The following is a 57,671-nucleotide window of genomic DNA, read 5'->3' on the forward strand; positions in this document are numbered from 1 at the left end:
GATGATGTAAAGGTTATATACTAGGATCGACAGCTCTAACTATCATCCATCGGGAGAACGTTGATGTCAGTGTCCCAAATGGCGACAAGTCGTTTATACAAATCAGTTCAATCGCTCTGCTCTGCGCGTAATGCTAACTTGCCTGTCGAACAGGGCAAGTGCCTCTATGAGCTAGTAGAAAATGGCGTTGAGCTTCATCGGGCGCATTTTCTCCTCGACTCCCAGCATAGCGAGTATACTTCTCCCGTCGCGAAGATCATGTTTGATGAGGAAAACCAACTTTGGTATTTCTATGTTCCCACATATCACAACGAGCTGTTAAGGTGGGTGCCTTATAAGCCACTTCCATTTAGCCGAATGCTTGAGGACTTACTCAACGAGTTGGAGCGCGATCCTCAAGCGTGTTTTTGGGAATAGGGCGAGCCCAACGGATGCGAATGCCGACATGATTTATACTTTAGGCCTAACAACTTGGTTTCTAAAGTCTTTGGGGGTCATGTTGTAAACGGATTTAAATGCTGTACTGAAATGCGCTGCACTTTTAAAACCAGACTCAAACGCTATTTCTGTTATTGATTTTTCTGACTTGCGCAGTTGGGTTGCTGCGAAGTTTATCCGTTTCACCTTTAATATCTGAGAAAACGAAAGATCATCTGCGGCGAGGCGACGTTTTAAGGTCGCGATGGACATGCTCATATGAGCCGCTAAGCCTTCTAGCGTGATGTCTTTTTCAATATTACCCTCAATGTACTTAATGGCTTTTTGAGAGTCGCTCAGGCTACTTGCATCATCTATGATAGATAGAATGTTTGGCTCTACCTCAACCATCAACGACAGCAATGCCATTGCGATATGGCTTTGTGTGTAGTTTGGAGCATTGCGACTCGCTAACTTAACCAACATGTCCTTCAATTGTGCTACTTCGCTACTGGATTGCGTTGAAAAAGGATAGAAGCGCCTTTCTTCCGTTTTGGAACGTAGCATCGGGTGCGCTTTCTTAAAGTCACAGAATATATTTGGATTGAAGACTAAAGCCAGTGCTTTAAAGCCTCCGTCGCTAGAGACGGCTTCTGCACTGCTCAGATCTGCGGAGTTATAGAGTGTGAAATCTCCGGCTTTAAGTTCAAATTGCTCGCCATTAGGTTGATGAACTAATAGGGCACCTTCTTCAACAATATATAACCCATTATGTGTTGCAGTGTAACGCTCACTTTTGCGCGCAGTGAAGTGATTAAAGCGAATGATCTCAATGTTCGGCATACTCTTTCTTATCGTTTTACATAACAAATAAAAAAGGCGCTCAATAGAGCGCCTTTTAACTTCATTCGGTATTATTCACTTACAGTCTGTTCTGTTTGTGCTGCTGGTTGTTCAGCGAATACCTGGGTTGGCTTTGCAACTAAACTGCGGTTTTCTTGGTTTACGTCCGTAAGGACAATTTCCAATGTATCCCCAAGTTTGTATACGACCTCTTTATCGATAGAGATGGTACCGTTGTCGCCATTGCACTCAATTCTTTCTTTATTATCAAGAATTAGTGCACCAGGAATAAAGGCTGCTGCGCCATTTTCGAGAAGTCGGACACGTGCGCCTGCACGATTAATATCGAAAATCTCACCTGTGAAACAAGTTTTCTTGCTCGGCTCATCAGCAAGCGTGCGTGCATATAGCCAATCTGAGACATTTCGCTCAGCGATTTTATGATGTTTACGATGTAGAGCTAGCTCTTCGCCTACTTGGTCATCTGGTTTTTGTACAGGTTCTTTACCAAGGATGACGGCCTTCAACATACGGTGGTTGATCATATCACCGTATTTACGAATTGGTGATGTCCAAGTTGCATAGATGTCTAAACCCATTGCATAATGAGGCAGAGGCTGATTACCCACTTCGCTGTATGCTTGGAACTTACGAATACGGTTATCTAGATAAGACGTTTCTTGAGCAGCCAACCAGCGGCGCAACGCAGCAAAGCCTTCTAGTGTAGCAATAGACTCCGCTGTGAACTCCAACTGGCCTTCTGGATTGACAAGTTTAACCACTTCCTCAATCTTCTCGCTCTTGATACCTGCATGCGTATTGAAGACACCTGTTTCAAATTTATCGCGTAATGTACGACCTGCACAGATGTTTGCGGTAATCATGGATTCTTCGACAAGGCGGTTTGCACTGCGGCGCATGTCTGCGTGGATAGCGATTACATCGTTATCTTCACTGAGCTCAAAACGGTAGTCAGGGCGGTCTGGGAAGACCACTGCGTTTTTCTCACGCCATTCAGCGCGAGCAAGAGAGAACTCATAAAGATCACGAACGATGGTCGCGATCTCTTCAGATGGCTGCCATGCTTCAGAGCTGTCGTGTTCTAACCAATCAGACACGTGATCGTATGCTAGGCGTGCATGTGATTTGATGTTTGCCGCGAAGAATTTAATATCGTCGCCAATCACACCATCTTTACTTACCGTTACGGTACAGCAAATAGCAGGGCGGGTTTCACCTTCAATCAGAGAACATAGGTTGTCCGCTAAATCGCGAGGTAGCATCGGGATGTTGCGGCCTGGAAGATAAATAGTATAGCCACGTTCACGCGCTACTTTATCCATTTCATCTTCAGGTGTGATGTAGGCGGTTGGGTCCGCAATAGCGATGGTGAGTTCGAAATCGCCAGATACGGTTTTCTTCGCGTACAGCGCATCGTCCATATCTTTAGTCGACTCACCGTCGATAGTGACGAATGGAACATGAGTCATGTCTACGCGTTCTAGCTCCGCGTCGTCTTTCAGTTCCCAGTTATCGATGCCTGCTGGCTCAGAGTTTGGTAGATCGTTTTGAGCAAGCGTTACCCACCAAGGCGCAATTTTATCATTCGCGTCAGTGATTTTTTCAGAAATTTCTACGAAGAAAGAGTTATCACCTTTTAGAGGGTGGCGAATAAGATGTGCGACAACCCAATCACCTTCGGCGAACTCGTCAGGTTTTAGACCTTTCTTTAGTTTCGCTTTAAGAGATAGCTTTTTAAGCTGTGGGTGATCAGGTGCTACGTTGAGCTTGCCTTTGAACATTTTTACTCGACCAATAAAGCGAGTCACGGCTTGTTCCAGCAGCTCTTGTGGCTCTGCAACTTCGCGTTCATTTTCGGTGCGGATAATGGCGACGACTTTGTCACCGTGCATGCACTTTTTCATGTACGCAGGCGGGATGAAGAAGCTAGTCTTACTGTCCACTTCCAAAAAGCCAAAGCCTTTATCTGTGGCTTTTATTGAGCCTTCTTTTTTAGGCAGGTTTTCTTGGATTTGCTGCTTAAGCTGAGCGAGTAGTGGGTTATCTTGAAACATCTTTTCTTAAATTACCTATGGAGTTGGGCACACTATAATCATTGCGAGCTATTATTACTACCTGTGGAGCGTAATTTCGCCGTGAATTTTGCCTATTTAACCACGAGAAATTGGCTTAAATATTGATGAAATTCTCATCTGTGAGCTACGCGAATCTACGGGGAATGGTAGGGCTGGTGGAAAAATATGCTAAAAATACCATTGTTGAGAATAAATTGTGATGTAATTCAATTTTTTCTGGATTTTTTTATGCTTTTAAGGAATAATCCGCCTCCCTTAGTCGTCCCTAATGGCTTATCGCGGTTGTGTACTGTGCTGTGTTCCCGTCTGAATGGAATCAGTATCTGGATGGATCAGTATCGAATTGGAAGAGCATATGGGACTGTTTTTTTGTTTAATTAAGTAGGATCCCAATGCAAGATTCTGTTATTCAATTCAGTGATTTATCTCTGAATGATTCTATCCTTTCTGCTCTAGACGGAATGGGTTTCGTGTCACCAACTCCAATTCAGGCTGCGGCAATCCCACACCTATTGGAAGGTGCTGACGCGCTGGGTAAAGCTCAAACAGGTACAGGTAAAACAGCAGCGTTCTCTCTGCCTCTTCTCAACAAACTCGATCTAAACCAACGCAAACCGCAAGCGATTGTACTTGCTCCGACTCGTGAGCTGGCAATTCAGGTTGCAGCGGAAATGAAAAACCTTGGTAAAAATATCAAAGGTTTGAAAGTTCTAGAGATTTACGGTGGCGCATCTATTGTCGACCAAATGCGTGCTCTTAAAAGTGGCGCTCATGTAGTTGTTGGTACTCCAGGCCGTGTTCAAGATCTGATCAATCGCGAACGTCTACACCTAGACGAAGTTAGTACTTTCGTTCTTGATGAAGCAGACGAAATGCTAAACATGGGTTTCGTAGATGACGTAACTGCGATCATGGAGCACGCTCCAGAGTCAGCACAACGCGTTCTGTTTTCTGCAACTATGCCTCCAATGCTGAAGAAGATCGTTGAACGTTTCCTTCGTGACCCTGTAACGGTTGACGTTGCTGGTAAAAACCACACTGTAGACAAAGTTCAACAACAGTTCTGGGTAGTGAAAGGTGTAGAGAAAGATGAAGCGATGTCTCGTCTTCTTGAAACTGAAGAAACTGACGCGTCAATCGTATTCGTACGTACTCGTCAAGATACTGAGCGTCTGGCTGACTGGCTATCTGCACGTGGTTTTAAAGCAGCTGCACTGCACGGTGACATTCCTCAGTCTCTACGTGAACGTACTGTTGATCACATCAAACAAGGTGTTATTGACATCCTAGTTGCAACTGATGTTGTAGCTCGTGGTCTTGACGTTCCACGTATTACGCACGTATTCAACTACGACATCCCATTTGATGTTGAGTCATACATCCACCGTATCGGTCGTACTGGCCGTGCTGGACGTAAGGGTAAAGCGATCCTTCTAGTTCGCACTAACCAAATTCGTATGCTTCGCACTATCGAGCGTGTAACTAAGTCATCTATGGAAGAAATCCAACTTCCTCTACGTGACCAAGTTGCTGAAGCTCGTCTAGCTAAGCTAGGCGCTGAGCTTGAAGCAGAGAAAGAGCACAAAGCACTAGACAAATTTGCTGAGCTGGTAGAGAAACTACAAAGTTCTCTAGACATCGACCCAGCAACACTTGCTGCTATGCTTCTTAAGCGTCAGCAAGGCAAACGTCCTCTGTTCTACATTGGCGAAGACCCAATGGTTGAAGCAATTGAGCGTGACAAGCAACGTCGTAAAGAGCGCCGTGAAGGTGGTCGCGACGGCGGTCGTAACTTCAACAACCAAGACTGGGATACTTACCAGCTTCAAGTTGGTCGTGAGCAAGGCGTTCAAGTTAAAGACATCGTTGGCGCTCTAGCAAACGAACTAGGTCTAGGTAAAGGTTCTATCGGTGCGATCAAGCTAGCTCAAGGTCACACATTCGTACAGCTACCTAAAGCAATGACTTCAGACGCGGCGAACAAGCTAAGCAAACTACGTATCCGTCAACAAGATGTTGGTGCTGTAGTATGTGACTTCGATGATTTCCGCGAGTCTCGTGGTGGTCGCCGTGACGGTGGTCGTCGCGATGGTGGTCGTCGTGATGGCGGTGGTTACCGTGGCAACCGCGAAGGCGGCAACCGTGGTGGTGATCGTCGTGAAGGCGGCCGTCGCGAAGGTGGTTTCCGTGGTAACCGTGACGGCAACCGCGATGGTAATCGTGAAGGTGGCGAACGTCGTTTCGATCGCAACCGTGGTGGTGATCACCGTGGTGCACATCGTGGTGAACGTGGTCACGGTCGTGGCCGTCGTACAGACGCATAATCACGAGTGATTAAAGCGACGTTTTAAGTTGCTACAAAAAGAATTGAAAGCCGAGCAAAGCGCTCGGCTTTTTTATGCGCGTCTAATACGGTTTTGCTTTTCATCGTGTTTGTTTACCCAACTTATTACTTCGTCTAAGGGCAGGGCAGAACAAGTAACCCTGAATGATGTCACAGCCTCGACTTCTCAAAAAATGCAGTGTGTCCATGTCTTGAACGCCTTCTGCTACGACCGAATACCCTAATCCATGTGCTAGCGCAATCGTGTTCTCAACGATAGAGCGGGAGCCTTCAGTGCGGCTTGCTGTGAAAAGAAATTAACCAGCTTACCTTGAAACGTATTATCAATCTTTCGACGTTTTTGAGGTTATCTCATAATTTGAATCAGTCATTGGCCTTCAGGTTGTGTCATGTCTTCGATAGACTCAAAGTAGTATTTACGATAAGGGAGCCCAGTAAGAGCGTCATGGACGGCATTGCGCTTCTCTCTTTCAGCAACAGTATGAAGCTTTAATATCGAATCGTTGCTCCACTTAATCACCAGCACGACAAAGATACTGCCGCCAAAAAGTATAAGAGAAACCCCCGTTTCTAAGAGAGAAGTAATAGGTTTTTGCATGATAGCGTGCAAAAAAACGGCATAAGCAAAAATGAAACAGCTGATTAACAATAATAGGAAAGTCCACCCGGTTACGTCAGTTTTCGAGCAGATGTTTTTTGTCATCTGCCATCCCCAGCAGAGCAAAATCAAACCTAAGATCACTAATAGAAATGCAATAGTGGGCACATTATTACCCCGATTTATTGATTGGTTTGTTATTTTTGTTCACCCAATAAACAACGTAGCTTATATATCTGACTTTGTACAAATTGACCTATTCATAAATTATGTTTAACAAGTGATATTTTTTAGTCTTCAAATAAAATCAAAACTTGCTACAGATCAACAAAATTTGTTCAATCAAATCGCTTTTACTAAAAGATTGTTGAAAGATTAAAAAATTATTGAATAATAGAGGGGCAAACAAGAAGTACGCAGCGCACAAGCGCTATTACAACCTCTGCTCTACAACAGGATAACTATTTCATGTCTAATTCGTTTGTACTGGTGATCAACTCTGGTAGCTCTTCATTAAAATTTGCTGTTATTGATTCTGAAACCGGTGAAGCTTTGGTATCAGGTATTGGTGAGTGTTTTGGCCTACCTGAAGCTGAAATCAGTTGGAAATATCAGGGAGAAAAAACCGTTGAAGCAATTCCAGCTGGCGGTAACCATCATCAGTACGCTGTTGAGCGAGTGGTAAAACTACTCGAAACTCTAGGTTTGAGCTCAAAATTTGTCGCTGTAGGCCATCGCATTGTCGCAGGCGGTGAAACCTTTAAAGGAACTGTGAAAGTTGATGAAACAGTTATTCAAGAAGTAGAGCGCCTTGCTGAACTTGCACCACTTCATAACAAAGCGAACGCTGAAGGCATGAGAGCGGCAATGGCGGCGTTCCCTTCACTGCCTCAATTTGCTGTATTCGACACTGCTTTCCACCAAACAATGCCAGCCAAAGCCTTTATGTACGCACTTCCTTACGAGCTTTACGAAGAGCATAAAGTGCGTCGTTACGGTGCTCATGGCACAAGCCACTACTACGTAAGCCGTGAAGCAGCGAAAATGCTAGATAAGCCGGTTGAAGAAAGCAGCTTTATCACTGTGCACTTAGGTAACGGTGCATCAGTGAGTGCGGTTAAAAATGGCGAATGTGTTGATACAAGTATGGGTTTGACGCCGTTAGCTGGCCTAATGATGGGCACTCGCTGTGGTGACCTCGACCCAAGTGTTATCGAGTTCCTTTTCCGTAAAGGCTGGGAAAAAGACGAAGTGTTCGAGATGATGAACAAGAAGTCAGGTTTCTTAGGTGTATCTGGTGTGACAAGTGATGCTCGTGGCGTACTAGAAGCAATGGAAGCGGGGAATTCACGTGCGAAGTTGGCATTTGAGATCTTCACTTACCGCGTTGCGAAATACATTACATCCTACCTCGCGGCTCTGGATTCATTAGACGGCATCATCTTCACTGGTGGTATTGGTGAAAACTCACTACCAATTCGTCGTGAAATCTTGAAAAACCTAAAACTGTTAGGTTTTGTTGAAGATCAGAAAGGTAACGAAGATGCAAGATTTGGTAACGCAGGTGTTATTGCAACATCTGAGTTGTTAGGTGCCAAAGCTCTTGTTATTCCTACTAACGAGGAATTTGTGATAGCCAAACAATCGGTTGAGCTATTGTAATATATAACGAAAACAGAAAGTTAAAAGCGAGCCTCGTGCTCGCTTTTTTATTTAAAGCAATTTGGTAATTACTCTTTGAGTTTCAGAGCTTCGCGCTTTTCGATTAAAAAATCCATCAAGACGCGGATTTTTTTCGGCATATGCTCTCGTGAAGGCATATATAAATAAAACCCTGGAAACTCTTTGCACCAAGGTGTCAGAACTCGGGTCAATTTTCCCTCATCTATGTGCTTTTCCACCCATAAATCAATATGCTTCACTAAACCCACACCCTGTATTGCAGCTTGTAACATACTATAGTCATCATTAAAAATAGCATTGCCTTTAGGCTCGAAAACGAGGGTGCGCTTTGCAACATCTGGAGAGGTTAGCGACCAATGATCAATTGTTCCGCTAGAGGTAAAACGATAAGCAAGGCAATTGTGACCTTCTAAATCCTCAGGAGTTTGAGGTAGTCCATTTTGCCTAAAGTATTCAGGAGAGCCCACTATTGCCGTTGTTAACGGCGGAGTAATAGGGATCGCAACCATATGTTCATCTAAGCTTAATCCTAAGCGAATGCCCGCGTCAACGCCCTCTGCGACGATGTTAGAAAACCCATCATCCATGATTAGCTCTAGGCGTATTTTAGGATAACGAGAGAGGAACTCACCTAGATAGGGCTCAATAAGCAGCCGAGCAGCGGTTCTTGATACACTGATACGGATTAATCCCGAAGGCTCAAGATGAGAGTCGTTCAATTCGTTAACGACCTGCTCAATGTTCACCAATGAAGGTTGCAAAATATCAAGCAGACGTTGGCCTTCTTCCGTCAGCGACATACTTCTGGTGGTTCGATTAATTAACCGAACTTGTAGCTGTTGTTCTAACGCTTTTAGGTGTTGTGATAAGGCAGCACGGGTTACCCCCATTTCTAAGGCTGCTTTGGTGAAACTGCGATGGCGAGCAATATGTGCAAACCACGTCAGTGATGAAATTAAAGAAGGTTCGATTCTCATTTGTTAAGTATAACTAAACAGTCATGTAGATAAAACGATATTTATCCGAAACAGTGTGTTGACTAATATTACATCGAAGCTTAGGTCAGCCTGAGATGAACAGTTAACCTCTAATGGAGAATGTCGCTATGTCTAAAGTCACTTTCAAAAATCTCAATGGTCAAGGTATTGAGATTTCAGCGGTTATCAACTTCCCTACAGATTTTGATGCAAGTAAACAATATGCGGCGGTTGTTGTTTCACACCCAGGTGGTGGCGTAAAAGAGCAAACCGCAGGCCTATATGCGAGTAAACTTGCAAAAAGCGGCATAATTGCCATTGCGTTTGACCGTTCGTATCAAGGTGAAAGTACAGGTGAGCCTCGCCAAATGGAAAACCCTTACACGAGTACTGAAGACGTGAGCGCAGTCGTCGACTATCTGACAACGTTAGAGTACGTCGATAACGATAAAATTGGCGCAATGGGGATTTGTGCTGGTGCGGGCTATAGTGCAAATGCAGCGATCAATGATCGTCGAATCAAAGCACTGGGTATGGTTAGTGCCGTAAACATTGGCCAAATGTTCCGTAATGGTTGGGATAATTCGGTTAACGATGCTGACGCTGTTGGTTACTTAGAATTTGGTTCGAATGCTCGCACAACCGACACGAATGGTACAGAATTCGCGACTATTCCTCTAGCTCCGATGCGTGAAGAAGATGCCTCAAATGCAGAGCTACGCGAAGCTTGGGAGTATTACCACACACCACGTTGTGAACATCCAAATGCGCCGGGTTTTGCTCTAACTCGTAACTTAAACCAGATCATTACTTACGATGCGTACCACAAAGCGGAAGCATTCCTAACTCAGCCAATTCTTGCTGTCGTTGGTAGTGACGCAGGCAGCAAATGGATGAGTGATGACCTGATAGAACGTGCAGCGAGTTCAGATAAAACCTTGTATGCCATTGATGGTGCAAACCATATGTCGCTTTATGATGTTGCCGAATACGTCGATGACGCAGTATCCCAACTCGCATCTTTCTTCCAACGCACTCTTTAATATTCCCGATGAAAGGCTCAATTGCTTCGAGCCTTTCTGCTCTCAAGGCTTTTTACTCTTAAGATATTGATTATGAATATGCAAAAAATCACTTTTAGAAATGCTGATATGTCTTGGGATATGTCTGCATTAATTTTATTCCCAGAAGGCTTCAATGAATCGAAACGCTACCCAACAATGATAAGTGTTCATCCTTTTGGTAGTTGTAAAGAACAAACATCCAGCGCTGTCTATGGTAAAGCCCTTGCTGAGTTAGGTTACGTCGTGATCGCATTTGACGCGAGCTTCCAAGGAGAATCGGGAGGATTGCCTCGCTACGTAGAAGACCCAAGTCAACGTGTTGAAGATATCAGTCGCGTTATCGACTATGCAGTAACTTTACCATATGTCGATGAGAATAGAATTGGTGGACTCGGTATCTGCGGCGGTGGTGGTTACATGATCAATTCAGCCCTAACCGAAAAGCGCTTGAAAGCTGTCGTAGGTATTACGCCTGTTAACTTAGGCCGCTTGTTCCGTGAAGGCTTTAGTATGTACGACCCTATCGCCAATCTTGAGGCTATGGCTGCACAGAGAACAGCCGAAGCTCGCGGCTCAGAGCTGAAAATCGATGAACTTCTTCCTCCAAATATTGAATTTGCAAAAGAAAATGGATTAACAGAACGAGACGTGTTCGAAGCTACTGAATACTACAAAACATCACGTGGACAAACCGAAGGTGGTGTAACTCGTATGCTGTTTTCACATGCACAGAAAACACTGAGCTGGGATGCCTTTGCATTTGCCGAAACGTTATTGACTCAGCCTGTTATGGCCGTGGTAGGGCAAAAAGTCGGGGCGTTTGGTGCTTATCGTGATGGGCAGGAAATTTATGGCCGCTCTGTTCAATCAAAAGACCGACAGCTGGTTAATTTGGAAAATTGGTCTCACTATGAACTGTATGACCATCCAGAAGCAGTCGGCATTGCAATGGACAAGGTTTCTGCATTCCTTGAAACACACTTAAAATAATCTAATAAGTTAGAAGCGTTTTGTAGAGTTGCAAAGCGCTTATTTTTAACAGCGTAAGATGTAGTTCGAAGCGAGTAGGTCGGTAAATCTTCGTGCGAATAACCTCATCTACAGGCTATTGACTAAATACCACTGCCAAATACTGTTTAAGACAATGTACACTGAAACCTAATTAAAGGCGTTAGATAGGAATGAAGTTTAATTTATGCGCAAATCAGATAAGAAGGTCGAGAATCTAATTAGAGGAGTGTTGACCGAAGTTTGTGAAGATACGCTAAAAGGCTACGATGGCTTTCTTTGGGTGACTCATACCGTCAAATTCTCTTCTTTTCCACAAAGTTTAGAAATAGTCTGCGTATTCGAAACGAAGCAAGATCGAGCTAACTTTTTTGAAGGAGAGGGCCGCCAGCATGTTTCCACAACTATTCAAAAGGCATTTAATAAGGCAGGAGTGCAACTAAAGAACGCCAGTAAGCAAATCAGTTACGATACAAAACAAAAGTGTTAGTGCGGGCAGCAATGGTCCGTAATAAAATGGTGCTTGGCTACCTTGCTATAAAAATGCAAAGGGCACTGGATGGGCAATGAAGCTTCAGCTCACTTAGATATACATCGGTGTAACTATGAGTTATGGAGTTATGGAGTTATGGAGTTATGGATTGTGAATACGGTTGGTTTTCTAATGTTGCCTTAAGAGGCCATGATTAGTCGTTTACAATGAGTAAAGTACAAACTTCTGCATGGTGGATATCCGCAGAAAATTATTGAAAAGAAAGGCTCTAGCTGGAGCGGTCTATCATTTTCTTTGGGTTACCTCGACTATGAATAGCTTAATTGCTATGTTTCGCAAAATATATGGATATTCTTCTGCTCGTTATCTTCAGATGCCGTGCAGAAGAATGTGTTTGCCGGCTGAGGGAAAAATGAAAACCAAAATAATAATGTCTTTTCTACTCGCTACATTATGTGTCAGTGTCAGCGCCAGTACGAATGAGCCGAAATACCATTCTGCGCTAACAGTCAAAACGGGATTCAGTGAAGACAGAGACAAGCCTGTGGAAGTCTATTATTGGTATCCCACAACGAACGAAAAAAACAACTTCTCGTTTGGTAGGGGGAACATTTTTAAATCAGTCGAAACGCAGTTAGATGCCCCTTTAGCAAGTGGAAAATTTCCCGTTGTGCTTTTGTCGCAGGGCGGAACACGGTCAGCGTTTTCCCACAGTGGTTGGATAGCCTCGAGCCTGGCGCAACAAGGTTATGTCGTTGTGGTACCAAAGCCTCCTGCACCGAACGAAATCAATGCAGAAATGGCTGTTGATGAAATCACATTCAGAACCAGTGATTTGGTGCTTGGGCTGAACGAATTAAGTTCGGTCGGGATACTGTCCGGAGGCGTAGATACTGATGCAGTGCAGGGGGTCGGCTTTTTTCTGGGCGGCACATCTATGCTGATGCTCTCCGGAGCGCAAATAAGCCCGGAGAAATATCGAACATCGTGTCACAACGCCACCAATGTAGACTGTCATTGGTTACGTGAAAATAACGTTGATATTACCAGCATCCCGGATCAAAAATTCCCCCGATTTCAGTCTGAAAACAAACTGAAATCGGTCGTCGTTATCAACCCTGAGCTAACGAAAACTTTTGTCCCTGAAACTCTGGCCTTGATGAACAATGCTATCACCGTGGTGGCGCTCTCTGATCGGCTACATCCCGCACTGACACCAGCCGAATCACTTGTTGCTCTTCCCAATGTGACGTTTCAAGAGATCCCCAGTGCGAGTCAGTTTAGTGCGTTCGCAGAATGTACTGAGCGTGGCATTAAAATTCTCGCATCAGAAGGGGAGGAAGCACTTTGCCAGGAGCGTGACGAGGTTTCCAGAAAGGACAATCACCAGAAAATTTTGGATGTAATTCTGACTAGCCTAACAAAGCCACAAGAATAGCAACAATGTGACACTTTCTTACACATTGTCTGTTCGAGTAAGCAAAGCGAGGAGTAAGTTTTGTGCAGGCTTATCCCTCCACCATACTGCAAGACATACTAGTGACCGTATTATTTGCCTTAATTAAGTACTTGTCCCAGCATTTTAAAGCTTAGAAGAACACACAAAATACCAACGATTTTCTTAAGAACTTTATTTGGGAAATACGCTGCACAACGCACGCCGAGGCTAGTAGTTAAGTAGCTACTAATGGAGAAGCTGATCATTGCAGGAAGGTATATGTATCCTAAGACTAAGTTGTTCCAATCTGTATTTTCCCATCCGTTTAACATGTAACCGAGGCTTCCTGACAGCGCGATAGGGAAACCTATCGCAGCAGAGGTACCAATAGCACGTTTTACCTCAAAATTTTGCTGGACAAGATAGGGGATGATCAACCCCGCACCGCTTATAGAGACAAGTGCTGATACAGAGCCAATCACCGAGCCTACAGTGATATTACCGATAGCCCCATGTGGGTTAGGGTTGTACTCATTTTCAGTGTTGAGGAACATCTTATAAGCAACATACAACATGAATACGCTGAAAAAGCCTGCCAGATAGACGCCTCGTAGATACGATGCTACGAATGTGGCGCAAAATGTTCCGACTAGAACTCCGCTCAACATTTTTACTACCATTGTCGAGTCTACATTCTCTTTTTTGTAGTGAGCGCGCATGCTGCCCAATGTTGTAATAATCATCGAAGCCATTGATGTCCCCAACGCAAGATGCACTACTTCCGTATCAGCTATTCCCTGTAGTGAAAATAGAAACGCAAAAATAGGGACGGCCATTCCACCACCACCCACACCAACGAGTCCTGCGAGAAAGCCAATGCCCAAGCCTGCCGTAATGTAATAGATAATAAAGATAGGTTCGTTCATGATGGTTCTGCCTTCGATAAAATGGTCGTTGCTAAAATGTTACTCGAACGCTAACTTGCTATGGTAACGTTAAGAGGACAGAAAATAATGAATAATGGCCAAAATGGAATTGAGTAAATAAAGTGACAAACTCTGATTACAGCGAATGGAAAAATGGCGCCGCACTGATCGTTAAGGAGTGGCAGCATGAAAGGAGCGACTTCAACCATTTGGATCAACGGCCACATAATTGGCACAGTCATCATCGAGGCCAGTTACTGTGTATAGATGAAGGGCTAATTCAGGTCAAAACCGATGAAGGAACGTGGATACTACCACCTCACCGAGCTGGTTGGATCCCCCCGGGTTCGATGCACAGTGTTTATTTTTGTGGTTCTCTGAAAGGTCGTTCATTACTGTTTACTCCAGAGAGTTGTGAGCGGTTTCCAATGGGACCTTGTGTGATCCAACTGAGCGATATGTTGAAAGCCCTATCGGTTAGAGCATCGATATGGAGCAAAACAGACGATCTATCCATACAGTCTTTACGTATTCTTGCCGTAATATCCGATGAAATCGTCAATAGCCCTCATGAGTCACTCCACATCCCACTGCCCAGAGATCCGAGACTGCAAAAAGTTACTCAAGCAATTTTAATAGACCCAAACAGCAAACATTCTGTGGAGCATTGGGCCAATATTGGGGCAGTCTCATCTCGGACGTTAAGACGATTGATTCGAAGTGAGTTAAACATGAGTTTTAGTGAATGGCGGCAACAAGTACTGCTAATACATTCATTAGAAATGATAGCTCGAGGGGAATCGGTGGGAGATATTGCACATGCTTTAGGTTATTCGACGCCCAGTAACTTTATTGCGATGTTTCGTCGGGTCTATGGCGATTCACCCACGCGTTACTTTTCTAATCGCGGAATATAATTTCCGTGCTCGCATGCTCATGATGTTCCCCTAATTATCTTTAATCAAAAAAGGTAAATATTGAAAATATTAATTGTTATGTTATAACATTTCCTTGTTTGGGGCTCTACAATTTGTTGTTTAAAGAATTGATCTCACAACCAGTAGTCTCCTATTGAGAGAGAGTAAACGTTGATTTCTTCACAAGCGCTGTCTGACTTGACTCTACATGGGGTGGGACTGTGTCAATATGTCCGTGAACTAGAGCGAAATCGTAACGATTACTAGGTCTCATAGCCCTAGAAAATCAACGTTATTAAAACCTTTACCTGACCTTTTTAACGCTTGGGAGGAAGATATATGAGCATTGATGTAGTTGAGAACCCGCTTCGTGTCCAAACAACATCATCGTTGGCGATATCGACATCAGCGAACATACTTAGCGACATCTACAAACCAGAGCACAATATTGCCATATGGCAGCGAACGCTCTCGAAAGAGTTGACGAAGGACATTAATCTGATGCTGGCTCAGGAGCCTAGATTGGCACTGGTACAAAGTGTCACGCCAGATGATGCTGCACAATGGGTACGAAGCAAGTTAGAGGGCTATGCGTGTGCTGATGCGCTGAGTGAAGATGCTGCTTTAATCGTCGATATGTTCTGCTGTTTGTTTGAGGTTAAAGAAGCAGGTTTGAGACTAACTCGCCTAGACAGCCCGATGTGCCCGAAATTTCACTTTGATCGTGTGCCTTGCAGACTTGTCATAACTTATACCGGCCGAGCGACCGAATGGTTAACCAACGATACCATTGATCGCACTAAACTCGGTGCCGGTAGTCTTGGTCAACCTGATCACCTATCGGGCTTATACGACTCTGAAAGTGCCATACGACGAATGCAGCCTGGCGATGTTGCCCTGCTCAAAGGAAGTGGTTGGGAAGGCAATGAAGCCACTGGACTTATACATCGCTCTCCACATGTTGCAGATAATGAACGTCGCTTACTACTCACATTGGATTTCATCTAGAGATATGAGAAAGCTCAAAACGGTAGATGACGTCATGAAGCAGGTAGAGAAAATCTGCCTGCTGCGAGGTAAACAACTCACTACTAAACGGAAATTGATACTGACTTCGCTGCTATATGCGGAGAAGCCGCTTTCTGCCTACGAACTAGTTGACTACTGCAATCACAACTTTTCTCAAAACATTCAAGCGATGTCGGTTTATCGAATACTCGATTTCCTTGAAGCAGAGCACTTTGTCCATAAGCTCAATACATCTAGTAAATACGTCGTTTGTTCTCAAATCGCGTGCGATCAGGAGCATGGCGTTCCACAGTTTTTGATTTGCTCTCAGTGTGGAAAGGTTAGTGAAATAGCGGTTGAAGCCAATGTTATTTCTAGCGTATGTGCGAAAGCCATACAAGAAGGCTTCACCGTTCTTAGCCCACAATTTGAGATTTCCTGTGTTTGCGATGAATGCGCAAACCGCCCCTATGAGGCAGACACACGATCTCCCCTTATAGCTTCACAAGGTGACCGAGTATTGGCCACATTTATAAATTATCTAAAAGAATGAATTATGTCAGCAACATTGATTAAAAACGCTCGGGTGGTCAACGAAGGAGCCATTACCGAAACAGATTTACGTATTGTTGATCAAAGAATTGACAAGATTGCTACTAATATATCCGTACAACACGGAGATATTGTAATTGATGCTAAAGGGGCTTATTTACTGCCAGGCATGATTGACGATCAAGTGCATTTCCGAGAACCTGGGCTGACACATAAAGGCACAATTGCAAGCGAGTCGCGGGCAGCGGTAGCCGGCGGTATTACAAGCTACATGGAAATGCCCAATGTTAGTCCGGCTACAACGACTATTGACTCGTTAGAGCGCAAGTTCGCTCTCGCTAAAGAAAGCTCGTTTGCGAATTATTCTTTCTACCTCGGTGCAACCGAAGACAATCTTGAACAGATTAAACAACTTAACCCCAAACAACATTGTGGTGTGAAAGTATTTATGGGGGCATCAACAGGAAATTTGTTAGTCGAAGATCCGCAAGCGTTGGAGTCAATTTTTCGTGACTCTCCAGTACTCATTGTTACTCATTGTGAAAGTGGGACTGTTATTAAACAAAACCAGCAAAAGCAAAGGCTTAAGAAGCCAGGTTTCACTATCGAAGACCATCCCATTTTGCGTGACGAAGAGGCCTGTTACGCTTCATCTTCTTATGCGGTAGAACTTGCCAAAAAGTATCACAGCCAACTGCATGTGCTGCACATCACAACGGCGAAGGAGCTAGCACTTTTTGACGAGGGAGACATTCGAGATAAATCAATCACCGCGGAGGCTTGTGTTCACCATCTTTGGTTCAGCAACAAAGATTATGGCGCTCTTGGTAATTTGATCAAATGTAATCCTTCAATCAAGTTTCCTAGTGACCGCGATGCGTTGTTAAAAGCGTTAAATACGGGGCAAATAGATATCATTGCAACAGATCACGCTCCTCACACTTGGCAAGAAAAACAAGTGCCTTACGAGCAGGCTCCAGCCGGACTGCCGTTAGTTCAGCATGCGTTACTTACTCTCTTCGAGCATGTCCGTTTAGGTCATATGAGTTTGACTCAAGTAGTCGAAAAAACTGCGCACAACCCGGCCATTCGCTATGGCATTCAAGGCCGAGGTTTTATTCGTGAAGGTTACTACGCCGATTTGGTGTTGGTTGATGCTCATACCCCAACACGAGTTAGCAACGAAAACAGTTTATATCACTGTGGTTGGTCGCCTTTTGCTGGACATGAATTTTCAGCTCAAATTCAAAAGACTTGGGTCAATGGCGCGCTAGTTTATGCCAATAACAAAGTCATCGATAAACCAGCTGGAGCGATGCGTTTATCCTTCAATCGTTAAGTCGCTGACCGCAAAGAAAGAGCCATAAACAAACTGGAAGCATTATGTTAAGAAGAAACCCAACGGGCCATATGCCACAGGTGTCCTCAACAGCCTTTATCGATCCAACCGCTATTATCTGTGGCAAAGTCATTATTGAGGATAACGTTTTTATTGGACCCTATGCTGTTATTCGAGCTGACGAAGTTAATAACCATGGAGACATGGAAGCTATCGTCATCAAACGTGACACCAATATCCAAGATGGTGTCGTAATTCACTCTAAGGCAGGGGCTGCGGTGACCATTGGTGAGCGCTCATCCATTGCTCATCGTTCGATTATTCATGGTCCTTGCCAGGTTTGTGATGATGTTTTCATTGGCTTCAACTCCGTCGTGTTCAATAGCGTCATCGGTGAGAGGTGTGTTATTCGTCATAACTGTGTCGTCGATGGCCTCGATTTACCCGCTTATTTCCATGTACCACCGATGACCAATATTGGTGTCGGTTTTGATTTAGAGAGTATCTCTAAAGTGCCGCCAGAATATTCAGCTTTTTCCGAATCCGTCGTTTCTGCCAACCATGAACTAGTCCAAGGCTACCGGAGAATTGCCAATGAACTTTAATAAGCCACTGATTTCGCGAGTGCCGACTAACATCATCACTGGCTTTCTCGGGGTGGGGAAAACATCGGCAATAATGCACTTATTGACCCATAAACCGAGTCATGAACGTTGGGCTGTATTGGTCAATGAATTTGGCGAAGTTGGTATTGATGGCAGCTTGTTACAAGGCCAAAAAAAACAACAAGACCAAGTGTTTATTCGAGAGGTCCCCGGGGGATGTATGTGCTGTGCAGCAGGTCTTCCGATGCAAATCGCCTTAAATCAATTATTGTCTGAAGCAAGGCCAGATCGATTGTTGATTGAGCCTACAGGCCTTGGTCATCCTAAAGAAGTACTGCAAGTGCTATCGACCGAGTATTATCGTCAAATTCTCGCTTTGCAAAAAAACATTACTTTAGTCGATGCACGTAAACTATCGGATCCTAAGTACACTGAGCATGAAACGTTTAACCAGCAAATCACTATCGCAGATACAGTGGTAGGTAATAAGCGCGATCTCTATCAAGATGAAGATGAGCAAAAGCTGACGGCTTATATAGCAAAGCTCGGTCTGCGGGAAACAAAAGTGATTTTCGCTGAACATGGCGCTATCCCTTTTCATGAATGTGAGGGAACGACTCGTATTGACGTGCAAAAAACGCCCTCTGTTCTTTATCGTGAAAGAGAGAAAAAGTCACTTGTTCCTGAGTTGCCTATGCCTGAGAGCGGCATTCTAAAAGCAACCAATCAGGGGGAAGGTTTCTACAGTATCGGTTGGCGTATCTCCGCTGAAAACGTGTTCGATCATCAAAAGCTGAGATTATTGCTGCTCGACCTCAAGGTCGAACGAATGAAAGCGGTTTTTATCACGGGAAGCGGTATTTTTGGTTACAATCTAACATCAGATGGACTCACAGAGTTTGAACTAGACGAGTGTTCAGAAAGCCGCCTAGAACTGATCTCTTCCGGTCTAGATGACCAATTTGAAGATAGATTATTTCGATGTTTGGAGAAGGCATCATGATAGAAAAGAGAAAACTCTCCTTTTAACCATAATGTCTTACCTCCTTAAAATTCTAGTGGGGTTTCTTTTAAAGCTGCGCTTAAGGCACTTATGCTGCCGTATTAGGGTGGAGTTAGTACCCGTATTTTCTGCCTATGCGGCTCAGGCACAGTTTTATTCATGGGGTGAGGTATCCACGTTACACGTGGCCTAATTACTTGCTTTAAGTTACACGGAAGAAACACGTCTTTTTTTAGCGAGGGCCATTGCTATATTTGCGGTACTGTAGGCGCTCTCATTGATAAAGTGCGGGTAAATTTCCCCTTTGCCATTCCAATGGATATCATAACCAGCGAAAGTCGCTAATAAAGGTGCTCCTGGTTTGACCGCCTCAAAATCTCTGCCACAAATAGTAGGGTGTACTAGTGCTTGCCGCATACCCTCTTGATCAAGTGGAACCCTGATTTCTTCGGTGTAAAAAAACGCCTCATAATCGCTCAGTAAGCCTATTTGGTTGAGGTTGTGCTTTTCAACATAGTCCAATACTGCGGTAAGCATCTGTTTCATCAACTCCAACGTACTGTACTCTAGGGCACCATGTGCTTGCGCCCCGACCTCAATCATTATTCCATATTGCCCAGCAGTACAAAGGTAAGGTTGCTCTTGCCATTCTTTTCGCTCTTCGAAAAGGATATGTGCTGATGGCATTCGTTGTTTGACGTACGCGCCCAGTTTCCGATAAAAAACATCGTTAGAAAGCAAAATCAACGTCGCTCCCATATTGCTTGTTGTATTGTGCAGGTCAACAATCAACAGTTTTTCTTGGTTTGCATATTTCTCGATAAATTGATGTGTAATCTTGCTTTCATGCAAATCAGGACAATGATTGCTATTCATTGCTGAGAACTCGCGATTTAAGTCTGTATCGATGTATCGGACGTTGTGTTTTACTGCTTCGGAGTTTGCGATGATCGAGCAGGCTGAAAAGGTTGATCTATTGACAGAGTAACGTTTTTCTTTGATTAGTTTATGTAAATAAATACCAGAAAGTTCGTTTCCGTGTGTTCCTGCAACGATAAGTGCTGAATTGAATGTGTTCATTATTGAGCCTTCTCAAAGAGAATGGGTTGAATGACTGGTCTTCTCTTAGCCAATCCAGTGAACTGAATAAACGTTTACTAAACTGAGTAAAAATAATCCTAGATATGTTATAACATAACAATCGTTATTATTGATACTTAGTTTCTCATGAGTCAGTTTAAATTTATTGCTTTAATCGTTGCTGTGTTTTGTTTTTCGGTCGCTTTGCTTCTACCTACAGAGGATGAGCCAAATCAAGATAGTCACAGCGTTCAACTGAATCAAAGCAGTGATTCGTCACCACCTCCATCATCAAAGATAGTGGTTCCCTCAGATGTCAGTTTGACTCCGTTGCCTAAACCTAAACAAATACACTATATAGTTAAAGTGGGAGATACGCTCAGTGGTATCTTCGCTCAATTGGGTCTCCCTTACGGTATTTTGCAGCAAATTCTCTCAGTTGATCTTGATCACCTGCAGCTAGATATGATTAAGCCCGGAGAAGAGCTTGAATTAGTGATGGATGACATGGGGCAATTGAGTCGACTAATTTATCATATGAGCCTTGTAGAGAAGGCTATCTACACTAGAGAAAACGATGGCTCCTTCTCTTACGAATTTCAGGAAATTTCAGGGGAATGGCGTGAAACCTTATTTTCGGGAGAAATCAAAGGGAGTTTTTCAGTCTCGGCACATCGAGTAGGATTGGCATCAGGCCACGTCGCAAATATTACGCAGGTGATGAAAGATAAGATTGATTTTGCGCGATCTCTTAGAGCCGGTGACCGTTTCGATATATTAGTGAAACAGCAATATTTAGGTGAACACAAAACTGGCAATAGTGAGATTAAGGCTATTTCTTTTAACTTAGCGAGGGGCGAAGTCGCTGCATTTCTAGCCGAGGATGGACGGTTCTATGATAGAGCTGGTAACAGTTTGGAGCGAGCGTTTAACCGTTATCCTGTCGATAGGGCATACCGCCGAATCACCTCTGGGTTTAACCCCAAGCGTAAACACCCAGTGACGGGAAGAGTCACCCCGCATAACGGAACGGACTTCGCGACACCAATCGGTGCGCCAGTTTATTCTACTGGGGATGGAAAAGTAATTGCGGTCCGCAAGCACCCTTATGCCGGTAATTATTTAGTGATTGAACATAACAGTGTGTACAAAACTCGTTACCTACACTTGAATAAAATCTTGGTTAAAAAAGGTCAAGTTATAAAGCGTGGGCAAAAAATAGCCCTCTCTGGGAATACTGGTCGTTCAACCGGACCACATTTACATTTTGAAGTTTTAGTTCGTAATCGTCCGGTTGATGCAATGAAAGCCGACTTACCTATCGCGAAGTCGCTTCCTAACATCCAGAAACCTTCATTTTTGGCGCGAGTATCAGAGTTTGATTATCTAGTAGAAACGAAAAACTGAGTCCCGACAATTTGTTAGGGCTCAGTTATGCTATTTTGTGTTGTGAGGTTGGAGCAATAGGTGAGTGTCAATATGTGTTCCTAGAAGAATAATGACTGCGATTTTTTCTTTTACGTGTGCCCACATCCGCAACATCGGACGCTTTGCAACAACCTCCGCCTTTGATCGGCCTACGTGAAAACATCACACCAATTGCGAGCATCGCAATACAACTTAGGAAAATAAGAACGGTAAGAACTAAAGTCATAACACCACCTCCTATAAATCGCTGTATTGTCATCTTTCTCCAATTTTATAAACAAAGCAATGGTCGTTTTGTAACCACTTATTATTTTTATCAATAGTCAGACCTTTGCTTGTGATGAAACGTGATGAGAAACGAAGGAGAGTTCTGAGAAATCAGCCCCTGTGATCTTTACCGATTCTTAAGTTTTGCGTCTAAGACAGCAATTGGATTCCTTCTATAACTCACTAAGTTGTTATGTTATAACATGCGTTCATCCAGAGTTTGTAGGTCAAAAGTATGCCATCAATTCCAGTCACCATTTTGCATGGGTTTCTCGGGTCCGGGAAAACCACGTTTTTACGCAACATTCTTCAACAAGCCGATTCTTCTGGTATTGATCTGTCCGTTATTGTTAATGACATGAGTGAGTTAGACGTCGATGGCGTGCTTATCTTAAATACCGATGCGGTGAGTGAAGAGCAGGGCAACTTTGTTACGATCAGTGGAGACAGCATCAGCAGCCTGAGTGGTGTAAAGCAGCTCGATAAAGCCCTTAAAAAGCTCTGCGCAGAAAAATCGCCAGAATGGGTTGTGATTGAAACGTCGGGCAGTAGTCATCCTTTGCCTTTGGTCGAGTACTTCAAAAGTAACGCACAATTCGCACTCAAAGACGTAATTACGTTGGTGGATGCGACTTGGTTGCGAGATGACTATCGACAAGGTTCTGCCTTAATCCCTAAGTGGCAGGAGAACGTGCAGCAGGGTGTTCGCGGCGTTGAAAACTTGTTGGTAGAGCAAATCATGTTCTCAAACCGTATCATGCTCACCAAGACGGACAAAGTGGACGACAATACCGTTCGCAACATCGCACAGGCGATTCACCCGCTTAATGTTTACACCGAGATAATCAAAACGTCATGGGGAAACTTGGATATCCGCATGTCGAAAGGTGAGCAAGACTACAATTTCTTCCTTGTTGAGCAGCTAATCGCAGAACTTCGTGAGACGGTGAATGAGCCGTTGAATCTCTCTGATAAAGACGAACAAAGCCTTGTCGCCAAAGTGATCAAAGACGATCGGCCTTTTCATCCTGCGCGTTTGTGGAATACCTGCCATCAGTATTTAACTAAAGGTGTGTTCCGTAGTAAAGGGTTCTTTTGGTTCCCAACTCGAGACGATGTTTCACTGCTTTGGAGTCAAGCAAACGGCAACGTGGGGCTTGAAATTACAGGCTTTTGGCGTGCTTCGATAATCAATGACGAATCGCAAAACTTCACTGAAGAGCATCGTCAAATCCTGCAAGATAAGATAGACAGTGTTGAAAGCCGCTTTGGTGATCGTCGTTGTCGCTTAACGGTGATTGGGCAAGAAAACGAAATCGATGTGTTTATTGATGCGCTGGAAAACTGCTTTTTAACGGATGCGGAACTGGAGCAATGGCAACAAGGGGCAACATTTGAAGATCCTTGGCCAAAGAAAATAGCTAAGTTGAGTCAGAAGAAGACGCTTTGAATGCACTGGTGAGGATTCCCTCGCTGCATGTTTGCTCGGGTTGTTTCGAGAACGGACTTACTGAATTGGCTCGGTATACCAAAATTGGCTCTGTGTAACGAGAAAGCCTCCCGAATGGTGGGAGGCTTTTTGTATCTCAGTCGTTTACTGTTCCCATTCAGGGAAAGGGTCTTCCAGAGATAACCAATAGTCGAGCCCTTGCTCCATCTCAACTTCTGTTAACAAGCATTCGTTGAGACGAGCAATCAACTTCTCTTGCTCTAATCCCTGACCAATAAACACCAATTCTTGTCGCATATCGCCGTATGGTTCTTGCCAAATGTCGTTTATAGCATCGAGGTAATCTTGATCCGTCGGCCATTCCTCCTTCGGAATCGCTTTCCAAAACATACCCGCAACACCATAACGTGCGATGCCTCCCGCTTGGCTCCATTGACCGACAAACTCTGGTCTGGTTGCTAGCCAAAAATAACCCTTGGAACGAATTAGTTTGCCGTAATCTTTCGCATTGTGGAGGAAGTCGTAAAACTTCTCTGGATGGAAAGGGCGTCTCGCATGATAGGCAAAGCTAGAAATGCCGTATTCTTCGGTTTCCGGTATGTGCTCGCCTCGCATTTCCTTCAACCAACCTGGGGCTTGTTGTGCCTTTTCAAAACTGAAGCTTTGTGTGTCGAGTACCGCATCAAGTTCTACTTCACCATTCGAGATAGGAAGAATAGTGGCCGATGTATTAAGAGTTTTAAGAATCGCAAGAAGCCTTTCGATTTCTGATTTCTCAGCAAGGTCGGTTTTACTTATCAAGATAACGTCAGCGAACTCTACTTGATCAACGAGTAAGTCAGCAACGCTGCGTTCATCGTCTTCACCTAATGATTCGGCTGTCTCTGTTAAGAACTTAGCTTCATCGTAATCACGCAGAAAGTTAATCGCATCAACTACTGTAACCATGGTGTCTAAACGTGCAACGTCTGAAAGTGAGAGCCCGTTTTCATCGGCAAAAGTAAAAGTCTCTGCAACGGGGAGTGGCTCGGCGATGCCAGTGGACTCGATAACTAAGTAATCGAATCTGCCTTCTTGCGCGAGTTTAGTAACTTCTTCAAGTAGATCCTCACGCAGGGTACAACAGATGCAGCCGTTACTCATTTCAACCAACTTTTCTTCACTGTGGTTGAGAGAAACTTCATTCTGAACGGTCGCTGCGTCGATGTTGACTTCGCTCATGTCGTTGACGATGACCGCCACTTTTCTGCCTTGTCTATTGTTAAGAATATGACTTAAAACGGTTGTTTTTCCTGCGCCTAGAAAGCCGGACAAAACCGTAACAGGGAGTTTCTGGGTGTTCATGCTCATGCTCTTTATAGTGTAATGTTATAATATAACAATTAATATAGTCGGTGATCTTAACTCTGGCATCAAGCAGTTTGTGACTGTGTCGAGTACTGCACCTTATTGGCGCATTCATTCGTCGTTAAGTTATACAGATTCAGATGTACGGAATTTAGAGAGCGAACTCTTATCTCGGTGTGGAGGTTCTATGAACGAAGAGAAAAAGCATGTCATGACAGAAGAAGAAATTCTTGCAGCGCCCGAGGCGGATTATATGAATGAAGCTCAGCTCGCATTTTTTGAAAACCGATTATTTGAGCTTTATGAATCGACGTTAGCGCATATTGAACGCGCGAAAGAAGAGATGATTGCGCCAATGGAATTCAGTGACGAAAGCGATAGGGCGTCCAGTGAGGAGCAATCTGCAATCGCATTAAGAATCATAGATAGAGAGCAAAAGCTGTTACCTAAGATTCAACGATCGTTGGCTCGCTTGCGCGCAGGGGAGTATGGCTATTGTTTAGAGTCCGGAGAACCTATCGGCATTCCAAGGTTATTGGCACGACCTACTGCTGAATATAGTGCAGAAGTAAAAGCTCAAATGGAGTCAAAAGAGCACTGGTATAAACACTAAAGCCTCACTATCTTATGACGTCGATATTCTTCTCGTTCACTTGTTTTTTTTGATGTTCTCTGAGAAGTCTAAAGCGATGGCGACTACCGTTAGGTATGGTAGTCATTACCTTTGAGATATTAATAGTTATCGATAGGATAGAAGTAAGTTCTGTATTGTAAATAACGCACCATTTTTGTTTTTCTGAATGAGCTCTCGCTATGTTAGCGTCAAACATTTTCTCTGCTACTTCAAGCTGATCTTCTATCCTTAAAGCTAAATTGGTACTGGAGAAAGTAGCATGATTGACTTTGTGGCAACTTTTATCTTTTTCTTTGCTGTCATCGATCCCATAGGTACTGTGCCCGTTTTTATCGCAGCCACAAAAAGCTATGAAGAAGTGGCAAAGCGTAAGGTCGCTCTGTTTGCGACTCTATTCTCCGCTGCTATCCTACTGTTTTTTGTTGTTGCTGGTGAAATCATACTTACAGCAATGCGTATTCCCTTGTCTGCGTTTCAAATCTCGGGCGGTATCGTATTGTTCTTGTTTGCTTTGACTATGATATTTGGTGAGAGTAAACCAGCAGAAGAAATCAGAACGCTCAATAGTCATCATGATACAGCAGTTTTTCCTCTAGCCATTCCATCAATTGCTAGCCCTGGCGCAATATTAGCCGCCGTTTTACTCACAGAGAACGTGCGGTTTAATATTTGGGAGCAAGTCCAGACCGTGGCTGTGATGCTACTGGTACTATTGGTTGTTTATATCTTGCTATTAATGGCCAGCGGCATACACAGGATTATTGGGAATACAGGAGCTAGCGCTGTAAGTCGGATCATGGGGTTGATATTAGCCGCTGTGGCCACGACCAACACTCTGAATGGGATTGAAAGTTACTTTGACCTTTAAGGCTGTTTCGCAAACTGAGCTGAAGGTATACGTTAAGAGCTAATTTTACGGCGAGATGACCGACCACCTGACAATCACTTTTCTGGCTGTTACTTCTAGCCGGATGTAATCCTTCAGGCTACTCGTGACGACCTTGTTTAAGAGGACCACGGAAAAGTTGAAAGTAAAATGCATAGATGTTGAGGGTATATATCAGATGGGGGAACTGGAGCAACACTTGCCCCCATTGAGCTGTGCCAATACTCAAAGATTAGCTGCTAGAAAACAATATCGATAATTTCTCCGCCTAGGCACTACTCTATAATCTTGTAGTCTCGCAGTATATAGAGCCTAGCATGGAGGAATTTATTAGCTTCAACGTGCCAAGACAAGACTTTTTCATGCCGTGAGAGTATCTGAAAAGTCGGGAGGCTGAGAAGTTTATTCAGTATGGCTCTTATTGGGCAGTTTATGGATCAGCCAGTAACCAAGACTCATACTAAGAACTACAGCCGCAATTCCAATCAGGTACATTGGAGACAAGGTTTCAAAGTCTATAATAATGACCTTTCGGGAGATTGCCATCAGCGCGGTGGCCATGACGATTTTTACATGAATAACATTTTCTCTCAGGTAAATAGTTATATTGATGAAAATTTCAATAGCAATTAAAACGGCCATAAAAGCACCAAAAGTGGCTAGCATATCTGAAATCGTCAGAATGAGTTTAGGTGGCGTGATAAGTTTTTGATATATCGTCCATGCAACATCTATCACACCCATGACGATTACAAACAACATAACTATCGACAATACTCTTACAGACCAATGAATCACTATCTGTAATTTTTTTGTTAACTTATCATTTTTATCGACTTCCATGGCCCTGTTTCCTTCGCTTGTTTATGTTCACTTAACCTTCATATGTTGAAGCTAGACAATTGAATACATGTCGTTTAAAGCATAGTTGCTGTGGTGAGAGATAGAAGCGTCCGAGGGAAGGAAGTTATGAAACTTAGGAGTGGGCACAATGTTGGACACATAATGTAATCTCTGGTGTCATGCGTTATTACCTCATTACCTCATTACCTCATTTCTGATCGTGACGAGTCGACTGGTGAGGTGGTGATTCATCACCTTCACGGCAAACTGAATGAGCGGATACCACAACGTATTGATACTGGGCAAATCGATGCGCTTGTTGCTGGTTCCTCCGTGCGTTGTTAATAGAAATACAAGCGAATAAGGAGTGGGTAATCGCTCAAAAGTCGGGTGGAAAAGCGGTAAAACGGCGAAAATTATTGGAACTAAGTCAAGGCCCTTTTTTTAAATGAAAAGGCTTATTGATCTGAACACACCACTTCTCCATATAAGTATATCCACAAATACAAACCTCAAATTGGCGATAAAGAGCTTTAATATTGATAAATATATAAACAACTTGGGTGCTGAAGAAATTTCAGTATACTGCGCTTAGGTTACACTGGAGAAAAAATCGCCGTATTCCCTGCGGGGTCCTTTGATAAGAAATAGAAATCGCGTTTGAATATGCAACCAAACGATTTTGCCGCTTGCAGTTTATTCGGTATACAAATAATAAACCTTTGACTAATCCGAAGGTCGGTCAAATGAGAGAAAGTCATGTTTTTTAATAAGTCGCTTCAACAAGAAAATCAACGATTAAAGCAGGAGTTGCAAATCCTGCAGCAAATCCAAACCAGTTTAGATGAAGAGATGATCCGCTTAACATTGGATAGTAAAGGCCTCATTACTTCTGCAAATACTAAGCTACAGCAAGAACTTTTCTTAAATGATGATGAGATCTTAACGAAATCAATTACTGAATTGGTACCGTCAAATTCGCGCAATACAGATCACTTTCATCGAATGAAGAAAGCCGTCCAAGATAAAGTGTTCTGGAATGGGGCATTGCAAGTACAGAAAGGTAATGGTGAGGAAGCCTGGTTAAGAACGATTATCCAGCCTGTTTTAAATGAGCACAGAGAAGTAGAAAGCTTTTTTGTTTTTGCTTCTGAACTTACGCGAACGATCAAATCATCCCGTGAGCAAGAGGACATGCTAAATGCATTAAGTCGTTCTATGGCGGTGATTGAGTTCACATTAGATGGCCATGTTTTAAAAGCCAACGATAATTTCCTAAACACAATGGGTTATACGCTTGATCAGATTCAAGGGAAGCATCATCGCATGTTTTGTGATCAGGAAGAGTCGAGCTCTCAAGCTTACCGTGAGTTTTGGCAACGTTTAGCAAAAGGGCAATTTTCATCAGAGCGATTCAAACGAGTTAACCGTTATGGTGAAGAGGTGTGGCTAGAGGCTTCATATAACCCTATCCATAACGACAGAGGAGAGCTCTACAAGGTCGTTAAGTTCGCGACAGATATTACCCAGCAGGTGATGCAGGAACAGAAAATGGCCCAGGCTGCGCAATTGGCGAACGAAATCTCCCAAGAAACTGGTACACAAACCCTGCAAGGGCAAGAGGTTATAGGCTCAACGTTAGAAAAGATGCAGATACTTTCCGAGCAAATGCAGCAAGCGAACACCGCGATTGACGAGCTTAAAGCGCACTCATCGCGTATTAGCGAGTTGGTAAATAGCATCAGTGGTATCGCTGACCAAACTAACTTATTGGCGTTAAATGCGGCGATAGAAGCGGCTCGTGCGGGTGAGCATGGTAGAGGTTTTGCCGTTGTTGCTGATGAAGTCAGACAGCTTGCTACAAGAACCAATGCAACCACCGATGAAATTGTCACAATGGTCAGTGAAAACCTACAGCGAACAGATAACGCAGTTAAGCTGATCGCTAAATGCCAAAAAGAAGCACTAGATACGCTAGAGCTCTCTGAAAAAGCAGGCAATGTGATGAATGAAATACAAGATGGCGCTAGCCGTGTTGTAGAGGCCGTGGAGCAATTTAACCGCTCGTTGTAGTTAATCAATAGGTTTTCATTGTAGGGGCGATGGGTAAAAAGCAATTCACCTTATTCAACCTGTATTGAGGAGCGTTGAAGTCGCAATACTACTCCTGCCGCAGTCAAGTTAAGCGTTTTGAAGGAGGGGTAGTTCGACACCCGGTACAGGTTTTAGCCAGTTTGCTTGCTGTATAGAATGCTAAAGTAATTTAGTATGCGAAAAGGCTTGCCTTAAGACTTTGCCTGCATTTAATGTATCTAGCAGCAGAACTTCAATCTGCGTGACAACAATACAGGAGAGGATCGGGCTTTCACTTTTTCGCTCGACACAAACCCCTTTCAAATTTACACAATAGCGCAGTAAAACTCTCTTGCTGCGCTATTGTGTGTTCCATATTTTGTGAGTACTTATGTTTAACTCAGAACGTAAAGCGACGGTTATTCTGGTTGCGACGACGATGATCGCGGCACTTGGCTGGATATTCTCTAAGGAAACAATACAGGGTTTACCACCTTTTGGCTTTATTGGGGCGCGATTTACTATCGCTTCGCTCTGCTTACTGCCTCTATGTTACAGACCTTTGCTGAAAGCAAACTTAAAAGATGTGCTTTCTGCTGGTGGTGTCGGGCTCCTGTTAGGCAGTGCCGTTATGACATGGATTTACGCTATTTCTATCAGTGATACTCTCGGGGAGGGCGCATTTATCATGAGCCTTTCCATGCTGTTTGTGCCGATTGTTGCATGGGTTATGTTTCGTCAACGACCACAACGAATTTTCTGGCTTTCTTTGCCTATCGCTGTATTAGGTCTTGCTTGTCTTTCTTTAGTTGGTGGCTGGAAACAATCGGCCAGTCAATTGTGGTTTCTTGGTGCAGCACTGGTTTTGGCGCTTCATTTTAATGTGAATAGCAAATACTCTCAAAAACTACCTGTGCTGCTGCTTACTTGCGTGCAACTTTTTTCAGCAGGTTGCTTAGGTTTGTTGGTTTCATTTTTTATGGAATCTTTCCCGGCAGAGGTTGACTCCTCTATTTGGTGGTGGTTTGCGTTGAGTACCTTATTAGCGACGAGCTTGCGTTACGTAATGCAAACCATGGGGCAAAAATTTGTTCAGGCAGGTAACGCTGCTCTAATTATGATATTAGAACCAGTTTGGACGGTTATTCTGAGCGTGCTGTGGTATGGCGAAGTGCTAACGGCAAATAAACTAGTAGGTTGTGTGCTTATCTTATTTTCTCTAATTATTTATCGTACTGGCGGGCGGTTTCGCTTCCCTACTCGAAAGTAGAGCAAGTTAACTTGGGTTGGGAGAATTTGAGGTGCCGGATGGCCTTCTACGAAAGTGATAATACGCGGTTACGCAATGCTAATGACACTTTTGATGTAGGCTGCCGACCCAGCTCTTCGCTGATCATCCAGCCAGCTTTAGCCAGTAGCTCTAAGTCGATCCCCGTTTCTATTCCTAACCCTTGGCATAAATATAGTACATCCTCCGTTGCGACATTTCCTGATGCGCCATGAGCGTATGGGCATCCACCCAGCCCAGCTACACTGCTGTCGATGGTATTGATGCCCATACTCAATGCTTGATGAATATTGGCGAGTGCTTGTCCCCATGTATCGTGGAAATGGACAGCAAGCTGGGGAAGAGGTGCAACCAACATGACGGCTTCTAGCATAGCAGCGATACGATTTGGCGTGCCTGTACCGATTGTGTCGCCTAGAGACACCTCATAACACCCTAAATCGATGAGTGATTTGACCACGCTCGCCACTTGTTTTGGGGCTGTCGGGCCATCGCAAGGGCAGTCGGCAACGCAGGATAGATAGCCACGAACAGGGATACCGTATTTGGTGGCTAATCGCATTACAGGTTCGAAGCGAGTTAGGCTTTCTGCAATCGAGCAATTGATATTGTGTTGGCAGAATCCTTCTGAGGATGAAGTGAAAATTGCGACCTGATTGGCGTCAGCCTCCAACGCTTGTTCTAAGCCTTTTAGGTTTGGTGTCAGGGCAGAGTAGGTAACATGATTTCGCCGTGTTATTGCTTTCATGACCTCTATTGAGTCCGCCATTTGTGGCACCCATTTGGGTGAGACAAAAGAGCCCGCCTCAATATGCGTTAACCCAGTATCAGAGAGTAAGTTGATCAGCCGGATTTTAGTCTGGGTCGCAACAGGAGATTCATTTTGCAACCCATCTCTAGGACCTACTTCGACAATCTTTACTTTGGAAGGTAGCATTACTTGTCCTGTGACTTGGTGACCCAACTTGGGCTACGCTTTTCAAGAAACGCTTGCAGCCCATCTTGACCTTGGGGTGATACTCTAATGTCCGCAATGAGCTTGCTAGTATAGTGAATCAGTTGTTGATCGATGGGGTTTTGATGACATTGATGGCAGAGCGTTTTCGCTTTACGCATCGCATCTGGGCTATTAAGTAGCAACGTCTTGATTACGCTATCGACCGCATTTTCAAGCTGTTTGGCTTCTTTCACTTCGTGCACAATACCAAACCGTTCGGCATCTTCGGCTGAAATGACTTCACCACTTAAGATATAGCGTCTAGCTTGTCTATTCCCCATCGCGCGCATGACGTAAGGCGCAATGGTCGCTGGAACTAAACCAAGCTTAACTTCACTTAAGCAAAAGTTGGCACTTTGGCTTGCGATGGCGATATCACTACAACAAATCAACCCTAAAGCACCACCATAAGCGGAACCTTGAACAACTGCGATGGTGGGTTGAGGGAACGAATCTAGTGTTTCCATGAGTCTTGCCAAGTTTTGGGCATCAACGAAGTTATCTTGCCTCGTGCTGTCGGCCATCGACTGCATCCAATTCAAATCGGCCCCGGATGAAAAATGCTTACCGTTACTTCTTAATACCAAGCACCGCACATCCGTTCGTAAAGCGAGATAATCTAGGCGGTGGATCAGCAAGTCGATCGTACAAGCGTCAAAAGCATTGTGTTTGGCTGCTCTGTTTAGGGTAATGGTCGCTACGCCATTATCATCGACATGCCAAAGAACATCATCTTGCCTTTGGGCGTTGGGAATAATGCTTGGTTGCATTTCCTGCATACTTACTTCCTTAATTCATCTTTGGATGTTTACATTCTGAAGACGCCAAACTCGCTATCAGGAATGGGGGCGTTTAATGCTGCCATTAACGCTTGACTCAACACCTGACGCGTTTTTTTAGGGTCAATAATTCCGTCATCCCATAGCCGAGCACTCGCAAAATAGGGATGTCCTTGTGTTTCATACAAGTCTATGATCGATTCTCTAAAAATGTGCTCTTCTTGCTCTGACCACGCTTCCCCCTGACGTTCCTTCGCGTCTTTTCGAACTTGTGTTAAAACGCCTGCTGCTTGTTCTCCGCCCATCACAGAAATACGCGCGTTCGGCCACATCCACATCATGGTTGGATCATACGCTCGGCCGCACATGCCGTAATTACCAGCGCCGTACGATCCACCGATGATCACGGTAAACTTCGGCACGTCAGCACAAGCGACGGCCATCACTAGCTTGGCGCCATGTTTTGCGATGCCTTCTTCTTCAACCTTTTTTCCGACCATAAAGCCGGTAATGTTTTGGAGAAAGAGAAGCGGTGTTTTCCGTTTGGCGCACAGCTCAATAAAGTGCGCGCCTTTTTGTGCCGATTCAGAAAACAAGATACCGTTGTTTGCCACAATACCAATCAAGTGTCCTTGAATACGAGCGAAGCCACACACTAGCGTTCTGCCATACAAGGCTTTGAATTCGTCGAAATCAGAATCATCGACGATGCGGGCAATAATTTCTCGAACGTCGAATGACAGTCGTAAGTTGGCATTCACGATTCCGTAGATTTCTTCTGCGTCGTAGCGGGGAGGAAGCACGGTGTTTTCTGGCTTAACAGGTCTTGTTCTATTGGCATTGGCAATGGCTTCTCTCGCAAGCATTAGGGCATGTTCATCATTTTCAGCGTAATAATCTGCGACACCAGATTTTCGACAATGCACGTCTGCACCGCCGAGCTCTTCACCCGTCACGACTTCGCCAGTGGCCGCTTTCACCAAAGGTGGCCCCGCCAAAAAAATGGTGCCTTGCTCTTTAACCATAATGGACACATCCGCCATGGCAGGAACGTACGCGCCTCCAGCAGTGCAAAGCCCCATCACAACAGCAACTTGGGGGATGCCTTTCGCCGACATTCTCGCTTGGTTAAAGAAAATGCGACCAAAGTGTTCTTTGTCGGGGAAGACGTCGGACTGATGAGGGAGATTTGCGCCACCGGAGTCCACCAAGTACACGCAGGGGAGTTGGCAACGTTGGGCAATCTCTTGCGCTCTAAGGTGTTTTTTTACCGTGAGTGGGTAGTAGGTTCCGCCTTTTACCGAAGCATCGTTGGCGATGACCATGCATTGAATCCCCTCTATGATACCAATGCCGGCGATAACGCCAGCGCAGGGGATCGCTTCGTCATACACTTGCCAGGCGGCAAACTGGCTGATTTCAAGAAAGTCAGTGTTGTCATCAAGCAAGCGCGCGATGCGTTCTCGGGCGGGGAGTTTTCCTTTTTGCCTCTGGTGCTGAATGGCTTTTTCACCGCCGCCCTGTTTGATGGTCTCGATGTGTTGATTAAGTTGAGTGACCAACGTTTCCATCGCAGCTTTATTGGAAAGAAATAACTCGTCAGTTGGCTTAGTTTTACTTTTGATAATGGCCATAATGACTTCCTTGTCGTATGTTCCGTTAGCGAGATTCTTCGAACAGCTCTCGGCCTATTAACATGCGGCGAATCTCAGAGGTACCCGCGCCGATTTCATAAAGCTTTGCATCACGTAGCAAACGACCAGCAGGGTATTCATTGATGTAGCCATTCCCACCGAGCAACTGGATTGCATCGAGTGCCATTTGTGTGGCGAGTTCTGCACTGTACAAAATCGCGCCAGCGGCGTCTTTGCGTGTAGCGTTACCTCGATCACAAGCCGCTGCGACGGTATATACATACGCTTTTGCTGCACTCATTCGAGAGTACATATCGGCGATCTTGCCCTGAACTAACTGAAACTCGCCAATGGGTTTTCCAAACTGCTCTCGTTCATGTACGTACGGGACCACAATGTCCATGCAAGCTTGCATTATCCCGAGTGGTCCGGCAGCGAGGACGACGCGCTCGTAATCCAGCCCACTCATTAACACCTCGACGCCTTGATTCAACTCGCCAAGAATATTCTCTTTTGGCACTACGCAATGGTTAAATACAAGTTCGCAAGTATTCGAGCCTCTCATGCCTAGCTTGTCCAGCTTTTGAGCATGAGTGAAACCTGCGAAGTTACGTTCAATAATGAATGCGGTAATGCCACGTGAACCTGCGCTGACATCTGTTTTAGCGTAAAGCACCACTACGTCAGCATCGGGCCCGTTTGTTATCCACATTTTGTTGCCATTCAGTACAAAATGGTCGCCCTTGTTCTCCGCTTTCAGTTGCATGCTTATCACGTCTGAACCGGCATTGGGCTCACTCACCGCTAGGGCGCCAACGTGCGTACCATCAATGAGTTTTGGAAGGTATTTTTCGCGTTGAGAAGGCGTGCCGTTACGAAAGATTTGGTTGACGCACAGGTTAGAATGAGCTCCGTAGCTTAAAGCGACAGACGCAGAGGCACGGCTGATTTCTTCCATGGCAACAACATGAGCGAGGTATCCCATGCCTGCACCACCAAGCTCTTCATCGACGGTCACACCAAGCAACCCCATTTCTCCCAACAAAGGCCATAAATGATTCGGGAACTGGTTATCGCGGTCTATCTCAGCGGCGATGGGCGCAATATGTTCCGTAGCAAAGGCATTAACGTGTTCTCGGAGCATATCGATGGTATCACCAAGTCCGAAATTGAGTGGGGTATAGGTGCTTTTCATAACGTCTCCCGGTATCAGAGGTAAGGTGGAAAAGCCGGTAGCGGTGTTGCTAATTGAGTATAGCGTTTATGTCTGCTTGCTTTTGAGTGTTTGAATACAACGCTCCTTAGCGGCATTCAACTCAGCCATAACGACGCTGATGTCGTTGAGTTGTTGTTGTAGGACGGCTTGTTTCTCTTCAATGATATTGAGCATTTTCAATAACTGTCCTTCGGTTTGTTGCATGTCGTAGAGCTCGAAAAGTTCACGAATTTCTGCCAGCGAAAAACCGAGCCGTTTCCCTCTTAAAATCAGTTTGAGGCGAATTCTATCCCTGCGTTGATAAACGCGCATATTGCCTTTTCGCTCTGGTTCAATCAGACCCACGTCTTCATAAAACCGGATACTGCGAGTAGTAATATCAAACTCCTTGGCGAGGTCACTGATCTTGTATTTTTCCATAACATACTTACCTCGAATAAAAATCCAGTTTCTGGAAATCGAACCTTAAATGGGAAGGCCGAACATCAACTTTGAAATATAAACGTCTGCTTGGTGTGTTTTTTCATCTCATTGTAAAGGCTAGTGCTATGCTTACGTAAACGTCAAGAAATCGCGGAATGAAAGTTTGTTAGTGAAAAAGGCGATAAAGGCTGGTGTGGCGCTTGGTGAGTAATTCTATGTAGGGTGTCATCAGTCTGCCAAGTGTTCACATATACCTTAAGGGAATGCGAATCATGGGAAAAGACATCTGGATTGTCAGCGCGAAAAGAACGCCAATTGGGCGCTTTCAAGGCAAGTTGCAAACTTACTCTGCTCCTCAATTAGGCGCACTGGCGATCAAGGCGGCAATGCACGAAGTGAATGTGACTTCGGTGGATGAAGTGTTCATGGGATGTGTGCTTCCAGCAGGGTGTGGACAAGCTCCTGCGAGGCAAGCATCTATGGGGGCAGATCTTCCTTTGGGTGTAGGGTGCACCACCATTAACAAAGTGTGTGGCTCTGGCATGAAGAGCGTCATGTTAGCGCACGATCTCATTAAAGCTGGAACGATTCGCTCTGCCATTGCTGGTGGTATGGAAAGTATGACCAATGCGCCGTATTTGCTGAGGGAGGCGAGAAAGGGAATGCGTATGGGGCACCAGTCTGCGTATGACCACATGTTTCTCGATGGGCTACAAGATGCTTACGAAGGGCACTTAATGGGTGTTTATGCTCAGCAAGTCGCTGACAGGCTTAAGTTCACCAGAGAGCAAATGGATGAATGGGCCGTGATGTCGGCAAAACGTGCGTTGGAAGCTCAAGAGCGAGGCTTGTTTGCCGATGAACTTTCGCCGGTTTCACTCAATACCAAGTCAGAACAAGCGGTGCTGAACTACGATGAGCACCCTCGCTCGATTGACCTTGGTAAAATTCCTCAACTCAAACCTGCATTCGATGAAAAAGGTACGGTGACCGCTGCTAATTCGAGTGCCATTTCAGATGGCGCAGCGGCTCTTGTGCTTATGGATGAAGACACTGCGCGTCATCAGGGGCTTAAACCACTTGCGATCATCAAGGCGCACTCTACACATGCCAGAAAACCTGCAGAATTTACTTTGGCACCCGTCTACGCAATTGAGCAACTGCTGTTCCAGCTAGATTGGTCAATTTATGAAGTGGACCTGTGGGAAATCAATGAAGCCTTTGCCGTCGTGACACAAATAGCGGTGGCGGAACTTGGACTAGATACGAGCAAAGTAAATATTAAAGGTGGAGCCTGTGCGCTTGGGCATCCGATAGGGGCTAGTGGCGCACGAATTCTGGTGACATTGATTCACAGTTTGCGTCAGCTACAAGCGTTAGGCACCAATGGTGATCTCGAAGCCAAAAAAGTGATGCGGGGTGTTGCGTCACTTTGTATCGGTGGTGGAGAAGCCACGGCGATAGGCATTGAAATACCGCTTTAATTGAAATCAGAAAGGAGTAAATGATGACTCGTTTGGTTCCCTTGTTTATTGGTGGCGAGTTTCGTGAATCTCAAACATCGGATTGGGTTGAGGTAACCAATCCCGCCACTAATGATGTCATTGCGTACGTTCCATGTTCCACAGAGCACGAGATGGAAGCCGCCATTGATAATGCGAAAGAGACATTCCAATCTTGGAAGGAAGTGGCAGTATCCGAGCGTGCCAGAGTCATGCTTCGCTATCAGCACTTGCTCAAAGAACATCATGATGAGCTTGCCACACTGCTTTCTCATGAGACGGGTAAGATTTTAGCGGATGCCAAAGGCGATGTGTGGCGTGGTATCGAGGTGGTTGAGCAGGCGGCAAACATTGCTAGCAACATGATGGGAGAAACCGTCGAAAACGTTGCCACGGATATTGATAGTTACTCAATGATTCAGCCCTTAGGTGTGTGTTGTGGGATCACGCCGTTTAACTTTCCTGCCATGATTCCGTTGTGGATGTTCCCAATCGCCATCGCTGCGGGCAATACGTTTGTGCTCAAACCCTCCGAACAAGTGCCATTGACCTCTATTCGTTTAGCCGAACTATTTGAGCAAGCCGGCGCGCCAAAAGGGGTGTTGCAGATCGTTCATGGCCGCAAAGAGCAAGTCGACTTTCTGCTGGCTCATCCTGATATTCGAGCGGTGTCATTTGTTGGCTCGGTTCCTGTTGCCCGTTATATCTACACTACGGGTACGAAACACTTTAAACGCGTTCAAGCTTTTGCTGGTGCTAAAAATCACATGGTGATCATGCCTGATGCGAACAAGGAACAAGTGGTGAATAACTTAGTGGGGTCCTCCGTTGGGGCGGCGGGGCAGCGTTGTATGGCAATTTCTGTTGCGGTATTTGTCGGCGATTCAAAACAATGGATTACAGACCTTAAACAGGCAATGGCGAAAGTACACCCAGGGCCTTGGGACGATGAGCAAGCTGCTTATGGCCCACTGATCAGTGAGCAAGCCAAACAACGCGTATTGGACCTAATCGAAGATGGCAAACAACAAGGCGCAGTGTGTGAACTGGATGGCAGTCAGTGTGAAGTGGAAGGCTTTCCCGATGGAAACTGGATTGGCCCAACCTTGTTTAGCGGTGTAACAGCGAATATGTCGATTTACACGCAAGAGATATTTGGCCCTGTTTTAGTTTGTATGGAAGTCGAAACGTTGCAAGAGGCCATTGAGTTGGTGAATCGCAACCCATACGGGAACGGCACTTCCATTTTTACGGCTAATGGCGCTGCTGCGAGAAAATATCAGCATGACATTCAAGTCGGTCAGGTTGGGATCAATGTGCCTATTCCAGTCCCTTTACCATTTTTCTCCTTTACTGGTTGGAGAGGCAGTTTCTATGGTGATTTACATGCGTATGGTAAACAAGCGGTACGTTTTTATACCGAGACTAAAACGGTGACGGCACGTTGGTTTGATGACGATATTCCAACGGGGCCTAATTTGACCATCCAACTGCGCTGAGTGAATAGAAGGAGCTTTTATGGACTTTGAACTTAATGAAGATCAACGTGCATTTGCCGATACCGCTCAGCAATTTGCCGATGAGTGTTTAGCACCGATGGCGGCGGAGTGGGATGAAAAGCAGATCTTCCCCAAAGACGTATTGAGAGAGGCGGGGGAACTGGGGTTTCTCAGTCTCTACACTCCAGAAGCGCAAGGTGGCCTAGGGCTGAGTCGCTTGGATGCTTCAATTATCTTTGAACAACTGGCCATGGGATGTACGTCCACTACGGCGTTTATGACGATTCACAACATGGTCAGTTGGATGATAGCCAGTTTTGCTACCGATGAAGCCAAAACGCAGTTCTGTCCGAAATTAGTTACGGGGGAGTGGTTAGGCTCCTATTGCTTAACCGAGCCTAACGCAGGATCAGACGCCGCTGCACTGACCACTTCCGCTACAAAAAAGGGAGATAAGTATGTCATCAACGGCGGCAAAACCTTTATCTCTGGCGCAGGAGAGACAGATGTTTTGGTCGTGATGGCGCGAACCGGAGAAGCGGGTGCCAAAGGCGTGTCTGCATTTGTTGTTCCTGCTCACGCAGATGGTATCAGCTATGGGCGCAAAGAACCCAAAATGGGTTGGAACAGCCAACCAACACGAGCGGTTACTTTTGAAAATGTCGTTATTCCAGCTAGCCATTTACTGGGCGAAGAAGGGCAAGGTTTTGTCTTTGCGATGAAAGGGCTTGATGGAGGGCGTATAAATATTGCGACCTGTTCCGTCGGTACGGCTCAACAGGCCCTTGAACAGGCGACACAATACATTCAGGAGCGTAAGCAGTTCGGCAAGTCGCTTGCGCAGTTTCAAGCCTTACAATTCAAATTAGCAGACATGGCTACAGAGCTAGTGGCTGCTCGGCAGTTAGTGCGCTATGCCGCCAGCAAGCTCGACCGAAATGACCCAGATGCCACGGCTTATTGCGCGATGGCAAAACGGTTCGCAACCGATGTGGGCTTTCAGGTTTGCGACCAAGTGCTGCAGCTTTATGGCGGCTATGGTTACATCAAAGAGTATCCAATGGAGCGTCATTTCAGAGATGTGCGTGTGCATCAAATTCTGGAGGGAACGAACGAAATCATGCGCTTGATCATCGCGCGCCGTTTGCTCTCTGAGGAGTCGGCCTTGCTGTAGCGAAGTATTGGATTTGCTCATTGAGAAAGGATTCAGATATGCCATTAACCCAAGAAGCCATTCAACATACGATCACTAATCACGTTGCGGTGGTGACGATGAACAACCCGCCAGCCAATACGTGGACAGCAGAGAGCCTCAAGGTACTGAAGTCGCTGATACTCACACTTAACAATGATAAGCAGGTCTACGCACTGGTTTTAACCGGCAGTGGAGAAAAGTTTTTCTCTGCTGGTGCAGATCTCAAGCTATTTTCTGACGGTGACAAAGCGGTTGCGTTAGACATGGCGCGATGCTTTGGTGAAGCCTTTGAAATGCTCTCGGAATTCCGTGGTGTTTCCATTGCCGCTATTAATGGTTACGCCATGGGTGGAGGTTTAGAAGTGGCATTAGCTTGTGATATTCGAGTCGTTGAAGAGCAAGCGGTACTTGCTTTACCTGAAGCCAAAGTCGGACTTTTGCCCTGCGCTGGCGGTACCCAAAACCTCACAGCGTTAGTAGGGGAAGGCTGGGCAAAGCGTATCATTTTATGTGGAGAGCAAGTCAGCGCTGACAAAGCAAAAGAACTAGGCCTAGTTGAGGAGTTGGTTCCCAAAGGTGAAGCTTTAAGTAAAGCGCTGGAACTTGCTGAATCTGTTGCGAACCAGTCGCCATCTTCTGTCGCCGCATGTAAGGCGCTCATTCAAAATATGCGCTCGGCGCCACTGAAGCACGGCTTAATGAAAGAGCGAGAGTTGTTTCTGAATCTTTTTGATACGGAAGATCAAGTTGAGGGTGTTCGCGCCTTTTTAGAAAAACGCCCACCGCAATGGAAAAACCGATAGGAGGCCACATGGCAGGGATGGTAACCGTTAGTGAAATAGAGTGCTTAGATGGCGTGCACCGCATTGGTATCGCAACGTTAGACAACACCGCTTCATTGAATGCATTGACGTATGACATGTTAGTCCAACTTAACGATCAGCTTATCAAGTGGCAAGACGATCCGCATATGGCTTGTGTGGTACTGACTGGCGCTGGAGAAAAAGCATTCTGTGCTGGTGGTGATGTTCGAGCTATGTATCACGTCATGCATAACGAGAGTAAAGAAAAAATCGTAGAGTTCTGTACGAACTATTTCTCGTTGGAGTATGAGTGTGACTATCTCATCCACACTTACAACAAACCCATTATCGGTTGGGGAGAAGGTATTGTCATGGGCGGTGGGATGGGGCTTTTTATGGGAACCAGCCATAAAGTTGTGACAACAACATCACGCCTTGCTATGCCAGAAATCAATATCGGACTGTATCCTGATGTGGGAGGTACGTGGTTTTTAAGCCAGATAGATCCGCAAGTGGGCTTATTCCTCGGATTGACAGGTTCAATGGTAAATTCAAGTGACGCTGTCACTATTGGTTTGGCCGATTGGTTACTGTTGGAAGAGCAGTATCCCACCTTACTGGATGAGCTAAAGCGGCTCCAGTGGGGCAAAGAAGATGCGAAAGAGTTGGTAACTGCACTACTACAGTTAATGGAAGAACAAGTTATTGATAGCAAACCAACCACGCAAATTTGTCCATACTTAGATCAGATAGAGGAAGCGTGCAAAGGCTTTGATCTTAATACGATAGCACAGCGAATCATGGCTATCGACGGGAACAGTCAGTGGATAGAAAACGCGAAACAAACGTTCGCCGCAGGCAGTCCGATCACCGCGCATATTTGCTTCAGACAAGTGAAAGAATACCACAGCTTACCACTTGCAGGTTGCTTCCGCTTGGAGCTGAGTTTATCGGTTCGCAGTGCCTTATTAGGTGAGTTTAAAGAGGGCGTCCGTTCTCGGCTTATTGACCGGGATGGCGAACCTAACTGGATGTTTAACAATGTCAGTGAAGTCGATGAAGATATCATCGATACCTTGTTTACCTCACTTTGGCCGGATGACGAACATCCGCTTGCTGATTTGGGTGAACAAACACTAGGTCAATAAGGAGAATGATCATGAGTACCATCGCATTTATCGGTTTAGGAAGAATGGGGCATCCGATGGCGCAAAACTTATTAGCGTCTGGATTTAACGTGCAAGTATTTGATGTCGATAGCGAAGCGGCAAAGCAACTTGCACCTTTTGGTGCGGTGGTGGCGAGCTCTATCGAGGAAGTCGTGGATGGTGCAAGCACGGTCATCACGATGCTACCAGCAGGATCTCACGTTCGTTCCGTGTATCTTGGCGACTTACACGGCGGCGTAGGTGTCCTCAATCTTGTCTCGCCAAGTACCTTGATGATTGATTGTTCAACCATTGATCCGGACTCTGCGCGATTAGTCGCCAATGAAGCGGCAAATAAACGCGTGTTGTTTGTCGACGCGCCCGTTTCGGGGGGCGTTGCTGGCGCTAAAGCGGCGACATTAACCTTTATTGTTGGTGGTTCGGATCAAGCGTTTTCTAAAGCCAATGCGATTTTGCAGTATATGGGAAAAAATGTTTTCCATGCTGGCAAAGCAGGCGATGGTCAAATGGCGAAAATCTGTAACAACCTTATGCTCGGCATTTTAATGTCTGGTACGTGCGAGGCATTAAACCTAGGTATCGATCATGGACTCGATCCAAAAGTGCTATCAAACATCATGCTGCAAAGCTCTGGCCGAAATTGGGCATTGGAGCTTTACAATCCTTGCCCAGGCGTGATGGACAGTGCGCCAGCCAGTCACGATTACCAGCCGGGCTTTATGAGCAAACTCATGCTAAAAGATCTCGGCTTGGGGTTAGATGCGGCGTTACAAACACATTCTTCGGTTCCGATGGGGTCGTTAGCGCGCAACTTATATTCTTTCCACAACGCGAGCGGCCACGGCGAGCTCGATTTCTCAAGCTTATTTGAGTTATACAAGAGTAAGAAAGGCTAGACCGAGTTTTGTGACAAACCAGCCCGAGATGGTGACCTAAAACGCGCATCATTTCGGCCAACTTAGACTAGTTGAGATAGAGAACATTACGAGCTATGGAGTGCACCAATATGGACATAAAAAGTAGTGTTATTGCCATTACAGGAGCAGGGCAGGGGCTTGGGCAAATGATGGCCATTACCCTTGCTCAAGCTGGCGCTGATTTAGCGTTGTTGGATGTAAACGCCAGTGGCTTAATGGAAACACAAGAGCAGTGTCGAATGCTGAGTGCGAAAGCGTTGACATATCAAGTGGATGTCACCAACGAAATCGATGTTGAAACCACGTTTGAAGCGATTATCCAAGATTTTGGTCAACTCAATGGGTTAGTCAATAACGCTGGCGTGTTAAGAGATGGGTTACTTGTAAAAGCAAAAGATGGCGTGATCAGTAAGATGTCTTTGGATCAATTCAATTTGGTCATGAACGTTAACGTGACAGGAACATTTTTGTGTGGGCGTGAAGCTGCCGTCAAGATGATTGAGAGTGGCTCCCGAGGCGTTATCATCAATATTTCTAGTGTTGCGAGAGCAGGGAATATCGGACAAACCAATTATTCTGCATCTAAAGCGGCGGTCGCGACCATGGCGACAACATGGGCTCGTGAGCTCGCAAGATACGGTATTCGCGCGGCGGCGGTTGCACCAGGTGTAGTTCATACCGCGATGGCAGAGCAAATGAGACCCGAAGCCATAGAGCGACTAGAAAAGATGATCCCAGTTGGCAGGATGGGCGAAACAAGCGAAATCGCGCATGCAGTAAAATACATTATTGAGAGTGATTACTTTACTGGCAGGGTTTTAGAAGTGGATGGCGGCATTCGTATGTAAGTGACCACTGAAATAAGGCTCTGATAGACCTGAATAATAAGTCTCTTTCCATTTCAACATTTTCTATGTTGTGGAGTGCTAATTCTGCGCAACCCAAATGTATTTACAACTTATGTTTGGATTTACCTTGAGAATGATTTCTCACAATCCAATAAAGAGATGTAAATACCACTCAAATATTAAGTGAAATCATTAATTTGATGTTGATCACACTTTTGATTTTTTAGCTTCCGCTTCTCATTAAGGCTATCTGCGTAAATGAAGTTGATAGTCAGTCTCATCAATTTTTAGTTTCAACTGTTTGTTTTTAAATAATTAATTGTTGAAGCACGAGAAATTCGTGTTGAGGTTAATATTCTATTTAAAGTGTGTAACTTCCATTAATGGAAGGTTAGTTTCCAGTTGTGGCTAATGAGCTTTAACTTTTTACTCCTCATAATGCGCCAAATGTAACATAGTGTTTCAAAGTGTAACAATAAACTCACACTAAGAGTGTGGTTTTGATCTCCACTCAATTCCGTTTTGTTTCGCTCTGAGCCCGACGTTACTCATGCTCAACACATAAACATTCTAATGACTATAACAACTGGTTCTTGGCTTGATACCAATCGTATCGTAGCAAATAACGGTTCATCCTAGCTGGTAAAATGCTTGATGACGAAGTTGAAAAAATTGTAAGTAGAATAACTACTTATCGAGGTTTTTTCTTGTTCTCATACATTACCTCTGCGCTATTTGTGAGCTCTTATTTACTTTGATTGGCATCTGCTTTGAAACCAGACAACCATCGAGAAAGTTAATGGAAGCCTCAAGATATAAACGCATCTTGTCGAGGGGAAGTTTGGCGTCCGTCATACTTATGCTCTCAGGATGTAATTCAGCTTTACTTGACCCCAAAGGTGCCATTGGTGTGCAAGAAAAAGAGTTAATTATTACTGCTCTTTTGCTGATGTTGATCGTTGTAATCCCTGTGATTTTAATGACGATTTACTTCGCTTACCGATACCGCGCCTCTAACACTGAAGAAGAGTACGCACCCGAGTGGTCACACTCGACCAAAATCGAAGTGGTGGTATGGACAATTCCAATCATCATCATTGCGATTCTTGCGACGATCACATGGCGTTCGACTCATGAACTAGAGCCATCCAAACCTTTGGAAAGTGATGTTAAACCAATGACCATCGAAGTGGTGTCACTCGATTGGAAATGGTTGTTCATCTATCCAGAAGAAAACATTGCGACGGTGAACTATGTGGCGTTCCCGAAAGACGTGCCAGTGCAGTTCAAACTGACTTCGGACAACATCATGAACGCGTTTTTCATCCCTCGCTTAGGTACACAGATCTACGCGATGCCAGGCATGGTAACCAAGCTCAACCTCATAGCGAACCACGAAGGTGACTACAAGGGTTTTGCATCGAACTACAGCGGCGAAGGCTTTTCGCAAATGAAGTTCACAGCTTCAGCAATGTCTGATCGTGCTGCGTTCCTAAATTGGGTGCAGAAAGTGAAGGCGAGCCCTGATCGTATTGAAGATTGGGAGCAATACAGCTCACTGGCAGCGCCAAGTATCGCAGAGCCAGTCACTTTGTTCTCTAGCGTTCCTCCGTTCTTGTTCACCGACGTTGTGACTCAGCATCCTGGTTCAATGAACTGTTTGCCTGAAAACCAAGGATAATCGTAATGTTTGGAAGATTAACTCTTGATTCAGTTCCATTCCACGAACCTATTATTGTCATCACCCTAGCGGTTGTGGCGCTGGTTGGTTTAGCCGTAGTTTACGCGGTGACCAAAGCCGGAAAGTGGCAATATTTGTGGAATGAATGGTTTACTTCAGTAGACCATAAAAAACTTGGCTTCATGTACATCGCAGTAGCGATGGTGATGCTTGTTCGTGGTTTTGCTGACGCAGTCATGATGCGTAGTCAGCAACTCCTTTCTTCTGCGGGTGAAGCAGGTTACTTACCACCGCATCACTACGATCAAATTTTTACTGCCCATGGCGTGATCATGATCTTCTTCGTAGCGATGCCATTGGTCATTGGTCTGATGAACATCATCGTGCCATTGCAGATTGGTGCGCGTGACGTAGCTTTCCCGTATCTGAATAACTTGAGCTTCTGGCTGTTTGTTGTAGGTGTCATCCTAACAAACATGTCTCTCGGCTTAGGTGAATTTGGTCGTACCGGCTGGTTGGCGTATCCGCCGCTTTCAGGTATTGAGGCTAGCCCAGGAGTCGGGGTCGACTATTGGATTTGGGCGCTGCAGATATCAGGTGTTGGTACGACGTTAACAGGCGTGAACTTCTTCGCGACCATTTTGCGTATGCGTACACCGTCTATGCCAATGATGAAGATGCCAGTTTTCACTTGGGCGTCTCTGTGTGCAAACATTTTGATCATCATTTCATTCCCAATCCTAACGGTGACTATCGCTCTGCTTACGCTGGATAGATACCTAGGCATGCACTTCTTTACCAATGATCTTGGCGGCAACGTAATGATGTACGTCAACCTGATTTGGGCTTGGGGTCACCCAGAAGTGTACATCTTGATCTTGCCAATTTTTGGTGTGTTCTCAGAAGTCACCGCAACCTTCTCACGTAAAAAGTTGTTCGGTTACACATCGCTAGTTTGGGCTACCGTAGTTATCACGATTCTTGCCTTTGTCGTTTGGCTACACCACTTCTTTACGATGGGGTCTGGCGCGAACGTAAATGCCTTCTTCGGTATTGCCACGATGATCATTTCTATCCCAACAGGGGTGAAGATCTTCAACTGGCTATTCACGATGTACAAAGGCCGCATCCGCTTTACGACGCCAATGATGTGGACGGTGGGCTTCCTTATCACCTTTACTGTTGGTGGTATGACGGGCGTACTAATGGCTGTTCCGGGCGCAGATTTCGTTCTGCATAACTCAGTATTCCTTATCGCTCACTTCCACAATGTTATCATCGGTGGTGTGGTGTTTGGATGTTTCGCTGCGATCACTTACTGGTTCCCGAAAGCGACCGGTTTCACCATGAATGAAACTTGGGGCAAACGCGCGTTCTATCTTTGGATTATTGGTTTCTTAATGGCGTTCTTACCGCTTTACGCGCTGGGCTTCATGGGGATGACTCGTCGTTTAAGCCAAGACATCAACCCAGAATACTTCCCACTGTTGTCGATTGCCGCAGCAGGTACGGTTGTGATTGCGCTGGGCGTATTGTCTCAGTTCATCCAAATTTACGTGAGTATCCGTGACCGCGAGCAAAACCGTGATCTAACTGGTGACCCGTGGGGTGGTCGTACTCTTGAGTGGGCAACATCGTCTCCACCGCCGTTCTACAACTTTGCGCACCTACCAAAAGGTGATGTGCTGGATGCCTTCTGGTACCAGAAACAAAGTGGCGAGTTCGATCCAACTAAAGAAGTGGAATACGAACGTATTCATATGCCAAAAAACACGGCAACAGGCATCTACGTGTCGGCTTGGTCGCTCCTATTTGGCTTCGGCATGATTTGGTACATCTGGTGGCTAGCGGCGGCAAGTTTGGTCGGTATTATCGTGACGTGTATTCAGCATAGCTATAACGATGATGTGGATTACTACGTGGAAGTTGAAGAGATCAAAGCAATTGAGGCTGAACGTCGAGCTCAGCTTGAAGAAGCGAAGAAAAACTCAGTGAAAGACAGCGAAAGTAAAGATGATCTGGAGGTGACGTATGCAAACTAATATCGCAGCACATCACGACCATGATCACCACCATGACACGAATGGCAACAAGCTATTTGGCTTCTGGGTTTACCTGATGAGTGACTGTGTATTGTTTGCGACCTTGTTCGCGACTTACGCTGTGCTGTCGAGCAATTCAATTGCGGGCCCAACAGGTAAAGACATTTTCGAACTCCCATTCGTGTTTGTCGAAACCATGCTGCTGCTGTTTAGCAGTATCACATTTGGTTTTGGCATTATCGCGATGAAGCGCAACAACGTTGCTGGTCTCAAACGCTGGATGTTAGTCACGTTCGCGCTTGGTCTTGGCTTTATCTGTATGGAGGTCTATGAGTTCCATCACCTGATTGAAGAAGGCTATGGGCCACAAACAAGTGCATTCCTGTCGGCATTCTTTACGTTGGTTGGTACGCACGGCCTGCACGTAACCTTTGGTCTGATTTGGTTAGCGGTAGCGTATCATCAACTGTCGACGAAAGGTCTGAACGACAATATGGCAATGCGCTTTAACTGCTTAAGCCTATTCTGGCACTTTCTAGATATCGTTTGGATTTGTGTCTTTACCATCGTTTACTTACTGGGGGTAATGTAATGGATCAACATGTAGAAACCAGTTCGTCAGATTACGTGAAAGGCTTTATTGCCTCACTGATTCTGACGGTAATTCCGTTCTACTTTGTTTGGACGAAATCATTACCAGATACAACGACCTATGCGATTCTATTTGGATGTGCATTAGTGCAGATATTTGTTCACTTTAAATACTTCTTGCACATGGAAACAAAAACATCCGACGGACGTTGGAACCTTGTATCACTGATGTTTACCGCCATTGTTGTACTTATCCTTATCGCTGGCTCGGTATGGATCATCTACAACATGAACGTCAACATGAAGTTGTAGGTCAAGGTATGCTGAAAAGTTATTTGTCTATCACTAAACCGGGCATTATTTTCGGCAACCTGATTTCTGTTGCGGCGGGGTTCTTCCTCGCCGCAAAAACAGAACCAGCCAGTCTAATGCTGTTCGTTACGACGTTAGTTGGTGTTGGGTTAGTCATCGCTTCAGGTTGTGTGGTGAATAATATTTTCGATCGTGATATCGACCAGAAGATGGCACGTACACGAAATCGTGAAACAGTGAAAGGCAACATCAATATCGATATTGCGTTTGTTTATGCACTTGCTTTATTGCTGGTAGGAACCGCACTGTTATTTATCCGAGTGAACCCACTATCCGCTGTCGTCGTGTTGCTTGGCTACGTGTATTACGTGTTCTTTTACACGATGTGGTACAAACGTAACTCGGTGTATGGAACCTTAGTGGGAAGTATCTCAGGCGCAGTTCCGCCATTGGTGGGTTACTTAGCGGTAACAAACTTCATTAGCTTGGAAGCGATTTTACTCTTTACCATGTTCTGTCTCTGGCAAATGCCGCACTCGTATGCCATTGCCATGTTCCGCATGCAAGACTACCGAGAAGCCGGGATTCCCGTATTGCCACTTAAAGAAGGCATTCATAAAGCGCATCGACACATGAAAGCGTATGTCGTAGCGTTTGGAGCAGTATCGTTGGGGTTATTTTTACTAGGTGAAGCAGGGTATGAATACTTAGCAGTTGCAGCGGTTGTTTGCTTTATGTGGACGAAAGTGACCTTTCGCAGCATTGATGACAACAACTACATCGCTTGGTCAAAGTCGGTGTTTAAAGTCTCACTGCTAGTGGTGATGGGGATTAGTGGTGTGCTTGGCGTCGAGTTGATTCCTCTAGCTCTGTAACAACCAAACCTAAGCGTTTGCTAAGCGCCAATATCTTTTGCTGCTGAATGCATGAATGACCTTACCTAGAAGTAAGGTCATTTAACTTTCTATTGTCCTTTATTTTCCCTGTTTTTCCTGTTCCTCCTCTAGCTTCACTATCACGTATTCATATCTAAAAGCAAAAACAACCAGTGTGTAAAACATAGTAGATCGCGCGTTTCCGCTGACTCGTAATAATGTCAAGAGATAGCGACGATTAAGCTAAAAAGTATAAACAGCGCAATAACTCTACTTACCATATGAGAATTCAATATCGATAGTTTGTAATGTAAACATTTGGGGGGAGTGCTAGTTCCCATAGCAGCATACAAACTAACAATGTGAATGTTTGAGTTGAATCACCAGCTAGCGAAATACAAAAGTTTTACGACTGAAAGTAGGTGAGGAAGCATCTTAGCTCCAGTGAAATGAACACGATTAAGAATCATCTTTTTACATAATCTAAAAACTCACTAAACATTAACCCAGATTAAAGTTTTGTCGTCTCCGAGGCATTAAGGTGCGCCTGTAGTTTGCAGGTCTCAAGGATTCAGAGAAGGAACAGCCATACATCGTGTATCGCTGTTCCTTTTTCGTTCTTGTTTACTTGCGAAAAGATAAAACATAAAGACAACTTTAAGAGGACTGGTTTTGAGCATTTTGTTTTCCGAAGCCCGCATTGGCAACATGATCCTAAAGAACCGTTTTGTGCGAAGCGCAACGTGGGAGAACATGGCGACCGAAGATGGTCACATGACGGTAAAGCTTTACGATATTTACGAAACGCTTGCGAAAGGGGAAGTTGGGCTTATTGTCACGGGTTATGCCAATATCGTTGAAGAAGAGAAACCCAACGCAGGTATGATGGGGATCTACAACGACTCTTTTATTGAAGAATACAAAAAGCTAACAGAGCTAGTACATCAACAAGATTCTAAAATCGTGATGCAAATTGCTTACGGTGGCACCAAAACCACCCATAACGTCGGTGAGCGTGTCATCTTCGCTCCGAGTGACGTGCCTGAGCGTGGTACAAATACGCAAGGCAAAGCGATGACAAAGGACGAAATAGACTACATCGTAAAGGCATTCGCATTGGCGAGTAAACGTGCTCAAGACGCTGGTTTTGACGGCGTAGAGATTCATGCGGCGCACACTTATTTAATTAACCAGTTTTTAAGCCCGTACTATAATCGTCGAGAAGACGAATATGGTGGTGACTTAGAAAATCGCATGCGCTTTCTTTTAGAAATTTATTCTGAAACCAGAAAGCTGGTTGGAAGCGAATTTCCCATCCTCGTAAAACTGACGGCAACAGAGTTCTTTGACGGCGGTTTAACGTTCGATGAAACTCGCGTCGTCTGTAAGAAACTTGAAGAAGTAGGCGTTGATGCGATCGTCGTGTCTGGCAATATTCACGGCAAAGCAAACGAACTTGTTGGTCAAACGTTCGATGGTTACACACTACAAGAAGAAGGTTACTTTCACGAATATGGTCACGTGATCAGTCAGGACGTTAGCATACCGGTGATTACTGTCGGCGGGCTGAGCGACATTGATGCGATTGAGAAAATTGCAGAAAACACAGATATCCAATTTTTTGCTGTGTCACGCCCTTTATTGGCTGAGCCGCAGTTGATCAAACGTTGGAAAGAAGGCAATCGCGCACCAGTAGATTGCGAACGTTGCTCAAAGTGTCGTACCAAGCGTGGTAACTTTTGCGTGGTGTATAAGAACCGAAATCGTCGCAAAAAATAAAACGAAGCGACTACACAAATACAAATTAGCCTCCACTCTGAATATGGAGGCTTTTAATTATCCGCATGTTAATCGAACCATTATTTATCTTCTTTTTGATAGTTTAAATAATGCACACAAAGATCGTGAAATGCTTTAGCTTGAGGCGAGATCGTGCGATCGGTTAACGTAAATATACCAATTTGCCTTTCAAGTGGTGGATCGATAAGCGGAATCCAAACCAAGCGTGTTTCATTGGTTGGGAAAGCAAGCTTCGGTAGGGTCGTGACACCAATCCCAAGTTCTAAGACAGAAAATAGCGAAGTAATATTTTCGACCGAATAGAGCGCTTGCTGACTCAGAGCTCTTGCTGGGGTTGGATCTAGAAGTGTACAAGTGCCGTTACGGATAAAGGGTTGTTCCAACAAAGTTTGCCACTCGATTCCTTCTGGATGACTCGCAATAGGGTTGTCCTTTAAACACACCACGCCTATTGGATCGGCTAACAGCGGCGTAAAGTCAATGCCGCCCTCATCGAGGTGAGAGGGGTTACCGAGCGCTAAGTCGACTTCACCGGAGAGTAAGCGAGCCTCGACGCCCGCCGCGTTATCATCGATCAAGCTTACTTCTACATTTGGATACTGCTCGCAAAAGGCACCCAACACGCTCGGGATGAGTTTCGCTGCAACAGAAGGAACGCTCGCAATTCGCACTCTCCCTTGCTGTCCGGCCGCGGCAGCTTTGAGATCGTTGTCCAGCGCACTGTAGATATTGAGAAACTGAACCACTTTGGGCAGACAAATTTCACCAAACGGGGTCAATTTGGTTTTGTTTCCGGGTTCAAACAGCGTTTGCCCTAGAATTTTTTCAAGCTCTTTTATCGATGTGGACAGTGCCGCCTGAGAACGATTTGCACGATGTGAAGCGGCTCGAAAGCCTCCTTCCTCGACTACCATCACAAAATGCATTAATTGTTGAAGCTTAATACTCATCCCTAATGCCTCTTAATCCCTTTATTTACGTTATTTTAAATAGAGTGATAAGTTTAATTTATCAAATGTCAAAAATTTACCGTTAGATTTATCGCCTGTCAATGTGCATCATTTAACCATATTGAAACAAAGCTATTACAAAGGTTGAAAGGCACGTGAATACTCCTACTAAAAAACACCCAGTTAAAACCAGTCTATTTGCTTCTAAAGCGCCGCTTGAATGGGCGATAGTCAACAACGGAACCCTGTATACGGCTCAAATTCCTATTGATGACACAGGCGCGGTTGTGGAAGGCGGTATCGAAGCACAAACACGTCAAACCTTTAACAATCTCATTCACACCCTGGAGTGTGCAGGGGAGTCTTTGGACTCGGTGTTGCAGGTCCTGATTTATGTGACCGACAGAGAATACTTAAAGACCGTTAACCAAGTGTACGCGGAATATTTTGAAGCGCCGTACCCAAATCGCGCCGCCATGGTGGTTGCAGGGTTAGCGCGAGAAGAGATGTTGGTGGAGTTTGTCGTCTACGCGTCGGCAAGCCAACCAGAATAAATCCAATAAGAACAATTAGAGATCAGTGAGTGGGTGGCTTGCCATCACAAATCGGAAGAACAAGGAAAGAACCATGACTTTTATTAACAATGTTCAAGCAGAAAAATCCCTCTATATAGCGGGTGAGTGGCAATCGGGCATGGACACCATCGCCAATATTAACCCTTCTGATATCAGCGAAAACATTGGCGATTTCGCACAAGCGAGTGTGTCGCAAGTAGAGCAAGCGATTCAAGCGGCTAAATCAGCGCAGCCAGAGTGGGAAAAAACACCAATCGAGCGCAAGCAAGCAGTGCTACAAGCGATTGGTGATGAGCTCATTGCACGATGTGACGAATTGGGCACCTTACTTTCGCGTGAAGAAGGTAAGCCATTTGCTGAAGGTCGAGGTGAGATATACCGTGCTGGCCAATTCTTCCAATACTTTGCTGCTGAGGTTCTGCGTCAAATTGGCGATAACGCTGCTTCCGTCCGTCCAGGTGTCTCCGTTGAAGTTACTCGTGAAGCCGTCGGCGTTATCGCCATTATCTCTCCTTGGAACTTTCCAACAGCAACAGCGGCTTGGAAAATCGCGCCAGCACTTGCGTTTGGTAACAGCGTCGTCTGGAAGCCTGCCAACCTAACCCCAGCAAGTGCCGTTGCGCTGACAGAGATTATCCATCGCCAAGGTTTACCTGCCGGCACGTTTAACCTCGTTTTGGGTAGCGGTTCGCAAGTCGGTAATACCCTTATCAATTCGAAGGATGTGAACGGCGTGAGCTTCACTGGTTCTGTGGACACAGGCCGTAAAGTTGCAGCGGCAACGGCACCAAATTTTGTGCGTTGTCAGCTAGAGATGGGTAGCAAAAATGCGCTCGTAGTGGCAGATGATGCAGACATTCAAATTGCCGTTGAAGCGACAATCGCAGGCTCATTCTCGGGTGCAGGTCAAAAGTGCACCGCGTCTTCTCGTCTTGTGGTTATGGACGGAATTCACGACGCGTATGTTGAAGCGCTAATCAAACGCATGAGCGAATTAAAAGTGGGTCACGCACTGGAAGAGGGCGTATTCATGGGTCCTGTTGTTGATGGTAACCAGCTGAATGCGAACTTTGAGTGGATTGAAAATGCACGCCAAGCAGGCGCGGAGCTGGCTTTCGGTGGTGAGCGTCTGAGCCTAGAGCATGACGGTTACTATATGTCACCAACCCTGTTCTTGAACACACAAAACAGCTGGGAAGTGAACCAAGAAGAAGTCTTTGCACCAATGGCAAGCGTGATTCGCGTTTCTGATTTGGGTGAGGCGATTGCAGTCGCGAACGATACGCGCTTTGGCCTGACAGGCGGCATTATCACGCAAAGTCTGCGCAATAGCGCGATCTTCAAACAGCAAGTCCAAACGGGCTGCGTCATGGTTAACTTGCCAACTGCGGGTACAGATTATCACGTCCCATTTGGTGGCCGTAAAGAATCTAGCTTTGGCCCTCGTGAGCAAGGGCAGTACGCCAAAGAGTTCTACACCGTGGTGAAAACCGCTTATCAGCGCCCTTACTAAGAACAGCAGGGTAGCTGATGGTGTCAGTTACCCGCACTGAAAGGCTAAGAAATTGTTTAAGGAGTGGTTATGTACCAACAACGGATTGTGATTGACGGATTGCAGTACTGCAATTGGGATCGAGAGTATTTCCAAACGCTTAAGGCGAGTGGCATTACCGCCGTTCATGCCACTATCGTCTACCACGAAACTGCGCGCGAAACCTTAACGCGTTTTGCTGAATGGAACTTGCGCTTCGAGCAAAATGCGGACCTCATCATGCCTATTTATTCAATGGCAGATGTAGAAAAAGCCAAAGCAGAAGGCAAAGTCGGCATCTTCTTCGGCGCGCAAAATTGCTCACCTATCGATGATGAAATTGGTCTGATTGAAGTGATGCGCCGCCAAGGTCTGCTGATCATGCAACTGACCTACAACAACCAAAGCTTACTGGCGACAGGTTGTTACGAACAAAACGATTCCGGCGTAACTCGCTTTGGTAAGCAAGCGATTGAAGAGATGAACCGAGTCGGGATGATCATTGATATGTCCCACAGCGCGGAGCGTTCGACGTTGGAAGCTATCGAGCTCTCTTCGCGTCCAATTTGTATCAGCCATGCTAACCCGACGTTTGCGCATGACGCACTGCGCAACAAATCCAACACCGTGATCAAAGCACTGACGGAGCGCGGTGGTTTGATTGGATTCAGTTTATATCCATTCCATTTGCCAAATGGCAGCCAGTGCACGCTGGATGATTTCTGCCAGATGGTAGCGAAAACCGCAGACATGTTTGGCGTCGACCATTTAGGTATCGGTAGCGATTTGTGCCTAAATCAGCCGCAACAAGTGTTGGAGTGGATGCGCAACGGTCGTTGGTCAAAAGCGATGGATTACGGCGAAGGTTCAGCAAGTAACTCGGGATGGCCAGATGCGCTGCCATGGTTCTGCGGCAGCGCAGGGATGGAGAACATCTACAACGGATTAATGGGTCACGGATTCAGTGAATCTGAGGCTGGAAAAATATTGGGTGAAAACTGGTTCAACTTCCTTAAAGAAGGATTAGAGCCTATTTCATAGCATTCCCCAAAGTAGGAACCGCCTGCCCACATAATAACAATACGGCAGGCGTAAAACTCACATTTGTAGCCAGTCTTTGGCTGCTGCAAAGAACCTCTGGAGCCAGAGTATGTCTGATTTAACCAATAGCATGAAAGCTTCCACGATGAACGTGTCATCGGGCAAGTCGAAAGCAAAACACAACACATCAACAACAGAAAACACGACGGACAAATTAGGACTGAATAACCCGGCCTTTTGGTATAGCGGTGGTTTCATCGCGTTGTTCGTTGCTATTGCACTTTATGACGGCGAGCTGTTATCTACGATCGTTAACGCTGGCTTTGGCTGGGCAGTTCAGGTATTTGGTCCATACTGGCAGTTACTGCTGCTTCTCACTTTTCTTATTGGTCTTGGCTTGGCTGCAGGGCGAACAGGCAAGGTGATGTTGGGCGGGATTGCAAAACCAGAAATGGATTCTTTCCGCTGGATGGCGATTATTTTCTGTACCTTATTGGCTGGTGGTGGCGTTTTCTGGGCCGCGGCTGAGCCTATCGCACACTATGTTAGCCCACCCCCTTTATACGGCGCGCAAGATAACCCGCAGCAAGGTGCGGTGAATGCGTTGTCGCAATCCTTTATGCACTGGGGCTTTCTGGCTTGGGCGATTGTAGGTAGCTTAACTTCGATCGTGGTGATGCACCTGCATTACGACAAAGGTTTACCACTAAAACCCCGTATTTTGCTTTACCCAGTCTTGGGCGAACGAGCACTTAAAGGCCAACTCGGTGCATTGATTGACGCGTGCTGCATTATCGCGGTAGCCGCAGGCACCATCGGGCCAATTGGGTTTCTAGGCTTGCAGGTTAGCTACGCGTTAAATGCGCTGTTTGATATTCCTGATGGCTTTACCACTCAGCTTATCATCATCTTGTTTGCGATTGCGCTTTACACCTTGTCAGCGCTCAGTGGATTAAGCCGAGGCATGCAACTGCTTAGTCGTTACAACGTGATTCTGGCAATGGCATTGATGGTTTACATCCTGTTTTTTGGCCCTACGAATTTTATCTTTAACGGATACATTCAAGGTGTAGGGAGCATGCTAGATAACTTTATCCCAATGGCGACCTATCGCGGTGACGAAGGTTGGCTAAGTTGGTGGACAGTATTTTTCTGGGGCTGGTTCCTGGGTTATGGTCCGATGATGGCAATTTTTATTGCGCGTATTTCCCGTGGTCGCACTATTCGCCAAGTTATTTCAACCATCAGTATAGTGGCTCCGTTAACCACTTGTTTTTGGTTCACGATTGTGGGCGGCTCAGGCCTTGCGTTTGAAATTGCTGAACCGGGTAGTGTGAGTGCGGCGTTTGAAGGCTTTAACTTGCCAGGTGCTTTGCTTGCGGTGACTCAGCAACTACCAATGCCAATGCTGACTTCAATTCTATTTCTGATTTTAACCACGATCTTCATTGTCACGACGGGCGACTCAATGACCTACACAATCAGTGTCGTGATCAGTGGTGAAACGGAGCCGAATGCGATCATCCGTACCTTCTGGGGCGTAATGATGGGTGTGACGGCATTGATCCTAATTTCCCTTGGCTCTGGCGGCATTTCTGCACTGCAATCTTTCATTGTGATTACCGCGGTTCCGGTTTCGTTGATTCTGTTACCGTCGCTTTGGAATGCGCCGCAAATCGCAATCAAAATGGCGAAAGAGCAAGGGCTATAACAATTATCTAATTCAAACAACGTGGAGCTTGTGCGGTGTTTTCCTCCTGCATCCGCACAAACCCTAGTATTCTTACAATAACAAATAGGTGGTGAGCAAAATGGATGCACATCGTTCTACTTATACGGAAGCAACTATGCGCGATGCAGCGATTGTCATGGCAGCCGAAAGGCTTGGCGCAATGCACCAAAACCGAATCAGCTTTGTTCGCAGTCTGATTCGTAATATGGCAAGCCAAAACTGGCAAGTAACCAAGCATGAGTGGCAGCTTTGTCCTCGTGGTTATGGTCATGTGATTTACAAATTGACCACGCCAGAGCACGTTTATCATTTGGTGGTATTCTGTGATGAAATTGCCGACGACGAGCGTAATGATCGCGTCATTGCTGAAAAGTGGGACGTCACATTTGCACTGGTTCAAGGCGATGTTGATGTTACTTTGTTGGAAAGATTGCGAGAAAATGTACCGCTGCAAGAAGCGGGACGTAATCCAAACAACGTACTTGTTCTTGCTCGCGCAAACAAAAGTGTGCGCGTGTTTGAGCACATTGTTAGCGCGCTTTCTCAAGGCGAGCAGCCTGAGCCGAAAGAGTTAGCGGAAGTGGGTTATATCCTGCGTACCACAGCTGTTTATGGTAACGGAAAGTTTGGTATCGCCGACTTCAAACTGTTAGAGAATAACTCAGATTTCAGCCAGTCTTTTAGTGCGCAAATGTGTGCCGTATATATGTTGCGTGAATTCAGCCTAGATTGGGTGCACTATCTGGCACTTCAACAAGGTGGCGACAACGCGGTGGCTTTGCATCGTGGCTTGCAGCGCTACCTTGGTGTCGGCAATGCTACTGGCTTAGGCATGGCTCCATACTTGATTAATCACCCATGTATTGTTGACCAATGGATGGCCTCTCGCGAGCGTGCGGTAGCGCGAGTCTTTGCGATGCCGGGTGAAGCGTCGTTCCATGCTCCTTTGCAA

At 45.3% G+C, this 57,671-nt stretch carries 51 protein-coding genes and 3 pseudogenes (1 of these 54 only partly in view); 39 read left to right on the plus strand and 15 right to left on the minus strand.

Translation table 11 applies throughout. The annotated features are described in order from the left end of the window. Positions 1-63: 63 nt before the first annotated feature. Entirely contained in the window at positions 64-417 is a 354-nt protein-coding gene (locus R7E00_RS03050) for a DUF3024 domain-containing protein (RefSeq protein ID WP_017821084.1), read from the plus strand. A 33-nt stretch (positions 418-450) separates the two neighbouring features. Here R7E00_RS03050 and R7E00_RS03055 read toward each other — a convergent pair whose 3' ends face one another. Together R7E00_RS03055 and rnb are read right to left on the minus strand one after the other, a co-directional pair. After that, a complete protein-coding gene (locus R7E00_RS03055) occupies positions 451-1,260 on the minus strand; it encodes a helix-turn-helix transcriptional regulator (RefSeq protein ID WP_170893308.1) in 810 nt (269 codons plus the stop codon). 71 nt (positions 1,261-1,331) lie between these two features. Further along, positions 1,332-3,335 (minus strand): exoribonuclease II, encoded by a 2,004-nt coding sequence (gene rnb / locus R7E00_RS03060; RefSeq protein ID WP_042521896.1) that lies wholly within the window; start codon positions 3,333-3,335, stop codon positions 1,332-1,334. Between the two features lie 413 nt (positions 3,336-3,748). On the opposite strand from rnb, the gene R7E00_RS03065 reads away from it, so the two are divergent. Then, entirely contained in the window at positions 3,749-5,680 is a 1,932-nt protein-coding gene (locus tag R7E00_RS03065; protein ID WP_054574370.1) for a DEAD/DEAH box helicase, read from the plus strand. Positions 5,681-5,752: 72 nt separating this feature from the next. On the opposite strand, the pseudogene R7E00_RS25420 reads toward R7E00_RS03065, so the two are convergent. Next, positions 5,753-5,996 (minus strand): annotated as a pseudogene (locus R7E00_RS25420) (EAL domain-containing protein); the annotation flags it as partial. A gap of 71 nt (positions 5,997-6,067) precedes the next feature. Next, complete coding sequence (locus R7E00_RS25425) at positions 6,068-6,298, minus strand: hypothetical protein (protein WP_224721257.1); 231 nt, start codon at positions 6,296-6,298, stop codon at positions 6,068-6,070. 468 nt (positions 6,299-6,766) lie between these two features. On the opposite strand from R7E00_RS25425, the gene R7E00_RS03075 reads away from it, so the two are divergent. Continuing rightward, positions 6,767-7,960: an acetate/propionate family kinase gene (locus tag R7E00_RS03075; RefSeq protein WP_017821080.1), complete on the plus strand. Its 1,194-nt coding sequence runs from the start codon at positions 6,767-6,769 to the stop codon at positions 7,958-7,960. A 68-nt stretch (positions 7,961-8,028) separates the two neighbouring features. Here R7E00_RS03075 and R7E00_RS03080 read toward each other — a convergent pair whose 3' ends face one another. After that, positions 8,029-8,958 (minus strand): LysR family transcriptional regulator, encoded by a 930-nt coding sequence (locus R7E00_RS03080; protein ID WP_130545540.1) that lies wholly within the window; start codon positions 8,956-8,958, stop codon positions 8,029-8,031. Between the two features lie 128 nt (positions 8,959-9,086). Between R7E00_RS03080 and R7E00_RS03085 the strand changes: the two genes are divergently transcribed. The 4 genes from R7E00_RS03085 (at position 9,087) to R7E00_RS03100 (ending at position 12,961) form a co-directional block, all read left to right on the plus strand. Continuing rightward, positions 9,087-10,001 carry an alpha/beta hydrolase gene (locus R7E00_RS03085; RefSeq protein WP_017821078.1) on the plus strand — a complete coding sequence of 305 codons (915 nt, stop codon included), beginning with the start codon at positions 9,087-9,089 and terminating at the stop codon, positions 9,999-10,001. Positions 10,002-10,073: 72 nt separating this feature from the next. Beyond that, a complete protein-coding gene (locus R7E00_RS03090; RefSeq protein ID WP_262606002.1) occupies positions 10,074-11,012 on the plus strand; it encodes an alpha/beta hydrolase in 939 nt (312 codons plus the stop codon). A gap of 205 nt (positions 11,013-11,217) precedes the next feature. Further along, complete coding sequence (locus tag R7E00_RS03095; protein ID WP_054579645.1) at positions 11,218-11,520, plus strand: hypothetical protein; 303 nt, start codon at positions 11,218-11,220, stop codon at positions 11,518-11,520. A gap of 415 nt (positions 11,521-11,935) precedes the next feature. Then, positions 11,936-12,961, plus strand: a complete 1,026-nt coding sequence (locus R7E00_RS03100; protein ID WP_132936369.1) for an alpha/beta hydrolase family protein — start codon at positions 11,936-11,938, stop codon at positions 12,959-12,961. Between the two features lie 119 nt (positions 12,962-13,080). On the opposite strand, the gene R7E00_RS03105 is transcribed toward R7E00_RS03100, so the two are convergent. Further along, on the minus strand, positions 13,081-13,887 hold the full coding sequence (locus tag R7E00_RS03105) for a sulfite exporter TauE/SafE family protein (RefSeq protein ID WP_053307804.1): 807 nt from the start codon (positions 13,885-13,887) through the stop codon (positions 13,081-13,083). 122 nt (positions 13,888-14,009) lie between these two features. Here R7E00_RS03105 and R7E00_RS03110 point away from each other — a divergent pair, with 122 nt between their 5' ends. The 6 genes and pseudogenes from R7E00_RS03110 to R7E00_RS03135 all read left to right on the plus strand — a co-directional run bounded on the left by R7E00_RS03110 (position 14,010) and on the right by R7E00_RS03135 (position 19,311). Further along, positions 14,010-14,804 carry an AraC family transcriptional regulator gene (locus R7E00_RS03110; protein ID WP_170893305.1) on the plus strand — a complete coding sequence of 265 codons (795 nt, stop codon included), beginning with the start codon at positions 14,010-14,012 and terminating at the stop codon, positions 14,802-14,804. 339 nt (positions 14,805-15,143) lie between these two features. Then, positions 15,144-15,812 (plus strand): DUF1826 domain-containing protein, encoded by a 669-nt coding sequence (locus R7E00_RS03115; RefSeq protein WP_262606003.1) that lies wholly within the window; start codon positions 15,144-15,146, stop codon positions 15,810-15,812. A 4-nt stretch (positions 15,813-15,816) separates the two neighbouring features. Next, a pseudogene (locus R7E00_RS03120) lies at positions 15,817-16,278 on the plus strand (Fur family transcriptional regulator); the annotation flags it as partial. Between the two features lie 90 nt (positions 16,279-16,368). Then, positions 16,369-17,703 (plus strand): dihydroorotase, encoded by a 1,335-nt coding sequence (locus R7E00_RS03125; protein ID WP_047104476.1) that lies wholly within the window; start codon positions 16,369-16,371, stop codon positions 17,701-17,703. Between the two features lie 44 nt (positions 17,704-17,747). Continuing rightward, a complete protein-coding gene (locus R7E00_RS03130) occupies positions 17,748-18,308 on the plus strand; it encodes a carbonate dehydratase (protein WP_017821071.1) in 561 nt (186 codons plus the stop codon). Beyond that, complete coding sequence (locus tag R7E00_RS03135) at positions 18,298-19,311, plus strand: CobW family GTP-binding protein (protein ID WP_025767652.1); 1,014 nt, start codon at positions 18,298-18,300, stop codon at positions 19,309-19,311. Before R7E00_RS03130 ends, R7E00_RS03135 begins: the two co-directional genes overlap by 11 nt. A gap of 207 nt (positions 19,312-19,518) precedes the next feature. Here R7E00_RS03135 and R7E00_RS03140 read toward each other — a convergent pair whose 3' ends face one another. Beyond that, positions 19,519-20,391, minus strand: coding sequence for an aspartoacylase (locus R7E00_RS03140; protein WP_025767653.1), 873 nt, complete (start codon positions 20,389-20,391; stop codon positions 19,519-19,521). 147 nt (positions 20,392-20,538) lie between these two features. Between R7E00_RS03140 and R7E00_RS03145 the strand changes: the two genes are divergently transcribed. Together R7E00_RS03145 and R7E00_RS03155 are read left to right on the plus strand one after the other, a co-directional pair. After that, the gene (locus R7E00_RS03145; protein ID WP_033906942.1) at positions 20,539-21,798 is read left to right on the plus strand and encodes a peptidoglycan DD-metalloendopeptidase family protein; all 1,260 of its coding nucleotides are present in this window, start codon (positions 20,539-20,541) and stop codon (positions 21,796-21,798) included. A gap of 523 nt (positions 21,799-22,321) precedes the next feature. Further along, complete coding sequence (locus R7E00_RS03155) at positions 22,322-23,536, plus strand: CobW family GTP-binding protein (RefSeq protein ID WP_025767655.1); 1,215 nt, start codon at positions 22,322-22,324, stop codon at positions 23,534-23,536. 144 nt (positions 23,537-23,680) lie between these two features. Here R7E00_RS03155 and zigA read toward each other — a convergent pair whose 3' ends face one another. Beyond that, the gene (gene zigA, locus R7E00_RS03160; protein WP_033906943.1) at positions 23,681-24,880 is read right to left on the minus strand and encodes a zinc metallochaperone GTPase ZigA; all 1,200 of its coding nucleotides are present in this window, start codon (positions 24,878-24,880) and stop codon (positions 23,681-23,683) included. A gap of 190 nt (positions 24,881-25,070) precedes the next feature. Here zigA and R7E00_RS03165 point away from each other — a divergent pair, with 190 nt between their 5' ends. Both R7E00_RS03165 and R7E00_RS03170 read left to right on the plus strand, forming a co-directional pair. Next, positions 25,071-25,496, plus strand: coding sequence for a TraR/DksA C4-type zinc finger protein (locus R7E00_RS03165; protein WP_025767657.1), 426 nt, complete (start codon positions 25,071-25,073; stop codon positions 25,494-25,496). A gap of 280 nt (positions 25,497-25,776) precedes the next feature. Next, on the plus strand, positions 25,777-26,385 hold the full coding sequence (locus R7E00_RS03170; protein ID WP_005375727.1) for a MarC family protein: 609 nt from the start codon (positions 25,777-25,779) through the stop codon (positions 26,383-26,385). Between the two features lie 420 nt (positions 26,386-26,805). Here the strand turns inward: R7E00_RS03170 and R7E00_RS03175 are convergent, their stop codons facing one another. After that, positions 26,806-27,246 carry a phosphate-starvation-inducible PsiE family protein gene (locus R7E00_RS03175; protein ID WP_005375731.1) on the minus strand — a complete coding sequence of 147 codons (441 nt, stop codon included), beginning with the start codon at positions 27,244-27,246 and terminating at the stop codon, positions 26,806-26,808. Positions 27,247-27,420: 174 nt separating this feature from the next. Here R7E00_RS03175 and R7E00_RS03180 point away from each other — a divergent pair, with 174 nt between their 5' ends. From R7E00_RS03180 to R7E00_RS03190, 4 genes and pseudogenes are all read left to right on the plus strand, one after another. Then, on the plus strand, positions 27,421-27,591 hold the full coding sequence (locus tag R7E00_RS03180) for a hypothetical protein (protein WP_155489916.1): 171 nt from the start codon (positions 27,421-27,423) through the stop codon (positions 27,589-27,591). A gap of 507 nt (positions 27,592-28,098) precedes the next feature. Beyond that, positions 28,099-28,785: pseudogene (locus R7E00_RS25430) on the plus strand (PAS domain-containing protein); the annotation flags it as partial. 129 nt (positions 28,786-28,914) lie between these two features. Next, on the plus strand, positions 28,915-29,319 hold the full coding sequence (locus R7E00_RS25435) for a methyl-accepting chemotaxis protein (protein ID WP_372082083.1): 405 nt from the start codon (positions 28,915-28,917) through the stop codon (positions 29,317-29,319). Positions 29,320-29,710: 391 nt separating this feature from the next. Further along, positions 29,711-30,589: a DMT family transporter gene (locus R7E00_RS03190; RefSeq protein WP_005375761.1), complete on the plus strand. Its 879-nt coding sequence runs from the start codon at positions 29,711-29,713 to the stop codon at positions 30,587-30,589. 46 nt (positions 30,590-30,635) lie between these two features. Here the strand turns inward: R7E00_RS03190 and R7E00_RS03195 are convergent, their stop codons facing one another. From R7E00_RS03195 to R7E00_RS03215, 5 genes are all read right to left on the minus strand, one after another. Further along, on the minus strand, positions 30,636-31,544 hold the full coding sequence (locus R7E00_RS03195; RefSeq protein WP_064376501.1) for a hydroxymethylglutaryl-CoA lyase: 909 nt from the start codon (positions 31,542-31,544) through the stop codon (positions 30,636-30,638). Beyond that, on the minus strand, positions 31,544-32,383 hold the full coding sequence (locus R7E00_RS03200) for an enoyl-CoA hydratase-related protein (protein ID WP_047100922.1): 840 nt from the start codon (positions 32,381-32,383) through the stop codon (positions 31,544-31,546). Before R7E00_RS03200 ends, R7E00_RS03195 begins: the two co-directional genes overlap by 1 nt. Positions 32,384-32,412: 29 nt before the next feature. Next, entirely contained in the window at positions 32,413-34,017 is a 1,605-nt protein-coding gene (locus R7E00_RS03205; protein WP_064376502.1) for a carboxyl transferase domain-containing protein, read from the minus strand. A gap of 25 nt (positions 34,018-34,042) precedes the next feature. Next, the gene (locus tag R7E00_RS03210; RefSeq protein WP_064354632.1) at positions 34,043-35,212 is read right to left on the minus strand and encodes an isovaleryl-CoA dehydrogenase; all 1,170 of its coding nucleotides are present in this window, start codon (positions 35,210-35,212) and stop codon (positions 34,043-34,045) included. 66 nt (positions 35,213-35,278) lie between these two features. Continuing rightward, on the minus strand, positions 35,279-35,653 hold the full coding sequence (locus R7E00_RS03215; protein ID WP_017821195.1) for a MerR family transcriptional regulator: 375 nt from the start codon (positions 35,651-35,653) through the stop codon (positions 35,279-35,281). A 275-nt stretch (positions 35,654-35,928) separates the two neighbouring features. Between R7E00_RS03215 and R7E00_RS03220 the strand changes: the two genes are divergently transcribed. From R7E00_RS03220 to R7E00_RS03280, 13 genes are all read left to right on the plus strand, one after another. Beyond that, positions 35,929-37,140, plus strand: coding sequence for an acetyl-CoA C-acyltransferase (locus tag R7E00_RS03220; RefSeq protein WP_025767662.1), 1,212 nt, complete (start codon positions 35,929-35,931; stop codon positions 37,138-37,140). 23 nt (positions 37,141-37,163) lie between these two features. Next, positions 37,164-38,657 (plus strand): CoA-acylating methylmalonate-semialdehyde dehydrogenase, encoded by a 1,494-nt coding sequence (locus R7E00_RS03225; RefSeq protein WP_017634263.1) that lies wholly within the window; start codon positions 37,164-37,166, stop codon positions 38,655-38,657. A gap of 19 nt (positions 38,658-38,676) precedes the next feature. Further along, positions 38,677-39,831, plus strand: a complete 1,155-nt coding sequence (locus R7E00_RS03230) for an acyl-CoA dehydrogenase family protein (protein ID WP_213906893.1) — start codon at positions 38,677-38,679, stop codon at positions 39,829-39,831. A 38-nt stretch (positions 39,832-39,869) separates the two neighbouring features. Next, a complete protein-coding gene (locus R7E00_RS03235; RefSeq protein ID WP_053349982.1) occupies positions 39,870-40,655 on the plus strand; it encodes an enoyl-CoA hydratase in 786 nt (261 codons plus the stop codon). A gap of 8 nt (positions 40,656-40,663) precedes the next feature. After that, positions 40,664-41,803, plus strand: a complete 1,140-nt coding sequence (locus tag R7E00_RS03240; RefSeq protein ID WP_238972448.1) for an enoyl-CoA hydratase/isomerase family protein — start codon at positions 40,664-40,666, stop codon at positions 41,801-41,803. 11 nt (positions 41,804-41,814) lie between these two features. Then, positions 41,815-42,720 carry a 3-hydroxyisobutyrate dehydrogenase gene (gene mmsB, locus R7E00_RS03245; RefSeq protein ID WP_053307783.1) on the plus strand — a complete coding sequence of 302 codons (906 nt, stop codon included), beginning with the start codon at positions 41,815-41,817 and terminating at the stop codon, positions 42,718-42,720. Between the two features lie 110 nt (positions 42,721-42,830). Further along, positions 42,831-43,589: an SDR family oxidoreductase gene (locus tag R7E00_RS03250; protein WP_213906892.1), complete on the plus strand. Its 759-nt coding sequence runs from the start codon at positions 42,831-42,833 to the stop codon at positions 43,587-43,589. A 799-nt stretch (positions 43,590-44,388) separates the two neighbouring features. Continuing rightward, positions 44,389-45,270: a ubiquinol oxidase subunit II gene (gene cyoA / locus R7E00_RS03255; protein WP_005388604.1), complete on the plus strand. Its 882-nt coding sequence runs from the start codon at positions 44,389-44,391 to the stop codon at positions 45,268-45,270. A 5-nt stretch (positions 45,271-45,275) separates the two neighbouring features. After that, positions 45,276-47,312, plus strand: coding sequence for a cytochrome o ubiquinol oxidase subunit I (cyoB, locus tag R7E00_RS03260; protein WP_005375781.1), 2,037 nt, complete (start codon positions 45,276-45,278; stop codon positions 47,310-47,312). Continuing rightward, complete coding sequence (gene cyoC / locus R7E00_RS03265; RefSeq protein WP_005375782.1) at positions 47,302-47,904, plus strand: cytochrome o ubiquinol oxidase subunit III; 603 nt, start codon at positions 47,302-47,304, stop codon at positions 47,902-47,904. Before cyoB ends, cyoC begins: the two co-directional genes overlap by 11 nt. Continuing rightward, entirely contained in the window at positions 47,904-48,215 is a 312-nt protein-coding gene (gene cyoD / locus R7E00_RS03270; RefSeq protein ID WP_005375783.1) for a cytochrome o ubiquinol oxidase subunit IV, read from the plus strand. The genes cyoC and cyoD overlap by 1 nt, the downstream gene beginning before the upstream one ends. Beyond that, positions 48,176-49,090 (plus strand): heme o synthase, encoded by a 915-nt coding sequence (gene cyoE, locus R7E00_RS03275; RefSeq protein ID WP_165401665.1) that lies wholly within the window; start codon positions 48,176-48,178, stop codon positions 49,088-49,090. Before cyoD ends, cyoE begins: the two co-directional genes overlap by 40 nt. Positions 49,091-49,762: 672 nt before the next feature. Continuing rightward, the gene (locus tag R7E00_RS03280; protein ID WP_171345438.1) at positions 49,763-50,869 is read left to right on the plus strand and encodes an NADH:flavin oxidoreductase; all 1,107 of its coding nucleotides are present in this window, start codon (positions 49,763-49,765) and stop codon (positions 50,867-50,869) included. Between the two features lie 80 nt (positions 50,870-50,949). Here the strand turns inward: R7E00_RS03280 and R7E00_RS03285 are convergent, their stop codons facing one another. Beyond that, positions 50,950-51,840, minus strand: coding sequence for a LysR family transcriptional regulator (locus R7E00_RS03285; protein ID WP_005375788.1), 891 nt, complete (start codon positions 51,838-51,840; stop codon positions 50,950-50,952). Between the two features lie 155 nt (positions 51,841-51,995). Between R7E00_RS03285 and R7E00_RS03290 the strand changes: the two genes are divergently transcribed. The 5 genes from R7E00_RS03290 to R7E00_RS03310 form a co-directional block, all read left to right on the plus strand. Further along, the gene (locus tag R7E00_RS03290) at positions 51,996-52,394 is read left to right on the plus strand and encodes a RidA family protein (RefSeq protein WP_005375789.1); all 399 of its coding nucleotides are present in this window, start codon (positions 51,996-51,998) and stop codon (positions 52,392-52,394) included. Positions 52,395-52,467: 73 nt separating this feature from the next. After that, positions 52,468-53,928, plus strand: a complete 1,461-nt coding sequence (locus R7E00_RS03295) for an aldehyde dehydrogenase family protein (protein ID WP_053303712.1) — start codon at positions 52,468-52,470, stop codon at positions 53,926-53,928. A gap of 69 nt (positions 53,929-53,997) precedes the next feature. Beyond that, positions 53,998-54,987 carry a membrane dipeptidase gene (locus R7E00_RS03300; RefSeq protein ID WP_053303711.1) on the plus strand — a complete coding sequence of 330 codons (990 nt, stop codon included), beginning with the start codon at positions 53,998-54,000 and terminating at the stop codon, positions 54,985-54,987. 109 nt (positions 54,988-55,096) lie between these two features. Continuing rightward, on the plus strand, positions 55,097-56,698 hold the full coding sequence (locus R7E00_RS03305) for a BCCT family transporter (RefSeq protein WP_115386696.1): 1,602 nt from the start codon (positions 55,097-55,099) through the stop codon (positions 56,696-56,698). Between the two features lie 100 nt (positions 56,699-56,798). Next, a protein-coding gene (locus R7E00_RS03310; RefSeq protein WP_017634250.1) for a hypothetical protein crosses the window boundary here: on the plus strand, positions 56,799-57,671 show its 5' portion. 864 nt of this gene lie beyond the right edge of the window; the window shows 873 of its 1,737 coding nt (coding positions 1-873); its start codon is at positions 56,799-56,801; its stop codon lies off the right edge, out of view.

Origin of the sequence: Vibrio sp. Vb1755 (assembly GCF_033338635.1) — a bacterium.
GTDB classification, from domain to species: Bacteria; Pseudomonadota; Gammaproteobacteria; order Enterobacterales; family Vibrionaceae; genus Vibrio; species Vibrio alginolyticus.

What these genes read in the sequence shown, in the direction of transcription:
- R7E00_RS03135 (WP_025767652.1), top strand. Translation starts at nt 18,298, where the DNA reads ATGAACTTTAATAAGCCACTGATTTCGCGAGTGCCGACTAACATCATC.
- R7E00_RS25435 (WP_372082083.1), top strand. Translation starts at nt 28,915, where the DNA reads ATGCAGCAAGCGAACACCGCGATTGACGAGCTTAAAGCGCACTCATCG.
- R7E00_RS03125 (WP_047104476.1), top strand. Translation starts at nt 16,369, where the DNA reads ATGTCAGCAACATTGATTAAAAACGCTCGGGTGGTCAACGAAGGAGCC.
- cyoE (WP_165401665.1), top strand. Translation starts at nt 48,176, where the DNA reads ATGGATCATCTACAACATGAACGTCAACATGAAGTTGTAGGTCAAGGT.
- R7E00_RS25425 (WP_224721257.1), bottom strand. Translation starts at nt 6,298, where the DNA reads ATGCAAAAACCTATTACTTCTCTCTTAGAAACGGGGGTTTCTCTTATA.
- R7E00_RS03210 (WP_064354632.1), bottom strand. Translation starts at nt 35,212, where the DNA reads ATGAAAAGCACCTATACCCCACTCAATTTCGGACTTGGTGATACCATC.
- R7E00_RS03095 (WP_054579645.1), top strand. Translation starts at nt 11,218, where the DNA reads ATGCGCAAATCAGATAAGAAGGTCGAGAATCTAATTAGAGGAGTGTTG.
- zigA (WP_033906943.1), bottom strand. Translation starts at nt 24,880, where the DNA reads ATGAACACCCAGAAACTCCCTGTTACGGTTTTGTCCGGCTTTCTAGGC.
- R7E00_RS03200 (WP_047100922.1), bottom strand. Translation starts at nt 32,383, where the DNA reads ATGCAGGAAATGCAACCAAGCATTATTCCCAACGCCCAAAGGCAAGAT.
- R7E00_RS03170 (WP_005375727.1), top strand. Translation starts at nt 25,777, where the DNA reads ATGATTGACTTTGTGGCAACTTTTATCTTTTTCTTTGCTGTCATCGAT.
- R7E00_RS03075 (WP_017821080.1), top strand. Translation starts at nt 6,767, where the DNA reads ATGTCTAATTCGTTTGTACTGGTGATCAACTCTGGTAGCTCTTCATTA.
- mmsB (WP_053307783.1), top strand. Translation starts at nt 41,815, where the DNA reads ATGAGTACCATCGCATTTATCGGTTTAGGAAGAATGGGGCATCCGATG.
- R7E00_RS03295 (WP_053303712.1), top strand. Translation starts at nt 52,468, where the DNA reads ATGACTTTTATTAACAATGTTCAAGCAGAAAAATCCCTCTATATAGCG.
- R7E00_RS03130 (WP_017821071.1), top strand. Translation starts at nt 17,748, where the DNA reads ATGTTAAGAAGAAACCCAACGGGCCATATGCCACAGGTGTCCTCAACA.
- R7E00_RS03105 (WP_053307804.1), bottom strand. Translation starts at nt 13,887, where the DNA reads ATGAACGAACCTATCTTTATTATCTATTACATTACGGCAGGCTTGGGC.
- R7E00_RS03250 (WP_213906892.1), top strand. Translation starts at nt 42,831, where the DNA reads ATGGACATAAAAAGTAGTGTTATTGCCATTACAGGAGCAGGGCAGGGG.
- R7E00_RS03300 (WP_053303711.1), top strand. Translation starts at nt 53,998, where the DNA reads ATGTACCAACAACGGATTGTGATTGACGGATTGCAGTACTGCAATTGG.
- R7E00_RS03055 (WP_170893308.1), bottom strand. Translation starts at nt 1,260, where the DNA reads ATGCCGAACATTGAGATCATTCGCTTTAATCACTTCACTGCGCGCAAA.
- cyoC (WP_005375782.1), top strand. Translation starts at nt 47,302, where the DNA reads ATGCAAACTAATATCGCAGCACATCACGACCATGATCACCACCATGAC.
- R7E00_RS03155 (WP_025767655.1), top strand. Translation starts at nt 22,322, where the DNA reads ATGCCATCAATTCCAGTCACCATTTTGCATGGGTTTCTCGGGTCCGGG.
- R7E00_RS03175 (WP_005375731.1), bottom strand. Translation starts at nt 27,246, where the DNA reads ATGGAAGTCGATAAAAATGATAAGTTAACAAAAAAATTACAGATAGTG.
- R7E00_RS03165 (WP_025767657.1), top strand. Translation starts at nt 25,071, where the DNA reads ATGAACGAAGAGAAAAAGCATGTCATGACAGAAGAAGAAATTCTTGCA.
- R7E00_RS03305 (WP_115386696.1), top strand. Translation starts at nt 55,097, where the DNA reads ATGTCTGATTTAACCAATAGCATGAAAGCTTCCACGATGAACGTGTCA.
- R7E00_RS03215 (WP_017821195.1), bottom strand. Translation starts at nt 35,653, where the DNA reads ATGGAAAAATACAAGATCAGTGACCTCGCCAAGGAGTTTGATATTACT.
- R7E00_RS03230 (WP_213906893.1), top strand. Translation starts at nt 38,677, where the DNA reads ATGGACTTTGAACTTAATGAAGATCAACGTGCATTTGCCGATACCGCT.
- R7E00_RS03235 (WP_053349982.1), top strand. Translation starts at nt 39,870, where the DNA reads ATGCCATTAACCCAAGAAGCCATTCAACATACGATCACTAATCACGTT.
- R7E00_RS03285 (WP_005375788.1), bottom strand. Translation starts at nt 51,840, where the DNA reads ATGAGTATTAAGCTTCAACAATTAATGCATTTTGTGATGGTAGTCGAG.
- R7E00_RS03240 (WP_238972448.1), top strand. Translation starts at nt 40,664, where the DNA reads ATGGCAGGGATGGTAACCGTTAGTGAAATAGAGTGCTTAGATGGCGTG.
- R7E00_RS03050 (WP_017821084.1), top strand. Translation starts at nt 64, where the DNA reads ATGTCAGTGTCCCAAATGGCGACAAGTCGTTTATACAAATCAGTTCAA.
- R7E00_RS03220 (WP_025767662.1), top strand. Translation starts at nt 35,929, where the DNA reads ATGGGAAAAGACATCTGGATTGTCAGCGCGAAAAGAACGCCAATTGGG.
- R7E00_RS03205 (WP_064376502.1), bottom strand. Translation starts at nt 34,017, where the DNA reads ATGGCCATTATCAAAAGTAAAACTAAGCCAACTGACGAGTTATTTCTT.
- R7E00_RS03140 (WP_025767653.1), bottom strand. Translation starts at nt 20,391, where the DNA reads ATGAACACATTCAATTCAGCACTTATCGTTGCAGGAACACACGGAAAC.
- R7E00_RS03195 (WP_064376501.1), bottom strand. Translation starts at nt 31,544, where the DNA reads ATGCTACCTTCCAAAGTAAAGATTGTCGAAGTAGGTCCTAGAGATGGG.
- R7E00_RS03090 (WP_262606002.1), top strand. Translation starts at nt 10,074, where the DNA reads ATGAATATGCAAAAAATCACTTTTAGAAATGCTGATATGTCTTGGGAT.
- R7E00_RS03085 (WP_017821078.1), top strand. Translation starts at nt 9,087, where the DNA reads ATGTCTAAAGTCACTTTCAAAAATCTCAATGGTCAAGGTATTGAGATT.
- rnb (WP_042521896.1), bottom strand. Translation starts at nt 3,335, where the DNA reads ATGTTTCAAGATAACCCACTACTCGCTCAGCTTAAGCAGCAAATCCAA.
- R7E00_RS03115 (WP_262606003.1), top strand. Translation starts at nt 15,144, where the DNA reads ATGAGCATTGATGTAGTTGAGAACCCGCTTCGTGTCCAAACAACATCA.
- R7E00_RS03065 (WP_054574370.1), top strand. Translation starts at nt 3,749, where the DNA reads ATGCAAGATTCTGTTATTCAATTCAGTGATTTATCTCTGAATGATTCT.
- cyoA (WP_005388604.1), top strand. Translation starts at nt 44,389, where the DNA reads ATGGAAGCCTCAAGATATAAACGCATCTTGTCGAGGGGAAGTTTGGCG.
- cyoB (WP_005375781.1), top strand. Translation starts at nt 45,276, where the DNA reads ATGTTTGGAAGATTAACTCTTGATTCAGTTCCATTCCACGAACCTATT.
- R7E00_RS03145 (WP_033906942.1), top strand. Translation starts at nt 20,539, where the DNA reads ATGAGTCAGTTTAAATTTATTGCTTTAATCGTTGCTGTGTTTTGTTTT.
- R7E00_RS03225 (WP_017634263.1), top strand. Translation starts at nt 37,164, where the DNA reads ATGACTCGTTTGGTTCCCTTGTTTATTGGTGGCGAGTTTCGTGAATCT.
- R7E00_RS03190 (WP_005375761.1), top strand. Translation starts at nt 29,711, where the DNA reads ATGTTTAACTCAGAACGTAAAGCGACGGTTATTCTGGTTGCGACGACG.
- R7E00_RS03100 (WP_132936369.1), top strand. Translation starts at nt 11,936, where the DNA reads ATGAAAACCAAAATAATAATGTCTTTTCTACTCGCTACATTATGTGTC.
- cyoD (WP_005375783.1), top strand. Translation starts at nt 47,904, where the DNA reads ATGGATCAACATGTAGAAACCAGTTCGTCAGATTACGTGAAAGGCTTT.
- R7E00_RS03080 (WP_130545540.1), bottom strand. Translation starts at nt 8,958, where the DNA reads ATGAGAATCGAACCTTCTTTAATTTCATCACTGACGTGGTTTGCACAT.